The sequence below is a fragment of the Bifidobacterium longum subsp. longum JCM 1217 genome (assembly GCF_000196555.1).
Taxonomy (GTDB): domain Bacteria; phylum Actinomycetota; class Actinomycetes; order Actinomycetales; family Bifidobacteriaceae; genus Bifidobacterium; species Bifidobacterium longum.
Map to the genome: position 1 here is coordinate 748,898 of NC_015067.1, position 57,671 is coordinate 806,568.

Annotated in this window: 46 protein-coding genes, 2 tRNA genes and 1 pseudogene (2 of these 49 running past the window's edge); 36 read left to right on the forward strand and 13 right to left on the reverse strand. The window is 60.1% G+C overall.

Features of this window, described 5'->3' with window-relative positions; all coding sequences use genetic code 11:
- From BLLJ_RS03035 to BLLJ_RS03100, 14 genes are all read left to right on the forward strand, one after another.
- A protein-coding gene (locus BLLJ_RS03035; RefSeq protein ID WP_013582480.1) for a UPF0182 family membrane protein crosses the window boundary here: on the forward strand, window positions 1-2,911 show its 3' portion. 329 nt of this gene lie to the left of the window's left edge; only the last 2,911 of its 3,240 coding nucleotides appear in the window; its start codon lies off the left edge, out of view; it ends in the stop codon at window positions 2,909-2,911.
- A 133-nt stretch (window positions 2,912-3,044) separates the two neighbouring features.
- On the forward strand, window positions 3,045-3,578 hold the full coding sequence (locus BLLJ_RS03040) for a GNAT family N-acetyltransferase (RefSeq protein ID WP_007051131.1): 534 nt from the start codon (window positions 3,045-3,047) through the stop codon (window positions 3,576-3,578).
- Window positions 3,579-3,737: 159 nt separating this feature from the next.
- Window positions 3,738-4,337, forward strand: a complete 600-nt coding sequence (gene pth, locus BLLJ_RS03045) for an aminoacyl-tRNA hydrolase (protein ID WP_007051129.1) — start codon at window positions 3,738-3,740, stop codon at window positions 4,335-4,337.
- The gene (gene mfd / locus BLLJ_RS03050) at window positions 4,327-7,911 is read left to right on the forward strand and encodes a transcription-repair coupling factor (protein WP_013582481.1); all 3,585 of its coding nucleotides are present in this window, start codon (window positions 4,327-4,329) and stop codon (window positions 7,909-7,911) included. The genes pth and mfd overlap by 11 nt, the downstream gene beginning before the upstream one ends.
- A gap of 148 nt (window positions 7,912-8,059) precedes the next feature.
- Window positions 8,060-8,998 (forward strand): aldo/keto reductase, encoded by a 939-nt coding sequence (locus BLLJ_RS03055; RefSeq protein ID WP_016507589.1) that lies wholly within the window; start codon window positions 8,060-8,062, stop codon window positions 8,996-8,998.
- Window positions 8,999-9,148: 150 nt separating this feature from the next.
- Window positions 9,149-10,447 (forward strand): phosphopyruvate hydratase, encoded by a 1,299-nt coding sequence (gene eno / locus BLLJ_RS03060; RefSeq protein WP_007051126.1) that lies wholly within the window; start codon window positions 9,149-9,151, stop codon window positions 10,445-10,447.
- Between the two features lie 90 nt (window positions 10,448-10,537).
- Window positions 10,538-11,149, forward strand: a complete 612-nt coding sequence (locus tag BLLJ_RS03065) for an FtsB family cell division protein (RefSeq protein WP_013582483.1) — start codon at window positions 10,538-10,540, stop codon at window positions 11,147-11,149.
- On the forward strand, window positions 11,146-11,712 hold the full coding sequence (locus BLLJ_RS03070; protein ID WP_007051124.1) for a DUF501 domain-containing protein: 567 nt from the start codon (window positions 11,146-11,148) through the stop codon (window positions 11,710-11,712). Before BLLJ_RS03065 ends, BLLJ_RS03070 begins: the two co-directional genes overlap by 4 nt.
- A 62-nt stretch (window positions 11,713-11,774) precedes the next feature.
- The gene (locus tag BLLJ_RS03075; protein WP_007051123.1) at window positions 11,775-12,776 is read left to right on the forward strand and encodes a Ppx/GppA phosphatase family protein; all 1,002 of its coding nucleotides are present in this window, start codon (window positions 11,775-11,777) and stop codon (window positions 12,774-12,776) included.
- A gap of 158 nt (window positions 12,777-12,934) precedes the next feature.
- A tRNA-Leu gene (locus tag BLLJ_RS03080) sits at window positions 12,935-13,013 on the forward strand.
- A 191-nt stretch (window positions 13,014-13,204) separates the two neighbouring features.
- Window positions 13,205-13,774 (forward strand): hypothetical protein, encoded by a 570-nt coding sequence (locus BLLJ_RS11105; RefSeq protein WP_007055112.1) that lies wholly within the window; start codon window positions 13,205-13,207, stop codon window positions 13,772-13,774.
- Window positions 13,775-13,920: 146 nt separating this feature from the next.
- On the forward strand, window positions 13,921-15,381 hold the full coding sequence (locus tag BLLJ_RS03090) for an L-serine ammonia-lyase (protein WP_007055100.1): 1,461 nt from the start codon (window positions 13,921-13,923) through the stop codon (window positions 15,379-15,381).
- Between the two features lie 141 nt (window positions 15,382-15,522).
- Window positions 15,523-15,930 carry an FKBP-type peptidyl-prolyl cis-trans isomerase gene (locus BLLJ_RS03095; protein ID WP_007051894.1) on the forward strand — a complete coding sequence of 136 codons (408 nt, stop codon included), beginning with the start codon at window positions 15,523-15,525 and terminating at the stop codon, window positions 15,928-15,930.
- Between the two features lie 98 nt (window positions 15,931-16,028).
- On the forward strand, window positions 16,029-16,508 hold the full coding sequence (locus BLLJ_RS03100; protein ID WP_007055115.1) for a GreA/GreB family elongation factor: 480 nt from the start codon (window positions 16,029-16,031) through the stop codon (window positions 16,506-16,508).
- A gap of 54 nt (window positions 16,509-16,562) precedes the next feature.
- Here BLLJ_RS03100 and trhA read toward each other — a convergent pair whose 3' ends face one another.
- Window positions 16,563-17,474 carry a PAQR family membrane homeostasis protein TrhA gene (gene trhA, locus BLLJ_RS03105; protein WP_007051896.1) on the reverse strand — a complete coding sequence of 304 codons (912 nt, stop codon included), beginning with the start codon at window positions 17,472-17,474 and terminating at the stop codon, window positions 16,563-16,565.
- 158 nt (window positions 17,475-17,632) lie between these two features.
- Between trhA and BLLJ_RS03110 the strand changes: the two genes are divergently transcribed.
- Complete coding sequence (locus BLLJ_RS03110) at window positions 17,633-18,406, forward strand: zinc-ribbon domain-containing protein (protein ID WP_013582484.1); 774 nt, start codon at window positions 17,633-17,635, stop codon at window positions 18,404-18,406.
- A gap of 162 nt (window positions 18,407-18,568) precedes the next feature.
- Window positions 18,569-20,056, forward strand: coding sequence for a sensor histidine kinase (locus BLLJ_RS03115; RefSeq protein ID WP_007051898.1), 1,488 nt, complete (start codon window positions 18,569-18,571; stop codon window positions 20,054-20,056).
- Window positions 20,057-20,128: 72 nt separating this feature from the next.
- Here the strand turns inward: BLLJ_RS03115 and BLLJ_RS03120 are convergent, their stop codons facing one another.
- The 3 genes from BLLJ_RS03120 to BLLJ_RS11640 all read right to left on the reverse strand — a co-directional run bounded on the left by BLLJ_RS03120 (window position 20,129) and on the right by BLLJ_RS11640 (window position 23,950).
- A complete protein-coding gene (locus BLLJ_RS03120) occupies window positions 20,129-20,407 on the reverse strand; it encodes a WhiB family transcriptional regulator (protein WP_003835265.1) in 279 nt (92 codons plus the stop codon).
- A gap of 113 nt (window positions 20,408-20,520) precedes the next feature.
- The gene (locus BLLJ_RS03125; protein WP_007051899.1) at window positions 20,521-22,347 is read right to left on the reverse strand and encodes an FtsK/SpoIIIE domain-containing protein; all 1,827 of its coding nucleotides are present in this window, start codon (window positions 22,345-22,347) and stop codon (window positions 20,521-20,523) included.
- Window positions 22,348-22,516: 169 nt separating this feature from the next.
- Entirely contained in the window at window positions 22,517-23,950 is a 1,434-nt protein-coding gene (locus tag BLLJ_RS11640; RefSeq protein WP_021975633.1) for an LCP family protein, read from the reverse strand.
- Between the two features lie 250 nt (window positions 23,951-24,200).
- On the opposite strand from BLLJ_RS11640, the gene BLLJ_RS03140 reads away from it, so the two are divergent.
- The 3 genes from BLLJ_RS03140 to BLLJ_RS03150 are packed head-to-tail and all read left to right on the forward strand — an operon-like array spanning window position 24,201 to window position 29,177.
- Window positions 24,201-24,500, forward strand: a complete 300-nt coding sequence (locus BLLJ_RS03140; RefSeq protein ID WP_007051901.1) for a WhiB family transcriptional regulator — start codon at window positions 24,201-24,203, stop codon at window positions 24,498-24,500.
- 43 nt (window positions 24,501-24,543) lie between these two features.
- Window positions 24,544-27,639, forward strand: a complete 3,096-nt coding sequence (locus tag BLLJ_RS03145; protein WP_007053572.1) for a glycosyltransferase family 2 protein — start codon at window positions 24,544-24,546, stop codon at window positions 27,637-27,639.
- The gene (locus tag BLLJ_RS03150) at window positions 27,636-29,177 is read left to right on the forward strand and encodes a DUF5719 family protein (RefSeq protein ID WP_007057368.1); all 1,542 of its coding nucleotides are present in this window, start codon (window positions 27,636-27,638) and stop codon (window positions 29,175-29,177) included. The genes BLLJ_RS03145 and BLLJ_RS03150 overlap by 4 nt, the downstream gene beginning before the upstream one ends.
- A gap of 102 nt (window positions 29,178-29,279) precedes the next feature.
- On the opposite strand, the gene BLLJ_RS03155 is transcribed toward BLLJ_RS03150, so the two are convergent.
- Entirely contained in the window at window positions 29,280-29,642 is a 363-nt protein-coding gene (locus tag BLLJ_RS03155) for a metallopeptidase family protein (protein WP_007053570.1), read from the reverse strand.
- Between the two features lie 154 nt (window positions 29,643-29,796).
- Here BLLJ_RS03155 and BLLJ_RS03160 point away from each other — a divergent pair, with 154 nt between their 5' ends.
- Window positions 29,797-30,603, forward strand: coding sequence for an HAD-IIB family hydrolase (locus BLLJ_RS03160; protein ID WP_013582486.1), 807 nt, complete (start codon window positions 29,797-29,799; stop codon window positions 30,601-30,603).
- 9 nt (window positions 30,604-30,612) lie between these two features.
- Window positions 30,613-31,335, forward strand: coding sequence for a ComF family protein (locus tag BLLJ_RS03165; protein WP_013582487.1), 723 nt, complete (start codon window positions 30,613-30,615; stop codon window positions 31,333-31,335).
- Here the strand turns inward: BLLJ_RS03165 and BLLJ_RS03170 are convergent.
- The 4 genes from BLLJ_RS03170 to glgB form a co-directional block, all read right to left on the reverse strand.
- The gene (locus BLLJ_RS03170) at window positions 31,251-31,637 is read right to left on the reverse strand and encodes a LexA family protein (protein WP_007058417.1); all 387 of its coding nucleotides are present in this window, start codon (window positions 31,635-31,637) and stop codon (window positions 31,251-31,253) included. The two genes, BLLJ_RS03165 and BLLJ_RS03170, sit on opposite strands and share 85 nt — an antisense overlap.
- Window positions 31,638-31,704: 67 nt before the next feature.
- Complete coding sequence (locus BLLJ_RS03175; RefSeq protein WP_007053568.1) at window positions 31,705-32,778, reverse strand: sensor histidine kinase; 1,074 nt, start codon at window positions 32,776-32,778, stop codon at window positions 31,705-31,707.
- On the reverse strand, window positions 32,778-33,500 hold the full coding sequence (locus BLLJ_RS03180) for a response regulator transcription factor (protein ID WP_007051909.1): 723 nt from the start codon (window positions 33,498-33,500) through the stop codon (window positions 32,778-32,780). Before BLLJ_RS03180 ends, BLLJ_RS03175 begins: the two co-directional genes overlap by 1 nt.
- Window positions 33,501-33,535: 35 nt before the next feature.
- Window positions 33,536-35,788 carry a 1,4-alpha-glucan branching protein GlgB gene (glgB, locus tag BLLJ_RS03185; RefSeq protein WP_008782797.1) on the reverse strand — a complete coding sequence of 751 codons (2,253 nt, stop codon included), beginning with the start codon at window positions 35,786-35,788 and terminating at the stop codon, window positions 33,536-33,538.
- A gap of 177 nt (window positions 35,789-35,965) precedes the next feature.
- Here glgB and BLLJ_RS03190 point away from each other — a divergent pair, with 177 nt between their 5' ends.
- Window positions 35,966-36,559 (forward strand): CarD family transcriptional regulator, encoded by a 594-nt coding sequence (locus BLLJ_RS03190; RefSeq protein ID WP_007053566.1) that lies wholly within the window; start codon window positions 35,966-35,968, stop codon window positions 36,557-36,559.
- 108 nt (window positions 36,560-36,667) lie between these two features.
- Window positions 36,668-37,192 (forward strand): 2-C-methyl-D-erythritol 2,4-cyclodiphosphate synthase, encoded by a 525-nt coding sequence (gene ispF, locus BLLJ_RS03195; RefSeq protein WP_032740688.1) that lies wholly within the window; start codon window positions 36,668-36,670, stop codon window positions 37,190-37,192.
- A 51-nt stretch (window positions 37,193-37,243) separates the two neighbouring features.
- Here ispF and BLLJ_RS03200 read toward each other — a convergent pair whose 3' ends face one another.
- From BLLJ_RS03200 to BLLJ_RS03210, 3 genes are all read right to left on the reverse strand, one after another.
- On the reverse strand, window positions 37,244-38,077 hold the full coding sequence (locus BLLJ_RS03200) for a metal ABC transporter permease (RefSeq protein ID WP_007051913.1): 834 nt from the start codon (window positions 38,075-38,077) through the stop codon (window positions 37,244-37,246).
- 66 nt (window positions 38,078-38,143) lie between these two features.
- Window positions 38,144-39,034: an ABC transporter ATP-binding protein gene (locus tag BLLJ_RS03205; RefSeq protein WP_007053564.1), complete on the reverse strand. Its 891-nt coding sequence runs from the start codon at window positions 39,032-39,034 to the stop codon at window positions 38,144-38,146.
- Window positions 39,035-39,206: 172 nt separating this feature from the next.
- Window positions 39,207-40,403: a metal ABC transporter solute-binding protein, Zn/Mn family gene (locus BLLJ_RS03210; protein WP_013582489.1), complete on the reverse strand. Its 1,197-nt coding sequence runs from the start codon at window positions 40,401-40,403 to the stop codon at window positions 39,207-39,209.
- Between the two features lie 103 nt (window positions 40,404-40,506).
- Between BLLJ_RS03210 and BLLJ_RS03215 the strand changes: the two genes are divergently transcribed.
- From BLLJ_RS03215 to pyk, 6 genes are all read left to right on the forward strand, one after another.
- Window positions 40,507-41,382 carry a bifunctional methylenetetrahydrofolate dehydrogenase/methenyltetrahydrofolate cyclohydrolase gene (locus BLLJ_RS03215; RefSeq protein ID WP_007053562.1) on the forward strand — a complete coding sequence of 292 codons (876 nt, stop codon included), beginning with the start codon at window positions 40,507-40,509 and terminating at the stop codon, window positions 41,380-41,382.
- 119 nt (window positions 41,383-41,501) lie between these two features.
- Window positions 41,502-42,977 (forward strand): 30S ribosomal protein S1, encoded by a 1,476-nt coding sequence (rpsA, locus tag BLLJ_RS03220; protein WP_007051917.1) that lies wholly within the window; start codon window positions 41,502-41,504, stop codon window positions 42,975-42,977.
- Window positions 42,978-43,150: 173 nt separating this feature from the next.
- Window positions 43,151-43,768, forward strand: a complete 618-nt coding sequence (gene coaE / locus BLLJ_RS03225; RefSeq protein WP_007051918.1) for a dephospho-CoA kinase — start codon at window positions 43,151-43,153, stop codon at window positions 43,766-43,768.
- A gap of 11 nt (window positions 43,769-43,779) precedes the next feature.
- Window positions 43,780-45,891: an excinuclease ABC subunit UvrB gene (gene uvrB, locus BLLJ_RS03230; protein ID WP_007051919.1), complete on the forward strand. Its 2,112-nt coding sequence runs from the start codon at window positions 43,780-43,782 to the stop codon at window positions 45,889-45,891.
- A 170-nt stretch (window positions 45,892-46,061) separates the two neighbouring features.
- Complete coding sequence (locus BLLJ_RS03235) at window positions 46,062-47,048, forward strand: TerC family protein (RefSeq protein WP_007051920.1); 987 nt, start codon at window positions 46,062-46,064, stop codon at window positions 47,046-47,048.
- A gap of 167 nt (window positions 47,049-47,215) precedes the next feature.
- Window positions 47,216-48,658 carry a pyruvate kinase gene (gene pyk, locus BLLJ_RS03240; RefSeq protein ID WP_007055467.1) on the forward strand — a complete coding sequence of 481 codons (1,443 nt, stop codon included), beginning with the start codon at window positions 47,216-47,218 and terminating at the stop codon, window positions 48,656-48,658.
- 147 nt (window positions 48,659-48,805) lie between these two features.
- Here pyk and BLLJ_RS03245 read toward each other — a convergent pair whose 3' ends face one another.
- The gene (locus BLLJ_RS03245; RefSeq protein WP_007051922.1) at window positions 48,806-49,405 is read right to left on the reverse strand and encodes an NUDIX domain-containing protein; all 600 of its coding nucleotides are present in this window, start codon (window positions 49,403-49,405) and stop codon (window positions 48,806-48,808) included.
- A gap of 205 nt (window positions 49,406-49,610) precedes the next feature.
- On the opposite strand from BLLJ_RS03245, the gene BLLJ_RS03250 reads away from it, so the two are divergent.
- The 7 genes and pseudogenes from BLLJ_RS03250 to BLLJ_RS10885 all read left to right on the forward strand — a co-directional run.
- Window positions 49,611-49,684 (forward strand) — tRNA-Leu (locus BLLJ_RS03250).
- Window positions 49,685-49,751: 67 nt separating this feature from the next.
- Window positions 49,752-50,537 carry an ANTAR domain-containing response regulator gene (locus BLLJ_RS03255; RefSeq protein WP_013582490.1) on the forward strand — a complete coding sequence of 262 codons (786 nt, stop codon included), beginning with the start codon at window positions 49,752-49,754 and terminating at the stop codon, window positions 50,535-50,537.
- A gap of 45 nt (window positions 50,538-50,582) precedes the next feature.
- A complete protein-coding gene (gene polA, locus BLLJ_RS03260) occupies window positions 50,583-53,450 on the forward strand; it encodes a DNA polymerase I (protein ID WP_032740691.1) in 2,868 nt (955 codons plus the stop codon).
- A gap of 169 nt (window positions 53,451-53,619) precedes the next feature.
- Complete coding sequence (locus tag BLLJ_RS03265) at window positions 53,620-54,540, forward strand: Nif3-like dinuclear metal center hexameric protein (RefSeq protein WP_013582492.1); 921 nt, start codon at window positions 53,620-53,622, stop codon at window positions 54,538-54,540.
- Between the two features lie 45 nt (window positions 54,541-54,585).
- Window positions 54,586-55,260 (forward strand): NUDIX hydrolase, encoded by a 675-nt coding sequence (locus BLLJ_RS03270; RefSeq protein ID WP_012578040.1) that lies wholly within the window; start codon window positions 54,586-54,588, stop codon window positions 55,258-55,260.
- Between the two features lie 74 nt (window positions 55,261-55,334).
- Window positions 55,335-57,455 (forward strand): glycogen debranching protein GlgX, encoded by a 2,121-nt coding sequence (glgX, locus tag BLLJ_RS03275; protein ID WP_007055470.1) that lies wholly within the window; start codon window positions 55,335-55,337, stop codon window positions 57,453-57,455.
- A 91-nt stretch (window positions 57,456-57,546) separates the two neighbouring features.
- A pseudogene (locus tag BLLJ_RS10885) lies at window positions 57,547-57,671 on the forward strand (zinc ribbon domain-containing protein) (its annotated part continues 1 nt past the right edge of the window); the annotation flags it as partial.

The following is a 57,671-nucleotide window of genomic DNA, read 5'->3' on the forward strand; positions in this document are numbered from 1 at the left end:
CGGCTTCCAGTCCGTGGTCTGGACCCAGCTCGGGGTGAAAATCGGTCTGTGGGTGGCCTACGCGCTGCTCATGGCCCTGACCGGCTTCGTTTCCGCCTGGCTGGCCATTCGAGCACGCCCTGATTCGGCCGACGGTTCCACCATTCGCATTAACGGCGATGTGGTCGAGGTCGGCAAATCCGTCAGCTCGAAAACCGCTCGCCGCGTGGCCGTGGTGATTTCGCTGATCGTCGGCGTCATCTTCGGTTCCCAGTTTAACGCGAACTGGAGCGAGATTCTGCTCATGTTCAACGCGCAGTCGTTCGGCACCACCGATCCGCAGTTCGGTCTGGACAACGGCTTCTACGTGTTCGTGCTGCCGGGCCTGAAGCTCGTGCTCGCCGCCGTGGCCATGCTGCTGGGCGTGGGCCTTGTGTTTTCCGTGGTCACGCATGTGCTGATGGGCGGTATCCGCATTACCATGCCGGTTAACGGACGCGGCCTGTTCTCCATTACCAAGCGTTGCCGTCGCCAGCTTGGCATCTGGCTGATGCTCAACATGTTCGCTTGGGCAGTGCGCCAGATGATTGGCGTCTTCGACCAGCTCACCGTGCAGGGTTCACGCATCACCGGTGCCTCCTACACCGCCGTACATGCCAACATCCCCGTCACCTTCATCATGGCCGTGCTGACCGCCATCCTCGGCGTGGTGCTGGGCATCTGGCTCATGCGCTCCCACACGCTCGAAGGCCAGGCGTCCATCGGCGTGCGCGCTTCCGCCGCGCTCAAGGCCTGGCGTGTGCCGGTGACCTCCATTGCCGTCGTGGTCGTGGTGGGTCTTGTGCTCACCGTGGCATGGCCGGTGCTGTTGCAACGCTTCCGCGTCAACCCGAACGCACAGGAGATGGAATCCACCTACATCCAGCGCAACATCGACGCCACCCGCGCCGCCTACGGTCTTGACAAGCTCAAGACCGAGCAATACAAGGTGACCGACAAGGGTGAGCAGGGCGCTCTGGCCAAGGAGGCCGACACCACCGCGCAGATCCGTCTGCTCGACCCGCAGGTCGTCAGCCCCACGTTCAAACAGTTGCAGCAGTCCAAGCAGTACTACACCTTCGCCGACACCCTGGCGGTCGACAAGTACGAGATTGACGGCGTCTCCCAGGACACCGTGATTGCCGCCCGCGAGCTCGATCTGGCCGGCAATGACAACCGCAACTGGGTCAATGACCACACCGTGTACACCCACGGTTACGGCGTGGTGGCCGCCTACGGCAACAAGGTGACCTCCGACGGCCAGCCCGAATTCTTCGAATCCGGCATCCCCACCCAGGGCAAGCTCACCGAATCCGAAAAGTACGAGCCTCGCATCTACTTCTCGCCGAACACCACCGAATACTCGATTGTCGGTGCCCCTGAAGGCACGCAGGCTTGGGAGTTCGACTACCCGACCGGTTCGGAAGGTGCTCTGACCACGTTCAAGGGCGACGGCGGCCCTTCGGTCGGCAACCTGTTCTCCAGGATTCTCTACGCGATCCGCTTCGGCTCCGATCAGATTCTCTTCTCCGACCGTGTGACCAGCGAATCGCAGATTCTCTACGATCGTTCCCCCAAGGAGCGCGTGGCCAAGGTGGCACCGTACCTGACGCTTGACGGCCGCGTGTATCCGGCCGTGGTCGATGGCCGCGTCAAGTGGATCGTCGACGGCTACACCACCTCCGACGCCTACCCGTACTCGCAAATAACCGACCTCGGCTCCGCCACCAAGGATTCCACCACCGTCTCTTCCGCAACGGTCTCGTCCCTGGGCTCTCAGAAGGCCAACTACATCCGCAACTCGGTCAAGGCCACCGTGGACGCCTACGACGGTTCCGTGGACCTGTACGTGTGGGATCAATCCGATCCGGTGATCAAGGCATGGGAGAAGATCTTCCCTGGCCAGTACCACCAGCTCTCCGATATCTCCGGCGACCTGATGAGCCACATGCGCTACCCGGAAAGCCTGTTCAAGGTACAGCGCGAGCTGCTCTCCAAGTACCACGTGACCTCTGCCAGCCAGTACTACTCAGGCGAAGACTTCTGGCAGACGCCGGTCGATCCGACCGAATCCCAGTCCCAGCAGGACCAGGACATCCTGCAGCCGCCGTACTACCTGACCTTGCAGACCGGTGGCACCGAGGAACCGGTGTTCTCGCTGACCTCCACCTACATTCCGGCTGGCCAGTCCACCCGTGAGATCCTGACCGGCTTCCTGTCGGTCGACTCGGATGCCGGCAATGAGAAGGGCAAGATAGGCTCGAACTACGGCACCATCCGATTGCAGGAGCTGCCCAAGGATTCGAACGTACCGGGCCCCGGCCAGGCGCAGAACAACTTCAACGCCAACGCCGATGTATCCAAGGAACTGAACCTGCTGCAATCCGGCGACACGCAAGTGGTGCGCGGCAACCTGCTCACCCTGCCGCTCGGTGGCGGACTGGTGTACGTGCAGCCCGTGTACGTCAAGTCTTCGGGTGCGACTTCATTCCCGCTGCTCAAGAAGACGCTGGTCGCGTTCGGTGATCAGGTAGGATTTGCGGATACGTTGGATGAGGCCTTGGATCAGGTGTTCGGTGGTGATTCCGGCGCGGCCGCAGGCGATGCCGAGAACGTGTCCGGTGACGGATCGTCTGGTGACCAGTCGTCCGGCATATCCGGTGACCAATCTGGTTCCGATACCAATGGTGGCCAGTCCGGCACCACGGACGGCAAGTCGGATTCCGGCTCGTCTTCCGACCGTAGCCCCGAACTCCAGCAGGCGCTGAACGATGCCGCCCAAGCCATGAAGGACAGCCAGTCCGCCATGAAGAACGGCGACTGGACCGCCTACGGCAAGGCGCAGAAGGAGCTTGAAGACGCCCTCAACAAGGCCATCGAGCTCGACAAGTAGTTCCGACAGGAATTGGCTCCCCTCAGGGTGAGGGGAGCCATCGCCGAAGGCGACTGAAGGGAGTCGGTTACCTCAACTGACATAGCCCGTCCTTATCATAAGGACGGGCTATTTGCGTATTCAAAGGAACCTCATGCCATACACCTTCCGTCCGGCCGTCGAATCCGACGTCCAAGCCATCGCCGACATCTACAACGCCTCAGTGATGGCCGGCGGTGCGACCGCCGACCTCACCCCGCGCACCTTCGACCAACGCCGCGCCTGGGTCGAATCCCATACGCCGCCCTACGGCGTTTTTGTTGTGGAATCGGAAGACGGTTCAATCATTGGCTTCGGTGCGCTCTCCGTGTTCTATGACCGCGCAGGATATGACGGTGTCACCGATTTGGCCTATTACATCGATCCGGCATGGCAAGGCAGGGGAGTAGGCACGTTCATGCTTGACAGGCTGCTCACCGAGGCGCTGGCCCGCCACATGCGCAAGGCCTGCGGCATCATTTTCGCCGATAACGCCGGCTCCATTGCCCTCATGCACCGCTTCGGCTTCACCCAATTCGGACTCATGCCCGCCGCTGCCACCGACTCTACCGGCACCATGCGGGACATGTCCTACTGGTATTTGGACCTGCAGCCTTGCAGTAAGTCATTTCAGTCAAGAAAAGTGTGAGGATGCCGGAGCAAACGAGCTTGACGGCGGCGTTGAGTACAATCTTGACGGTTGGATCCGGCCGGGCATGGGCCAGTGCGCGAGGCGAACGCGCGCATGACGTACGGAACGTACAGAACGTGCATACGGGAATAAAGGAAGACGGACGAGGAGCGGATTATGGCATCGGATTTCTGGCTGATTGCGGGACTGGGCAACCCCGGCAAAAAATATGAGGACACGCGGCACAACATGGGCTTCATGGCCGCCGACGTGCTCGCCGAACGTTGGACGGTGAACTTCGCCGATCACAAGGGCTTGGCCATGCTCGGTAAAAGCGTGATGAACCTGGACGGCCGCACCGTCAAGTTCTTTCTGGCCAAGCCGCTGACTTATATGAATGATTCCGGCAATGCGGTGGCTTCCATTAGCGCCTATTACCAGATCGAGCCCGACCATATTGTGGTGATTCACGATGACATGGACTTGGAATTCGGCCGTATCAAGGTCAAGGCAGGCGGCTCCGCAGGCGGCCACAACGGCATCAAGTCGATTGACCGTTCCCTCGGCACGCCGAAATACGCGCGTGTGCGCATGGGCGTCGGTCACTCCAAGCGCGGTGCGAACGCGCATGACAACACGGTGAACTGGGTGCTGGGCGGATTCGGTCCGGACCAGCGCAAGCAGCTGCCCGAATTCCTGGCTGACGGCGCCGACGCCGCCGAGGACATCATCTTCCACGGTCTTGCCAAGACCCAGGAGAAGTTCAATGGCCGGTGAGGCGACGCACCCGGACCTGATCAACGGCTCACTGGCAGGCATCCTGTCTGAGCTGGAACAGGACAAGACCTTCCTGAAGCTCGCCGCCGGCGACATCGAGGCTTCGGACGACGTCGACAACTCCGTCCTGGCCGGCATCCCCGAAGGCTTGCGCCCGGCTTTGGCCGCCGCCATCGGGCAGGGTGTGGCCGGCAAACCCGGCAAGCCGGTCGTGCTGGTCGTGGCCTCCGGCCGCGAAGCCGAAGAGACCGTGGGCTCGCTGCGCTCCTGGTATGATGGCGACCCGAACGACATCGCCCAGCTCGAAGCCTGGGAAACCCTGCCGCACGAGCGTCTGAGCCCGCGCGCGGACACCGTGGCCAGCCGCATGGCCGTGTTCCGCAGACTCAAGCATCCGAGCGATACCGATTCGATGTTCGGCCCGATTCGCATTCTCGTCATGCCGATCCGCTCGCTCATCCAGCCAGTCGTCCAAGGACTGGGCGATGTCGAGCCGCTCGTGTTCACCGTGGGGGAGGACCTGCCCCTCGACGAAGCCGCCAAACGTCTGATCGAAAACGCCTACACGCGCGTGGACCTGGTCATGGACCGTGGCGAGTTCGCGGTGCGCGGAGGCATTCTTGACGTATTCCCGCCCACCGCACCGCACCCGGTGCGTATCGAATTCTTCGGCGACGAAATTGACACCATCAAGGAATTCCACGCCTCCGACCAGCGTACCTACGGCGACGGCCTCAAGACCATCTGGGCCACCGCATGCCGTGAACTGCAGCTGACCGACGCCGTGCGCACCCGCGCCAAAGCCTTGGTCGGTTCGATTCCCAATGCTGAGGACATGCTCGAATCCATCGCCAACGCCATTCCGGTCGAAGGCATGGAATCCCTGATGCCCGCACTCGTGGACCATCTGGAACCGGTGGGCTCCATGCTTCCCAAGCACGCCGTGATCCTCCTGAGCGACCCGGAGAAACTGCGCCGCTCCGCCGAAGACTTGGCAAAAACCGCGAACGAGTTCCTGGCCGCAAGCTGGCATGTGGCCGCCTCCGGCCACGGCGCCGGCGCGCCCATCAGCTTCGACGAAGCCAGCTTCCTCGACTATGCGGAAACCATCAGCTCCCTCGAATACTCCGAACATCCGGTGATTCGCCTCACCAGTTTCGGCGTGGACACCACGTTGACCGGCCATGTGCAGCTCGACGCCCAGAACCCGGCCGAATTCCGAGGGGATGAGGCCAAGGCCTCCCAAGGCATCGAAGGCCTGCTCGATGCCGGCTTCCACGTCACCATCACCGCCGCTGCGGCCGGCACCTTGGCCAGGCTCAAGCGTGCGATCAACACTACCGGCATCGCCAATTTCGACGTCATCCGCTCTCAGGCCATCGACGGCTTCGTGGACAAAGCCGCCAAAATCGCCCTGCTCACCGAACGCGACCTGACCGGCCGCACTTCAGCCGTGGCCGTGGCCAAAACGCCGAAACGCCGGCGCAAGGCCATCGACTTGGTGGAGCTCAAAAAAGGCGATTACGTGGTGCACGAGCAGCACGGCATTGGCCGGTTCATCGAAATGCGTCAGCGCACCATCGGCACCGGCGCCAACAAAACCACTCGCGAATACCTGGTCATCGAATATGCGCCTTCCAAGCGCGGCGCCCCGGCGGACAAACTGTTCATCCCCACCGACCAGCTCGACCAGGTCAGCAAATACATCGGCGCCGAAGCCCCCAAGCTCAACAAGCTCGGCGGCTCCGACTGGGCGGCCACCAAGGCCAAGGCCCGCAAGCACGTCCACGAGATCGCCGACGACCTGATCAAGCTGTACTCCGCCCGCCAGCGCGCCAAGGGCTTCGCGTTCAGCCCGGACACCCCATGGCAGAAAGAGCTGGAAGACGCCTTCCCCTATCAGGAAACCGCCGACCAGCTCACCACCATCGACGAAGTTAAATCCGACATGGAAAAGCCCGTGCCGATGGACCGCCTCATCTGCGGCGACGTGGGCTTCGGCAAAACCGAAATCGCACTGCGTGCCGCCTTCAAGGCCGTGCAGGACGGCAAGCAGGTGGCCGTGCTCGTGCCCACCACGCTGCTTGTCCAGCAGCATTACGAGACGTTCAGCGAACGATTCGAGGGTTTCCCGGTCAATGTGGCGGCCATGAGCCGATTCCAGACCACCAAAGAGATCAACGAGGCCATCGAGGGGCTGGAAACCGGCACGGTGGACGTGGTCATCGGCACGCACAAGCTGCTGAACCCGAAAATCAAGTTCAAGGATCTGGGACTCGTCATCATCGATGAGGAGCAGCGTTTCGGCGTGGAACACAAGGAGACGCTGAAAGCCCTGCGCACCAACGTGGACGTGCTGTCCCTGTCTGCCACGCCTATCCCGCGCACGCTGGAAATGGCCGTGACCGGCATTCGCGAGATGTCCACGCTCGCCACCCCGCCCGAAGACCGGTTGCCGGTGCTGACCTATGTGGGCGCCTACGAGGATGCGCAGGTCACCGCAGCCGTACGCCGCGAACTGCTGCGAGGCGGCCAGGTGTTCTATGTCCACAATCGTGTGCAGGACATCTCGTCCATCGCCGACAAGATCCACACGCTGGTGCCCGAGGCGCACGTCGGCATCGCCCACGGCAAGATGGGGGAGAAGCAGCTCGACCAGATCATCCGCGACTTCTGGCATCGCGACATCGACGTGCTCGTGTGTACCACAATCATCGAGACCGGTCTTGATATCTCCAATGCGAACACGCTGATCGTCGACCATGCCGACCGTTTCGGCTTGAGCCAGCTCCATCAGCTGCGTGGCCGCGTCGGTCGCGGCCGCGAGCGCGCGTACGCCTACTTCTTGTACGACCCGTCCAAGCCGATGACCGAGCAGTCCCATGACCGGCTCGCCACCATCGCGCAGAACACGGCGCTCGGCTCCGGTTTCGATGTGGCCATGAAGGACTTGGAATTGCGCGGCACCGGTAACCTTCTGGGCGACGAGCAGTCCGGCCATATCGAGGGCGTGGGCTTCGACCTGTACGTACGCATGGTGTCCGAAGCCGTGGAAAAGTACAAGGAGCCCGAAGAGGACGTCGAGCCGGTGGCCGTGTCCATCGACCTGCCCATCGAAGCGTCGATTCCGATCGAGTACATCGATTCGGACAAGCTGCGTCTGGAAGCGTACCGCAAGCTCGCCTCCGCCCGCAACGAGGCCGATCTGAAGGATTTGGAAGAGGAACTTACCGACCGTTACGGCAAGCCGCCGGTCGAATTCGAGACCCTGTTCGACGTGGCCCGTCTGAAGTTCAAGGCCCGCAAGCTCGGCATTTCGGAGATTCTCGCGCAATCCAACCGCGTGCGCATCGGTCGCATCGACCCGCCCGAATCCATCCAGATGCGTATGGGCCGTATTTACAAAGGCACCCAATACCGTCCGGTCACCCACCAGCTCATCGTCCCCACCCCGTTCACCGGCTCCCTGGGCCAAGGCCCCATGAGCTCCGACCAGGTAGTCCTCTGGACCAACCAGTTACTTGATGATTTGGCATGGACCCCGTCGTCAAGCAAACGGCAGAGCCGTTTGTAGACGGGGTGCGAGGCGGCAGTCGAGCCAGCTATGGCTCACCGGGCAACATCCGGTGAGCCATATTCATATTCATGCCGTCGTTTGTGACGATGATTCACCCCAGACGGAATCGTTCCGACTGTCCAGCGAGCGAGATTAAGTGACTGCTATGAGCGAAACGACTACGAACCGCACGAACCAGAGCGCGACCACGGCAACACTTGCCGGCTATGAGATTCCCCGCCTCGGCATGGGCACGATGGCGCTCGCCATCGAGGGGCGCCCCTCCAACCGTAATCAGGCAATCGAGACCATCCATGCCGCGCTCGATGCCGGAGTCCGTTATTTGGACACGGCTTGGTCCTATTATCTGCCCAGCGCACCCGGCACCGGCGAACCGGAGGATATGGGCTATGGCGAATATCTGGTCCGCGATGCTCTGCACTCGTGGCATGGCCCCAAAGATCAGGTGCTCGTAGCCACCAAAACCGGCTGGCTGCGCACGCTTGACGGCAACGGCAACTACGGCTGGCAGGCCGACGCCCGACCTGAAACCATGATCGCCAATGCCAAGGAATCAGCCCGCCGCCTCGGTGTCGATACGCTCGATCTGCTCTACTCGCACTGCAACGATCCGCAGGTGCCGTACGAAGACCAGATGGGCGCACTCAAGCAGCTCGTGGACGAAGGTGTGGCCAAAGCTGTCGGCATCTCCAGAATCGACAACGCGGACATCGAAACCGCCCACAATATTTTGGGAGATCGTCTCGTGGCCGTCCAGAACCAGTTCTCCCCGGTCCACCGCGACCCTGAGCACACGTTGGAAACCTGCGAAAAGCTCGGTTTGGCTTTTGTCTGCTGGTCGCCGCTCGGTGGATTCCTTGACCCGTTCAACGAGCATCTGTTCGACCGGTTCCGCGAAGTCGCCAAGATTCACGACTGCTCCTACCAGCGCGTCACGCTCGCGTGGGAACTTGCGCAATACCAATATCTGTTCACGATTCCCTCGGCCAGAAACCCGCAGGAGATTCAGGACTCGTTCAAAGCCAGCGAACTGAAATTGTCCGACAGTGAAATCGGCTACCTCAATGGCAAGGATGTTGACTGAGCGATTTCGTCCGTACTGCCTTGCAATCAGGCGGCACACTGGCATTGTGAGCGCTAACGCTAAATTTTGGGCGTGTTGTTCACAACGTCCACAAATCGCACTATTCTTAAGAATGTCATTCAAGATACACAACCGTTTTAAGGAGTAGTTGTGGCAGTAATTGAAAGCGTGTACGCGCGTCAGATTCTCGATTCCCGCGGCAACCCGACCGTTCAGGTCGTTCTGGACACCGAAGACGGCGCCCAGGGCCTGGGCCTGGTTCCGTCCGGCGCCTCCACCGGTGAGGCCGAGGCTTGGGAGCGTCGCGACGGCGACAAGTCCGTCTACGGCGGCAAGGGCGTTCTTAACGCGGTCAAGGCCGTGAACGAGGTCATCGCTCCGAAGGTCATCGGCATGGACGCTGCTGACCAGCGCGCTCTGGACGACCTGATGATCGAGCTCGACGGCACCCCGAACAAGGGCAAGCTGGGCGCCAACGCCATCCTGGGCGTCTCCCTGGCTGCTCTGTACGCTTCCGCCGAGTCCGCCGGCCTGCCGCTGTACCGCTACATCGGCGGCACCAACGGCCACATCCTGCCGGTCCCGAACATGAACATCATGAACGGTGGCGCTCACGCTGACTTCGCCACCGACATTCAGGAGTACATGATCTCCCCGTACGGCTTCGACACCTACTCCGAGGCTCTGCGCGCTGGCGTTGAGGTCTACCACACCCTGAAGAACGTCCTGAAGAAGGAAGGCCTGAACACCGGCCTCGGCGACGAGGGCGGCTTCGCCCCGAAGATGAAGTCCAACGAGGACTCCCTCAAGTACATCATGGACGCCATCTCCGCCGCCGGCTACGAGCCTGGCAAGCAGATCGGCATCTGCCTGGATGTCGCCTCCTCCGAGTTCTACAACAAGGAGACCGGCAAGTACCGCTTCGACGGTGAAGAGCGTGACTCCGCCTACATGCTCGACTACTACGAGAACCTCATCAACGAGTACCCGATCGTCTCCATCGAGGACCCGTTCAACGAGGAAGGCTGGGAAGACTGGGCTGCCATCACCGCTCGCCTCGGCGATCGTCTGCAGTTCGTCGGCGACGACCTGCTGGTCACCAACCCGGCTCGTCTGCAGAAGGCCATCGACCTCGGCGCCGCCAACTCCCTGCTGGTCAAGCTGAACCAGATCGGTTCCGTCACTGAGACCCTCGACGCCATCGAACTGGCCACCGCCAACGGCTACACCTCCATGGTTTCCCACCGCTCCGGCGAGACCCCGGACACCACCATCTCCGACCTGGCTGTTGCTAAGAACACCCGCCAGATCAAGACCGGTGCCCCGGCCCGTGGCGAGCGCGTTGCCAAGTACAACCGCCTGCTCGAGATCGAGGAGGAGCTCGGCTCCACCGCTCAGTACGCCGGCTACAGCGCCTTCAAGGCCTGCAAGAAGTACCTGGCCAAGTGAGCTGAAACGCCCGTAAAGGCGTGAGTTTCCACTGAAGCTCGATACCCGTCGTATTCGTCAAGTCGAATGCGGCGGGTATTTTCGTGTGACATGAGCAAGTCGTCCCGTACCGGCAAACCTGGCAAAACCGGCAAAGCACGAGTTAGGAAAAAAGGGTCGGCGGGGCCTATAGCGTTCTTCGTCTCCCTGTTCATTATCGCCCTTGGCACCATCCAGCTGGTCTCCACCTTCCACACCTATGCCCTGAACCTGGCCGAACTCAATGGTCTCAAGCGTGAGGAGGCTTCGCTGATCGCCAAAAAGCAGGAGTTGGAAAACGACATCAAGCGTTGGGATGACAAGGCCTACATCACCGCCCAGGCCCGTGAACGCCTCGGCTTCGTATTCCCCGGCGAACAGGCCGTGCGTGTGCTTCATCCCGAAGCCGTGACCGGCTCCGATAGCGAATCCCAGAAAACGGAAGATTCCAGTAGCAGCAACAAAAAAGTCCTGCCATGGTACAGCGAACTGTCTTACTCGCTCAAAAAGGCCGATGAGCCTGTGACCGATAGCGAGTCCGGCAAATCCGATATTTCCGGTTCCTCTGACTCGTCATCCAACGACTCATCCAAGCGGTCCGATAAGTCAGACCAGAACACCCAATCCGATCAGAACACCCAACAGAATACCCAACAGAACACAGGGGAGGGAACCCAACAGTGACCATCGATATCGCCGCCAAGGCCAAGGCCCTTGTCGATACCGTGCTTGCCGAGCCCGCCAACGATCATGACATCGACCTGGTGCAGCGTCAGCTCGGCCGATACCCGCGCGGCATGGTCGCCGTGGGGGCGCGATGCGTCTGCGGTAGGCCACTTGCCGTAATCACCCGTCCGGTGTTGCCCGGCGGAATCCCTTTCCCCACCACGTGCTATCTGACCGGTCCGGAAGCCGTCAAGGCCGCCTCCCATGTCGAGGCCGCCGGCGTGATGCAGCAATACAACGACATGTTGGCCTCGGACGAGGAGCTCAAGGCCGCATATGAGCAGGCCCATAACCTGTATCTGGCATTCCGCCACGAACTGGCAGGACGTCTTGGCGACAGTGAGGAGCATATTGAAGGCACTTCGGCCGGCGGCATGCCGGTGCGCGTCAAGTGCCTGCATGCCCTGCTGGCCCAATCCCTGGTTATGGGACCGGGCGTCAACCCCATTGGCGATTTGGTACTGGAACGCGTCAAAGACGAATTCGATCCGACCGTCTGCCGCTGCACGCTGGACGATTGATCAACAGATGAGCCAGCGCGAACAGTCCATTCATACGCACTAAGGGATACGAGGAGAAGGCAATGAGCAAGGAATCCGTAACCGTCGCCGGCATTGATTGCGGCACGAACTCCATTCGACTGAAAATCGCACGTGTCGATGCCGATGGCATGCATGAGGTGGTGCCGCGCATCCTGCGTGTGATCCGTCTCGGCCAGGATGTGGACAAGACCCATCGTTTTGCCGACGAAGCGTTGGAACGCGCCTATGTGGCCGCTCGGGAATTCGCCGGTGTGATTGCCGAACATCCCATCGACGGCCTGCGTTTCGTTGCCACCTCTGCAACTCGTGACGCGGAAAACCGTGAGGAGTTCGAGGATGAGATCGAACGTATCCTCGGCGTGCGCCCCGAAGTCATTCCCGGCACCGAAGAAGCCGACCTGAGCTTCCTTGGTGCCACTTCCGTGGTCAATCGCGACGATCTGCCCGCCCCCTATCTGGTGGTTGATCTCGGCGGCGGGTCCACCGAGCTGGTCATCGGTGGCGACGGCGTCAGTGCGCCCACTACCCAGGTTCAGGGCGCGTTTTCCATGAACATCGGTTCCGTGCGCATGACCGAACGTCATCTGACCAATGATCCGCCGACCCAGACACAGATCGATGAGGCCGTTGCGGACGTCGATGAACATATCGATGAGGCCTTCCGCACCGTGGACGCAGGCAAGGCCCGTACCATCATTGGCGTGTCCGGCACGGTGACCACGATGACCGCCTTGGCCATGGGATTGAAGGAATACGACCACACCGTGGTCGACGGGCATCGGTTGAGCCTTGAAGACGCCTATGCCGTGGACGACAAGTTCCTTAGGATGACGCGCGCCGAGCGCCGCGAATACAAGACCATCCACCCCGGCCGTATCGATGTGGTCGGCGGCGGCGCTGTGGTCTGGAGCCGTGTGCTGGCGCGTGTCAGCGAAGCCGCCAAGGCCGATCATGGTGAAGCCATCGATTCGTTCGTTGCCAGCGAACACGGTCTGCTGGACGGCATTGTGCTCGATTATGGTCGCCGGTTGCTGGCTCAATAGCGTAAGTGGTAAGTGCCTCCAGCGGGCTGAGCCGTTAAGCAAACAGCCCGGTGGGCTGTTTGTAGGCGAGGGGAGCGGCTATGCCGCGACGGCTGCACGAAGTGCAGCAACCCGCAAGCAATGCTCAGGGCAGGAGATAGCTTATAATAGAAAAGTTGGCCTCCGTGGCGAAATGGTATACGCAGTCGACTTAAAATCGATCGCTTCGGCTTGTGGGTTCGAGTCCCACCGGAGGCACCTTGAAATCGGCCTGTGGCCGATGCCGTTTTGCGGCTGTGCCGTGGTCTCTCCCCAGTCGGCTTCGCCGACAGCCCCCCTCGTCAGAGGGGGCTCGCAGCTCACTATGTGGAGAGCTCATAAGGCCGAAACAAAAGGCCGTTAGGCTATGTGGCGTTGTGACGATGTACCTGATGAAACGAGGAATCCACATGGCTTCACGCTGGACCGATGTCGAACGAGTCGAACAAGGCGCCCTGCCCACCATGCTTGCCCAAGCCGTCATTGCGGGCACTGCACTCACCGTTGGTGCCATCGCCTGCTCGGGATTCTATCTGTCCATGATCGGCAATGTGGCCGCACTCCTGCCATGGGCGACTATCGTGATACTGATCGCCGTGGCGTTCACCTACATCGTCGGCTTCGCCCTGTTGTGGTGTGCCGAAGCCCTGACCCTGCGTGCCAACGACAAACTCAAGCCATGGCTGTACGGCGTCGTCGGATTAATCGGCTACGGCGTGTGGGGCATGTTCGTGATGAGCGCGATGATGAACACGCTGAACCAGCCGCTGAACGGCGTGGTGTTGTCGAACGGCGATGTGATGGCCCTGACCGTCAACTACGCGGTGTTCGGCTTCATCGCCTTCCTGTTGGCACAGGCGTACGCGCCCAAAATCGCCACCAAGAAGGGACTGACCATCGGGCTGATGGTGGTGCAGATCGTATTGGCCATCATCGGTATCATCGTACTGGTCATGATGTTCTCCGCACTGTCTCACTGACTGACTTATCGCTCGCCGGCACGACGCGCGCGGCCATCATCGCACAAGGCGAAAGCGATTCCGGGCGCTGGGCTGGGATACGATATCGTGATGGCATGACGCCTGGTAACACCGGCATGCCGAACCAGCAGGGGAGAAGGAGCCAAATGTTCAGTGTGCTTGACATGTTCACCATCGGCGTCGGACCTTCATCCTCGCACACCGTAGGCCCGATGGTCGCGGCACATGCTTTCGCCTCCTCGTTGCAGGCCGACCATTTGGTCGATCGCACCGCACGTGTCAAAATCACGCTTTATGGTTCTCTGGCGCTGACCGGTCTCGGCCACGGCACCGATCGTGCTACGATGGCCGGGCTCGAAGGCAATCTGCCGGCCACCGTGGATACCGACCACATGATGCACATCCGCGAGATCTGCGCGTTGGACGATACTCTGAACCTCGCCGGCCTCAAACGCATCCATTTCGACTACGACCGTGACGTGGTGTTCGAACAATGGAAGCGCATGGCCGCGCACCCCAATGGCATGCGATTCCAGGCGTTCGACGCCGCCGCAAGCTTGGTCGACGAACAGGTCTGGTATTCCATCGGCGGCGGATTCGTGCGCAAAGGCGCTCCCGAAGACCCGATGATCGGCATTCATGAACGCCCTCCGGAAGGCGCCTCCTTTGCCGATGCGGACGAGTCATCATCCACTGATTTCGGCGTCGAGGCACCCTACCCGTTCTCATCATGCACTGAACTGGTGTCGTTATGCCGGGAACATCATCTCAGCATCGCCGAACTTGTATGGGCCAACGAAACCGCTTCACGCTCGGGCATCCAGGTCCGATCCGATATTGATGCCATCTGGCGTGTTATGCGCGCCTGTGTGGACCACGGATGCACCTCGGCGGAACCCACATTGCCCGGTGGCCTTGACGTACCCCGCCGCGCGCCGAAAATGTATCGGCGTCTCGCCTCGAATTCCGATGTGCTGCGCCGCGACAGCCGGCGCAAAGACGCCGTGCTCGAGTCTTCCGACGCCGCATGGGTGGATCTCTTCGCCTTGGCCGTCTCTGAGGAGAATGCCGGAGGCGGGCGCATCGTAACCGCTCCGACCAACGGTTCCGCCGGCATCATTCCCGCCGTGCTTCACTATTACTGGCATTTCGTGGACAACGCCAATGAACAGGGCGTGGTCACGTTTCTGCTGACTGCCGGTGCCATCGGATACCTGTTCAAACGCAACGCCTCAATTTCCGGTGCGGAAGTCGGTTGCCAGGGCGAAGTCGGCTCGGCCTGTTCGATGGCGGCGGCCGGACTTGCCGCAGTCGTGGGCGGCACGCCGGAACAGGTGGAGAATGCTGCTGAGATCGGCATCGAACACAACTTGGGTCTGACTTGCGATCCGGTGGGCGGATTGGTGCAGATTCCATGCATCGAGCGCAATGCCATGGCCGCCAACACCGCCATCAACGCCGTGCGTATGGCCATGCTCGGCGACGGCTCACACATCGTGACCCTTGATCAGGCCATCGAAACCATGAAGCAGACCGGTGAAGACATGATGGCCAAATACAAGGAGACCTCCAAGGGCGGGCTTGCCGTCAATGTCGTCGAATGCTGATTGACATGTCCGGTATTCACCAGCATGATGACCGGAATTGACGTATACGGCCAGCGTGTCGTATCGCACAGGGATGAAGGACTACCGCCGATTCGCCGATGGTGCTAAGGTAGGGCGCATTGTGTCTTTGAAGGAGGACTAATGACAGATCAGATGCCTCAGGTGAACGCCGAATTCGGCACCACGCCCGTTATCGAGTTCCCGACGCCCGAAGCCCCGAAGGGCCTCAAGGTTGTGGAGCTGACCGAGGGAGACGGCCCGATCGTGCGTCGCGGCGACACCGTCACCGTGAACTACCACGGCGTGGTGTGGGGTAAGGACACCCCATTCGACTCCAGCTTCGACCGTCATCAGCCCGCCAGCTTCGGCATCGGCGTGGGACAGGTCATCAAGGGCTGGGACCAGACTGTGCCGGGCCATAACGTGGGTTCGCGTCTGGTGGTTTCCATTCCGCCGGAATACGGCTACGGTTCCCGCGGCATCCCGCAGGCCGGCATCGGCGGCGAGGACACGCTGGTGTTCGTCATCGACATCATTTCCACCCGCTGACCATAGGTCAGCACATGACGAACGCCGGGGTCATAGCCGGCGTTTTGTCATAAATAACGAAGATTGTTTCAGCATCGACAACGGTTCAGGAGGACGATATGGCTGAGGACAAGGTCTACCTGCTGACGCAGGAAGCATACAACAAGATGAAGGAAGAGCTCGCCCATCGTGAAGGTGAGCTGCGTGAGGAAATCGCGCACAAGATCGCCGTGGCGCGTGCCGAGGGCGACTTGTCCGAGAACGGCGGCTACCAGGCCGCCCGTGAGGCGCAGAGCAAGAACGAGGGCCGCATCACCGAGCTCACCGTCAAGCTGCGCGATTCCAAGATCATCGAGAATGCTCCGGAAGGCACCGTGGGCGAGGGCTCTGTGGTGACCATCGAGCTCAACGGCAACGAGATGACCTACGTGCTCGGCAGCCGTGACATCGTGGCCGGCACCGACTACGACATCATGACCCCGGATTCCCCGATTGGCAAGGCCATCGAGGGCGCCAAGGTGGGCGACGTCGTTTCCTACACCGCACCGAACGGCCGCGAGCTGTCCGTGACGGTCAAGGCCGCCAAGCCGCTGGCCTGAGTTAAGTGACTGGTATGCCCCCGTAGGCGGGGGCATACTTATATGTCGTAGCGCTTATTGCCACAGCGAGACGATCACCATGTAGATGGCCACCATATGGCAGGCATATCCGGCCACCGTTCCGCAGTGGAAAATCTCATGGAATCCGAAGACGCGAGGCCAAGGGTCGGGCTTGCGCAAGGCGTAGACGATGGCGCCGAGGATGTAGCAGGCACCGCCGGCGCACAGCAGCACCACCACGGCTGGCCCCGCATACGGCGAATTCCAGAACATCACCATATAAGCCAGGCCGTAGATGCCGAAGATGATGTACACCACCGTATACAGCCAGCGTGGTGCATTGATCCAGATCACATGAATCACGATGGCGATGGCCGTGCACGCCCACATCGATATGATGATCACATTGCGCCAGAATGGTTCCAGCGCAAACGAAACCGGGGTATACGTGCCAGCAATGAGCAGGAAGATGTTGACATGATCGATACGCCGCAGCACATCGGTGACGCGCGGGCTCCAATCGCCCAGATGGTAGCAGGCCGAATTGGTGAACAGAATCAGCGACGCTGTCATGAACACGGCACACGCCCACTTCAGACTCGCGCCATGTGCCAAGCATATAAGCACGATGCCTGCCGCCAATGACAGGGGAGCGGCAATCGCGTGAATCCAGCCGCGCATCAACGGCTTTGGCCGTCCGTGCACGTCGAGACGAATCTTGCGTTCCACTTCCGCAGGGGCAATGCCCTCGATTTTCAGTGCACGGTTCTCCGCTTTGGCGAGCTTGTGCCGGGCCTTCTCCTCGGCTTTGGCTCGAATGGCCTCGGCCTTGAACTGGGCCTTGGCCCGTACGGCATCAGCCTTGGCCTGCAACGCCTGTTCGCGCGCCTCGATAGCCGCCTGACGCTTGGATGCGATGGTGGCATCCTCTGCAATCGTCGCGCTGTTATGAGCGTCGTGATGCATCGTCTTTTCCGAGTCGCCGGTTGTTGATGCCATGGTGATGCCCCCGTTTCACGAGCTGACGATACGCTTCTTACGCTGCCGTAACGCTACGTTAGCGTAACTTTTATGCTTGTCAATACCGACTCGCACGAACACTATCACCCAATGGCGGCGATACTATGGAATCCGAAGATGAGAACGTCGCAGCAATAAAGGGCTCGGCGATGGTGTATTGCACGGAGTGTGGGTTTGCCAACGAGCAAGGAAATGCCTTCTGTTCGCAGTGCGGAAGCCCATTGGAGCAGCCCGAGGCCAATCCGGCGGCCCCTGCTTCTCCTGAACCTCCCGCCGGGCGTCCTGGCGTCGATCACACCAAAGCGGTGGTGATTGTGCTCATCGCGCTGATTTGTGTCGTGGCGTTAGTCATCGGCTTGTTCATCACCCATAGCATGGGATTGTGGGGAGCTCAGCCGCAGGCGCAAACATCGGCACAGTCGACCGGGGCCGATGCGTCGGATTCCGCCGATGATGGCACGACGGATTCTTCTGACGCCAAGTCCAAGGCCAAGAAGAACACGTCTGATAGCGCCAAAGACAAGAACAGCGACGATTCGTCCAAGAAAAGCTCGACGGAGAAGTCGAAGCCTTCCACTCCGGTGATCACATCCAGCCAGTTGTCTGACATCGCGGATTCATACTCGTCCTCCGATGTGGCCGTCTCCGCCATGGTCATCGATGGAACATCCGCCGACTCCTCAGAGGACGCCACCATCGCGACCACGTCGCAGTCCGGCAAGCAATTCGTGGCTGCCGATTTCTATCTGCCGGTCTATCTTGCGGCCCAGGACAATGGCGATGACAACGCCAAAGCGCAGGCAAACGCGATGATGGGTTCCATGGACACAGCAATGCCGGCAATATGGTGGCGGCTTCGGATATCAAACTGTACGTGATGCTTGCCGTGTACGATAAGCAACATGCCGGCACCTTGGCCACGGGCGGGAAGCCGTGCAACGCGATTGGCGCGGTATTGAAGATGCGATGTCGTCATAGTCGTCGTACTTGCCCGTGTGGCTTGCCGCGACGGCGGCGGTGCGTCTGCGTATGATAGGGATATGGCTGATTTTTCACATATCCTTGCAACGCGCCCCGACTTCGACGACGAGGACCGCGAGTGGCTGCATCATCTTGTCGCCGATTGGCAGGTGATCGCCGATTTGAGCTTTGCCGATCTGCTGCTGCTGGTACAGGATGGCGATGGCAAATACGTGGTGGCCGAGCAATGCCGTCCATCCACCGTTATGACGCTGCGGGCGGAAGACGTGGTGGGAAACGTCATGCCGGACGACATGGTCGGCGAATTGGACGCCGCCATGCTCTCCAGCGTGGTGTTCCGCTCCACGGTATTGAGAACCGTGGGCAAGGCGACCGTCTGCAACGTGTACGCGCCGGTTCGGCACAATGGCAAGACCTTGGGCTTGGTCGTGCGTGAGACCAATATGGCCACACGAGAATCCAACGGCCGATATGAGTCGGAAAGCATCAACGCCGGCAAGCATCTGTACGAGATGATTCCGCGAGGCCAATTCCCCTACAAGGATTCGGTGATGAGCCAACGCCATATCGCTCGCGTGGCGGACGGCTTCATCATCCTGACCATGGACGGCGTGGTTCGATACGCAGCCCCGAACGCCATCAGCTGCTTTAGGCGTCTCGGTCTGCTGACCACCATGCCTGGCCATTACCTCAGCGAACTCGGCACACAGCTATTGAAGGAGAACGACCCTGTTCCGGAAACCCTGCCGTTGGTGTTGACAGGCAAAGCCGCGGTCGACTCCGAACTCAACGCCAACCGTTCCGCCGTCTCGATGCGCTCGTTGCCCTTGTATGACAACAACGGCCGTATCGGAGCGATTCTGCTATGCCGTGACGTCACCGAGCTGCGCCGTCGTGAGCAGGAGCTGCAGACCAAGGACGCTACGATTTCCGAGATTCACCATCGTGTCAAGAACAACCTGCAGGCCGTCTCCGCATTGCTGAGGCTTCAGGCTCGTAAGACCAAGTCGGATGAGGTCAAGAAGGAATTGCAGGAGGCGCAACGCCGCGTGCAGACCATTGCCATGGTGCATGAGGGATTGAGCCAGACCGCCGACGAGGTCGTCGACTTCGACAAGGTGATCGCCAACCTGCTGCGCATGGCCGTGGACCTAGCCACGATGAAAGACCAGCACATCGATATCAACTACATGGGCAAGTTCGGCATGATGCCCGCTCAGGATGCCACGCCGCTGTCCCTCGTGCTGACCGAGCTCATCACCAATTCGGTGGAGCATGGGTTCGAAGGCCGCAAGGATGGCCATATCACGATTTCCGTGGGCCGCTCCGGCCCGAACCTCAATGTGGTGGTCGAGGATGACGGTTCCGGTCTCGGCTCCGAAGAACAGGGTGGATTGGCTCGTTCTTCCGGTTCCGGTTTGGGCACGCAGATCATCAACACCTTTGTGACCAATGATTTCGGTGGTTCCGTGCATTGGGAGCCGCGCCGCGAAGGCGGCACCCGCGTGGTGCTTGATATGAAGCTCAGGGCTGCTCAGGACGAGTGATGCGAAGCCCGAAATGAGGAAACCCTCCCAAGCGGGAGGGTTTCCTAGTATGACGAAGCGATAATCAAAACATCAGATTTGCATCTGCATGGCCTGAGAACGGCGGGCGCGCATGGCGCGGCGCTTCAGCGCACGACGCTCATCTTCGCTCAAGCCGCCCCACACGCCGTAATCCTGATTGGTGTCCAGTGCGCACTTCAGGCATGCGTCAATCACTTTGCAGGTGCGGCACACGGCCTTGGCCTCCTCAATCTGCTGATAGGCTGCACCGGTGTTGCCCACCGGGAAGAAGAGTTCCGGATCCTTGTCACGACATGCGGCCTTGGCTCGCCAATCAAAAGCGCTGCTCATTGCTTGCCTCCCTTAAAAGCCCCGTGGCTGGTGTTGTTCCTTAAGTCCAGTACCAAGGTAACCACGAACCGTGGTGATTTTCAAGAGGTTTTGCCGAGAAAAAACCGAAGTTTTCACGAAGCGCACTGCACCAGACATGCCGATGTGCCCTCGATGAGCACGGCCCGGCCCGCGTTGTCGGCATCGATATGACTCATCATATCCAATAGGCGAGCGGGGACTCCGGCCATAAGATCGGACGTTCTCTCCCCGCACGGGAACACGATTCTGGTATTGCAATGCTCCGGTATACGTATCGGGCGAATCGTGCTGACGGCGAATACCACGCTGACGGACTCATCGGCCAACGCATGTGTGAAAGACAGCGCCTGCTCGTCGGTGCGGAATGGGTCGAACAACTCATCGGCGTCGTCGACGAACCACACGATATGCGGAGGCGGTGGTGCATCCGAGCTGGCATACGGCGTGCAGCGGCCGCCATGAAGCCATTGCGAGCTCCATACCCGACGATGCGGGGAACTGACACGTACCGCCAAGCCATCAGCCATGCTGGCGTGTCGAGCCAATGTTTTCAGCAACGTGGTTTTGCCGCGCCCCTGCGGGCCGATGACACCGATATTGCCACCGGTGAGGGATACCGTCGCCTCTCGCAGGTTGATGCCATCGTCGGCAAGTCCAAATCGAATGCGTTGCGGTGCGTGGTCGGCCACAGTCCGGTCTTTTACGTGCCGGGGGAGTGGCGCGGTAAACAGGGACGGTTGCGGCGGGCTTCCGACGAACCGCGATGCGAACGCGATCTGGCGGCACACCGCATCGATATCGCGTGCCGTTGCACAGCGGAATGCCGTCACCTGTTCGGAATCGTTGCAGAACGCCGCACCGGGCATTGCCGGACTGAGGTCGGCGGCACGACCATCGCCAAGCAGCTCGCATGATTGCAGACGGTCCCGAACCCGTAAACAAATGCTGACGGACATATTCGCCTTCATATCGGCACTGACCTGACCCATGGGATTCTGCGTACAGGCGATCAGATACATGCCCAGTGACCTGCCGAGCGAGGCAATACGCACCAGACGATTCACATAATCCGGGAGCTGGTCCTTCAGGGCATGGAATTCGTCAATGACCACGATCAGGCGCGGTGGTGGATTGACCATATCGCGGATATCGGAAGCATGGACAGCGGCGGACAGCTGTTCACGGCGTGTCAGTTCGGCTTCCAGCGCACGCAACGCGCGTACGGCATGCGCCAGATCCAGATCGCATACGCTGCCCACGGTATGCGGCAACCGTTCGAGTTTGCGGAACGCGGAACCGCCTTTGAAATCCAAGAACACGAAATTCAGATGCTCAGGCCCGTTCATCGAGGCGAGCGCCAGACACCAGCTTTGCAGCAACACGGATTTTCCGGAACCAGTGGTGCCGGCCACCAGAGCATGCGGCCCCTGACGGTTCAGATCGAGCATCAGCGGCTCGCTTCCGGTCATGCCGATCGGCACCGCAAGGTCAAGGGGTTCAAGCCAGCGGCCCACAATGGCGCGCCATGGCAGGCGTGCGAAGTGCAGCAGCGATTCTATCGGCTGCGACGGCGCATGACGGAGGTCTGCGGCGCGGTCATCGGCGTCGCCCGTGATACCGACATCGATCGTTGCCTGTTGCGGATCGGGAGCCTTCTCCGGGCCTGGAGGCGAGGGGAGCGTCAGCAGCAGGGACACGAGACAGGCGAATATGCCCGGTGCGATCATGGCGGCGAACAGCCATTGCCCGTGCAACAGCAGTATGACCATCATCAATGCCTGCGCGATCATCGGGCATGCCGCGGCAAACATGGTCAGGCGGGCGCGCAATGGCGGCGCGCCCAAACGGTGCTTCGCCCGGGATACGGCGGATGCCGTATGGACGGAATGTCGCTTCGAATCGTTCTGCTGTGATGTCATGCTTCCAGCGTGGGGGAACGCATGCCGAAAGCGCAAGCCGAATCAAGGTATGTGGTTCTAGCTTGCCGAGTTATCCACATGACATTTTGCCCGTGCATGATTGGCGGTGTAGGCAACGGTGACGATCATGCGCCGATGATGAAGCCGATGGGCTCCGGGAAAGCGTCGGTCAGCCTTCCGCCAGATTGCCCACGGTGCCGGCCTTATACGTGCCGTCGGCAAGTTGATTGAACAGTTCGGTGTTCTTGGCGTCGTCAAGCAGCACCGAGGAACCAACGCCATCAACGTAATAATCGGGGTCGGACCAGTACACGCTGCCGGAGATGCCATTCGAGCCGGTGGCGCTTTTGAACGCCAACGCCATGGTGAGCAACGTGTAAGGGTTGGTCTTCTCGTCCACGGTGAGTGCGCTCATCGCGGCATTGGACACTGCCACGATTTTGGACGGATTGGTCAGGGTCTCACTGCTGGAAGCCTTCTTGACGATGGCCGAGATGACCTGTCGCTGGCGTTCGTTGCGTCCGAAGTCTCCTCGCGCGTCGGCATATCGCATACGAGAGAAGGACAATGCGGTGGAACCATCCGCCGTATGGCATCCCGCCTTCCAGTTCAGTCCGGAATAGGAATCCTGAACATCCTCGTCATAGCACAGTTCGATACCGCCCAAGGCGTTCACCACGTTCTGCAGACCGCCGAACTTGATCTGTGCCACATGATCGATTTTCTGGCCGGTGATCTGCTCGACGTTGCTTACCAAAGCCTTCTTGCCCGCAATCAGCGCCACCGCATTGATTTTCATGTACTGGTTATCGACGTTCATGAGCGAATCGCGGGGAATGGAAACCAACGAACTCGGCCCGCTTTTGGGCTTGATCAGCACCAGAATCGTATCGGTCCTGAAGCCAGAGATATTGTCTACGCCGCCGTAATCGGTGGAACCGTCACGCTCATCGGAGCCAAGAATCAGCCAAGTCGAGGCCGGCGTGTTGGGGGTGTCGGTCAGCCAGTCGCTCCGATTCAGTTTGCTGTCCACCCATTGCCAGGCACCGAAAACGGAAAGAATCAACGCCGCCACCAGTACCGCGATTGCGCATAGGGTGATGCGTAAGGCTCGCGGACGGCGTGCCGTTACCGTTTTCGCCGTTGCCGCCGCCGGCCGGCCAAGATGGCTGAACTTCGTGGACACGTTTGCTGCTGGCGATGAGGGCCGGGAAACCGGCATATCCGACGGATTGCGCACGGCGTTGCGGGATGAGCCGGAAGACATCCGCGCTCGCGACGGCGGAATGCTGCGCGGTGCGGCGGCATCCGGAGCCGTGCTGCGAGTGGCGCGTCCGGTTTTCGGAGAAAAACTGGGCGGAGTCCGCCTGCCGTTGTCCGCGACGTTGGCGCTTGCCGTGGCGTTGGCGTTCAGTTGAGGCTCTTCGATGTCATTTCCCGTGACGGACGGACGGGCCGATGGAGCTTGACCTGACTGGCGCGAGGTTCGGGCGGGGGCGAAGGAGCGTGGCACCTGCCCGGAAGGCCGGGTGCGTCGATTTCCCGCAGGAATGAAGCTTGGCGGGTTGATATGCGGATCCGCCCCACCTGATTCCTGCGTCATAACCCCTCCTGAAACTGTCGATTGTCTGAATGACACTTTGACACAGCATCCGCCGGGTGTTCCTGCGCTATGGTGTTCCTGCGCAGGAACGGCACAATATCATGTGCAACGGCGTCAGGGCATCGCGTTCACGCCATAGCACACAGTTCCATAAAAATGATGTAATGACACGAGAAAGAATTTGACAAAACCGAAATTGCATGTGTGTAATTTAGTCCGTATGAAAAGCTCAATAGGCAAGGAGAATCGCATGTGGGGTGTGGTCGACGATTCAGCCGAAGAGCCATGGCACGAATTGTGGGGACTATTCCGACCTGATGGCGATGTATCTTGGCAGCACAAGGCGTTGTGCGCGCAAACCGATCCGGAGGCGTTCTTCCCGGAAAAGGGGGGCTCGACCCGTGATGCCAAACGTGTGTGCGCAAAATGCGAAGTGCGTGAGCAATGCCTGAAATGGGCCATCGACCATGATGAGCGATTCGGTATTTGGGGTGGCATGAGCGAGCGCGAACGCCGTCGATATAAGCGAGAGCACCGGGAGCGGGCGTAGCTCCACACACCCCCTTCAAGTCTGGTGCGTACACTGGGAGTTTATGAGTCCGACAGGTAATAGCGATATTCATGAGGCGTTGGCCGACGCCATGTCTTCTCGACCATATACGCATAGGCAGGATGTGGATACCGGCATTACGGCTGTGATCACCGTTGAGGAGGATATGCGTTTCCTCCGGTCTACATTGCGTTCGGTATTGACGCAGAATGTTCTTCCGGGGGTCGTCATCATCGCCGACGCGACCGGGCGCACCAGTTCGAGGATAACCACCTCGTTCGAGGTCATCCCCTCGCCATCGGGGCCGGTGATGGAGGTGCCGCAGTCCAAGCATGTGACCATTCACATCGTCTCGGCCAAGGGCGCACGCTCCTTCGGCGATGCGGTCAGCCGGGCATTGGATCGTGCCGATCTGGATGACGCTCCCCGCGCATTGTGGCTGCTCCATGATGATTCCCGCCCTTCGGATGACTCATGCCTTGAACGATTGCTTGAGGCGTGGCGCAATACGCCGGGCGCCAGTGTGCTCGGGTGCAAACAGTGCGATTGGGAAGGCTCCCATCTGCATGATGTCGGTATGTATGCGGGTCACCACGCCGTGCATTCCCTGGTGGTCGATGGAGAACCCGATCAGGAGCAGTATGACGGGCGGCAGGATGTGTTTGCGGTGTCGCTGGCAGGCGCGCTGGTGTCCATGTCGCAATTCACGCGACTGCGGGGCATCAATGCCTGGCTGACCACCTACAGCGAATCGGTTGATTTCTGCCGCCGTGTCTGCCTGAGCGGCGGACGCGTGGTGGTTGTCCCGCAAGCGGAGATATCACATCGTCGCGCACGGTATGAGGGCATTCGTACGCGAGGCGGGGAACCGCTTAAGGACGATCACACGGTCAATCATGCGATGACGGTGCATCGCTCCCAACAGCGGTATCTGTACACGGACCTGGCCATGTCGTCCTGGTTTATCGTCTGGCTGTGGAGGCTGCTCCGCAGTTTTGGCATGGCCATATCCATGATGTTCGGCAAGAAGCCGTATGAAGCATGGGTGCAATTGTGCCTGCCATGGCTGGCCTTGGCCGATATCGCGGGAAACATGAAATCACGCAGTCTGGTGGCCAGACAATCGAAGGTCGCCGCATCGTCCCTGCATGTCTTGTTCGCAGACAGCCAGCAGATCAAGCAGTTCCATGATCGTCGGGATGCATTCCAATCCCAGCAGGGCAGAGTGCTGCTCAGTCCGCTGGAACGTGCCCATCTGCGGACACGCACCATATATCGCTGGAGTGCGGCCGTGGTGATGGCGCTGGTGTGCTTTGCGGCCATCGCGGTGATGTATTGGCCGGTGTTCCGTTCGATATTCTCCGGCGGATCGTTGTATTCCGATGTGTTGCTTCCCACCGGTGCCAGCTTCACGCAACTGGTGCAGTCCGCCACCACGCCGTGGGTGTTTGGCAGCGGCACCGGCATTCCTGCGCCGCCCACGCCGTGGCTGCTGGTGCTGATGCTGGCCTCGTTGGTCACGCTCGGCCATGTGACCGCCGCTTTGGCGATGATACTGTTTGTGGCCGCGCCGCTGAGCGCATTGTCGTTCTGGGCGCTGGCGGGCGTATTCACCCGCTCGGACGTGGTTCGTGTGCTGGGAGGACTGCTGTGGGCATCCACCGGCATTATGTTCGGCTGGTATGCGCAGGCCAATATGCCGATGCTTACCGTAATGGTGTTCCTGCCGGCCGCGTTCGCATTCGTGTTCCGTGCCGTGGGCATGTACCATACCGAAGACCCGCTCAAGCCGCGCACATCCGTTCAGGCCGCGGCCATCGCCGCACTGTGCTTCATCCCTGTGGTGGCCGCTGAACCGCAGCTGCTGTTCGCGCTGATCGTCGTGTTCCTGATGTTCCTGCTATTCGTGCGTCGCAAGCGCGCCATGCTGTTGCTAATTCCGGTTCCTGCCGCCTTTGCGGTGGCTCCTACGCTCGTCAATGCGGTGCGTTACGCCGATTTGGGCATGTGGCGTCAACTGTTCGGCGACATCACGGTGCCAACGTCATCCGCCAACGGGTCGCCGGCGTCGCTGAGTCTGCTTGAGGCCGCACAGCGTGCGCTGGGATGGCGAATGGGGTCGACTGATTATGCCGATTTGGCGGTCACTGTGCTGTTTGGCGTCATCACGCTGCTTGCTCTTGCTTCGCTGGTGCTGCCGTTCGCGTTGCGGACCTCGCGACTGATGTGGGTGGTAATCGTCTGCGGAGGCGCGCTCGCCCTGGTCTCCAGCCGTGTGGCCATAACCGTGGATGCCGATGGTGTCGTGGCCGGTTCCGCGCAGCCGGGCATCGCGATGATGATATTGGGCTTCCTCGCCTGCGTGTGTCTCGTCGCTGGTGGGGCGGTGAAGCGATTCCAACCGTTGCATGCGTCTGGCAGTGATCCCGCATCGAAAAAGGACCGTCTGCATGTGCTCATCGTGTCTGGCCGTGTGGTGCTTGCTCTGATACTGGTGTGCTGCATTGGCATCCAATGCATGTATGGCATCGAACGTCATAAGGATGCGGGACTGGGCGTGTCTGAAAACGGCCTGCCCATGGTCACCACCGATTATCTGGAGGCCGGTGCCGATCATCGTGTGCTTGCCGTGAGCGCGGAGACCCGCAACATCGTCAACTATGCGGTGATGCGCACCTCGCGCGGCGATTTGATCGACAGCTCTCCGGTCCAGCGGGCGCGCCTGCTGTCCGGCAAGCATGATGCGGTTGACGAACAACTGGCCCAGGCCTGTGCCTCGCTGCTGTCCAATCCCGACGAAGAGGCCATCGCGGCCATCAGCGCGCTTGGATTCGGCGGCATCTACGTGGTTCCCGAGACCGGCGATTCCTTGAACGACATGCCGTATGAACAGTTGAGCGCGAATATCGCCGCATCGAACGGCACCCAGTCCCTGGTCTCCACGGATAGCGGCAGCTACTATCGTCTGACGCTGCGTAGCAGCGCCTCACAGCAGGTGGATACCTCATGGCAGCAACGTGCACAGCATAGTGTCTGGAGGCACGCCTGGCTGATATGCCTAGGTGTGATCACGGCGTTGTACTGCTTGGTCGCCATGCCTCGCAGACGACCGTCCTACGGATTGGAGGAGCAGGCATGAGCAACAAAACTTCTGGTTTCAAACGTGCGATCGGCATCGTGCTCGGTGTGATCACCATGCTGGTGTTGATTGCGCTGTTCGTCGTTCTCGTCATGGCCCCCATCCCCAATATCTGGGTGGATAAGGTGACCGCTTCCGATAATGCCATCGACCAGACCGTTAGTCCGACCCAGTCCGAAACCTACTGCCCGGCACCTATAGGATTGGCCGATACCGGCACGTACGGCGACAGCGCCTTCCAGGCCACTGTCGGCAATCTGAGCACACAAGCGCGCTATGCGGCGTTCGGCTCCGTCTACAGCGCCACTGTCTCGGCGATCGGACAAAAGTCCAGTTCAGATGACGTAACTTTGAAAGACGCCGATTCGACCGACGATTCCTCGGTGAAAACCGGTGCTCAGAAGATCAATCAGGGAGCTCGTCTGATCAATACCCGTATGCTGCAGGCCGCAGCTGGCACCGGCACCGTCGGCACCATCGCATCATGGGCCGATGATGGCGATGTGAGAGGCATATCGGCGGCATCCTGCGTATCGACCTCGCTCAGCCAGTCGTTCCTGCTCTCCGACAGCACGACCGGTACCACACAGCAGCTCATCGTCTCGAATCTCTCCACCAAGCCGACCACCGTCGACATTGCCGTCTGGGGTTCCGAGACAGCCGGGAAAATGGCATTGTCCACCCAATCCACGCTGTCTGTGCCAGCCGAGGGGGAGTCCTCGATGGAACTGTCCGCCGCGGTCGATGGGCAGCATGGTCTGTTCGTGACCGTTTCCAGCAAGGAGACTCCTATCGCGTCCGTGGTGCGCACGGTGACCATGGATGGTCTGACACCGAAGGGTTCTGATTTCGCGCTGCCGCTGCCGACCGCATCCAATGCATCGGTGGCGCCGTCCATCACTGCCGGCGATGCGGTCACCGCTTATCTGTTCGCCAAGGCAGACACCAGCACCGGGCTGTCATGGATTACCGCCAAAGGCTTGGTTCCCGCCAAAGATGCCACCGTCACTGCTGATAAAGTGACGGCGATCGACTTGGGAGAAGCTCCTGATGGGGCGTTGGGCGTGATGTCCACCGCAGAGGACGCCGTGTCGTTCTCCGTCAAGGCCACACGCTCCGGTGACTCCGGCCAAGCCGATTTCGCATTGGTCAATGCCGGCGAGCCATCCGAATTCTCGGGGTTGGCCCTTCCCGACGGAGTAAAGGCCTCCATCACGCTGGCCAATACGTCCAATGCGCGCAGGACGGTCACCTTGCGCGCCTACGATGATGCCGGTGCTTCGGTAACCTCCAAGGAAATCACACTGGATGCGAACGCAGCACAAACGATTGAAGCCGGCAATCTTTCCGGCGATCATGGCACCGCGGTCGTGCTGATGTTGGAGGACTCATCCAAGAAAGTGAGCTGGGGAGCGCGGTTCAGTCACGATTCGTTGCAAGACAAGGACATCGCCGGATTGTCCGTCATCGACGCTTCAACGCTGATGCCCGCCACGGTTCATGTCTGGGCTCGGAACGATTCCTCCATCGTCAAGTAGAAGGGTATGCTCGCCGAAGCGTCAGTTTGATGATGTTTCGGCGGCGATATAGCTGCGGGCCGTGCCACTACCTTATTACAAGTGACACGGCCCGCAGTGTTGTCACAGGCCCCAGTCGGGGTCGATTTCCTCGGGCCTGCGCCCATACAATTCCGCTATGCGGGCCACCAGCTCATCCCTGACGGCCAATTGCAGTTCGAGCTTGGTAGGTGCCTCGGTCTGCAACGGCATGCGGTAGAGCACGACTCGTGCGGGAATGCCGTGGCTGGCGGGGAAGCACTGGGACGTCATATTCGGCTCGGTCTGCCAAGGCGTCGGATCCGAAGGCGGCACATCCTCCACCGCGAACTGGAGCGGACGTATCAGTTCCGGCCACGCTTGGCCGAGCCTGCGAACCTGGGCCGCCACCATATCGTCGAACATGCCGGTGCGAGTGCGGTAACGGGGCAGACGGGTGCCGAACATCGGGGTTCGTGTGCCGCGACCGTGGCGGTTGCGGTAGATTCGTGCGTTCCAAGGTGGCTGAAGCATGGTTCCCACCATAGGGCATGGCGGAGGCAACATGCGTTAGGATTGGTTCATTGGCTGTGAACATTCGTCAACGAGGGAGGCACGACAAATGGTGGTACGTTCGTGGTCCGAACTTGATTTCGATAATGTCTGCTCCAACGCCAAGGTGTTCGGTTTCGATTTGGACAACACACTGGCCAGCTCAAAACAGCTGATGAAGCCCGCGATGATCGAACGGTTCTGTGCGTTGCTCGACCATACGGTGGTGGCCCTGATCTCAGGGGGCGGCATGGCGGTGGTCACCTCGCAGGTGCTGGATGTACTCACCCCGAATGCCAGGCGCGGCAATCTGCATGTCATGCCTACCTCCGGCTCCCGGTATTACCGGTGGGATGGCACGCAATGGGCCTTGGTGTATGCGCATGATCTGTCCGAAGCCACCGTGGCCGCTGTCTCGGAAAGTCTTGAGCGACATGCCCGGGAACTGGGATTGTGGGAACAGCAGGTATGGGGGCCTCGAATCGAGAACAGGGGCAGCCAGATCACCTTCTCCGCTCTTGGGCAGTTCGCGCCCGTAGCGGCCAAGCAGGCATGGGATCGCGATAACACGAAGAAACAGGCGCTGGTCGAAGCGGTCAAGGCCGATCTGCCGCATATGCGGGTCAGGGCCGGCGGATACACCAGTGTGGATGTCAGCGAATGCGGCATCGATAAGGCCTATGCCGTGCGCAAGCTGACGCAGACACTTGGCATACGGGCCGATGAAATGGTGTTCGTGGGTGATCGCATGACGCCTACGGGTAATGACTATCCCGCGGTTGAGGCCGGTGCGATCGGTGTTCGTGTTGAGAATCCGCAAGATACGGTACAACTGCTGGATGCACTGCTTGCGCGATTCGATACTCCAGCTCGATAGTGACGCGTTATGGACGGGCCGAGCGTATACAAGTGGTGGCATGCGATGTGGGCACAGGTCTGCAATCTGCTGTTTCCACGCGGCTGCGCTGGGTGTGACGCGCCGGATGAGGTATTGTGTGCGGCATGCTGGGCCCTGTTCGCGCAATGCCGGGAACGGGATGCAGACAGTGGTGGCGGAGCCCGTATATGGTCCGCATCGATTTATCAGGGAGCGGTACGTCGTGCCATTCTCGACTGGAAGGACCACGACGATACCGAGCTTGACGGCCCGTTCGGCCGCATCATGGTGTCGCTGCTGAACAAGACGCCAATACCATCATCATGCTTGGGTCATCGCGTATTGGTGGTTCCGGTGCCATCATCGCTGGCGTCAATGCGCCGAAGAGGACGTGCCCATACGGCACCGTTGGCCAAATCGGTGGCAGGGGCATTGCGTGGGTGCGGCGTCGATGCGCGACCATGCAATGCCCTGAGCTCCTCCACCAAGGCACGCTCCGTGCAGCAGGTCTCTTCGGCACAGCGTGCCCGTCGTATCACCGGTCATGTCAGGGTGAAGCGTGATCTCATCGGCCATGGCGACGCGGTGCTTCTCGTTGATGACATCGTCACCACAGGTGCCACCGTGCGGCAATGCGTTCAGGCGTTTCAGCAGGCCGGCACCAAGGTGGTGGGCGTGCTGGTATTGGCGGATGCCGTGGTGCGACGGTCCGATGACGATATCAACGGGTGAATGACATCGGTTACGATGCCCCAGATAGCAGGCGAAGCGCCGTTGCTCGGCATGTAATCGGGGTATCGCGGATTCTCGGCGTGCAATATGGTGATGCCGGCCCGTGAAACCAGCCGCTTGATGGCGATTTCGTCGTCCATGACAGCCGCAACCACATCTCCGGGGACTGGTGTTAACGAACGATCGACAATCAGCAGATCGCCGTTGTGAATACCGGCATTGATCATGGAATCGCCGGCCATCTGCATAACAAACAGCGTGGCCTCGTGCGCCATGGCCTGTGACTCGGATTGCTGTGTCATGCTGCGCCTCCCACCCTGTATTCGAACATCTGTTCGAATACAGTATACGGTAGGACGTCGGACAATATCAGCGTTCGGCGATGTGATATTTAGGCAGGATGATTTCGAAATCGGCACCTCGCGTGTCGTCGACCACTTTGACGGTGCCACCGTGCAATTGGGCCGCCCAGCGCGCGATGGACAGGCCAAGACCGGTGCCGCCCGACTCGGTGCCGGGACCCGTCTTGCCTTTGACAAAGCGCCGGAAGATGTCCAAACGGTCGGAAGGCGCAATCTGGGAGCCGAAATTCACCACATTGGTCACGATGGTGCCTTGGTTTTCGTCCTCGTGGGCGTCGACCAGCACGGTGGTGCCGTCGGCCGAATGTTTCAGCGCGTTGGCGATGATGTTGGTGAATAGCTGGCGCAGGCGGTCCTGATCGCCTTCCATCGTGATGTCGGCCGGCACGGTGACGCGGATGTCGTGGGCGTGGCCACCATCGGCGATTTCCAACGGCTCGATGGTCTCGTCAAGAAAGTCGGCGAAGTTGAACTTTTCGATATTCAGACTCGCCGCACCGGCCTCCATACGGCTCAGGTCCAGTAGGAAGGCGATGAGATCGGAGAGACGCTGCGTTTGGGTGAGGATGCTCTCCAGATTGGTGGGAGTGGGCTCGGTGACGCCGTCGGCCATGTTCTCGACCATCGCCTGCAAAGCGGAAACGGGCGTGCGCAGCTCATGGCTCACATTGGCGATCATGTCGCGGCGCATTTTATCGGCATGCTCGAGTTCGCCGGCCATCTCGTTGAACGAGCGAGCCAGCTTGCCGACCTCGTCATGACGATCCTGATCGATATCCACGCGGACCGTGTAATCGCCATCCGCCATGGCTTCGGCCACATCGCGCATCTGGCGTAGGGGAGCGGTGATGCCGCGAGAGAAGAAATAGGTGATGCCCAAGGCCACCACCAAAGTCAGCGGCATGGCGATCCAACCGGACCAGCCGAATTTCAGGAGGAACCAGCACATGGCAAACGCGATGGCAGTGGCGATAACGATCAGTGCGCTGAGTTCCAGCTTCAGAGATGAGAACAAATCAACCGGCTTGACGCGAGGTTTCATCGCATCAAGCCGGGATTGCTGTTGTTTTTTGGATGCCATCACGCGGTCGGCGGCTCGAAAGCGTAGCCCACGCCATGCACGGTGCGGATGGTATCGGCACCGAGCTTATGGCGCAGCGCCTTGACGTGGCTGTCGACGGTGCGGGTGCCGGATGCGTCGACCCAGTCCCAGACCTCTTCGAGCAGCTTTTCGCGGGTGAGCACCGACTTCGGGCGGCGGGCCAGCGTGGCCAGCAGATCGAACTCGGTGGGGGTCAGATGCACCTGTTCGCCGTTCACGGTGACGATGCGCTGGGCCGGGTCGATGACCATCGAACCGAAGTCGAGCAGCTTCTCGTTCTCCGAGTTCTTGGCGATGACCTTCGCACGCTCCACGCGGCGCAGCAGCGCCTTGCAGCGGGCGATAAGCTCGCGCATGGAGAACGGCTTGGTCATGTAATCATCGGCACCCGCTCCCAGACCGATGACCTTGTCGGCCTCGTCATCACGTGCGGTGAGGATCAGCACCGGCACCGGACGTTCGGCGACGATGCGTTTGGTGGCCTCTAGACCATCCATAACCGGCAGCATGATGTCCATGATCACCAGATCGGGGCGTAGCTGGGACGCGGCCTGGACGGCGGAAGCGCCGTCCCCGGCCACGCGAGCGGTCCATCCTTCAGCGGTGATGCGCTGGGCGATGGCCGTGGCGAGCGTGGGCTCGTCCTCGACCACCAGCACCGTGCGCGGTGTCGTATTCTGACGCGCTGTGGTATTGAGCATAAATAAACCGGTTACCTTTCAGCCTGTTGACCAGTTCAGTCTTCCGGCTTCAAGAATACAACTCCCAGAGCCGGAACGGTGATCTTCGCCGAGAACGGACGTGAATGATATTCGCCCTCGACCGCTTCGAAGGTGCCGTTGTGGATGTCGGAGCCGCCGTACTTGGCGTCATCGGTGGTGAACACTTCGGTCCACTTGCCGCCGGTGGGCAGCGCCACCTGGTAATCGGACCAGGCCTCACCGGAGAAGTTGACCACCACGGCCAAGGTCTCGCCCTTGGTACCGATGCGCAGGAAGCTCAGCGTGTTGTGGTCGGCATCGTCGCTGGTCAGCCACTGGAAGCCGGCCGGGTCGAAGTCCTGGCTCCATAGTGCCGGATGCGCCTTGTAGAAGGCGTTAAGGTCGGCGACCATGGTCTGGACCTGACGGTGCTCCTGCCAGTTCAGGCAATCCCAATCGATGGAGGCGTCGTGATCCCACTCGCCCCACTGGGCCAGCTCGTTGCCCATGAAGGAGAGCTTCTTGCCTGGGTGAGCCCACTGATAGGCGAACATCGAACGCACGCCGGCCAGCTTCTGCCAGTCATCGCCCGGCATCTTGCCGTACAGGGAACCCTTGCCGTACACGACTTCGTCGTGGCTGATGGGCAATACGTAGTGTTCGGAGTAGGCGTACACCATGGAGAAGGTGATCTCGTTGTGGTGCCACTTGCGGTTGATGGGCTCCTCGTGCAGATACTCGAGGGTGTCGTGCATCCAGCCCATGTTCCACTTCATGCCGAAGCCGATGCCGCCGGCGGAAGTGGGGGCGGTGATGCCCGGCCATGCGGTGGACTCCTCGGCGATCACCATGACGCCGGGGTTGTTCTTGTACGCGGTGGCGGTGGCCTCCTTGAGGAAGTCGATGGCCTCCAGGTTCTCGCGTCCGCCGTAGATGTTCGGGCGCCAATGGCCGGGTTCGCGGCTGTAGTCGAGGTAGAGCATGGAGCTGACGGCATCCACGCGCAGTGCATCGACGTGCAGGTCCTCAAGCCAGAACAGGGCGTTGGCCACCAGGAAGTTGCGTACTTCGCGGCGTCCGAAGTTGAACACATAGGTGCCCCATTCAGGGTGTTCGCCGCGCAGCGGGTCCGGGTCCTCGTACAGCGGGGTGCCGTCGAAGCGGCCGAGCGCGAAGGCATCCTTCGGGAAGTGGGCGGGCACCCAGTCCATGATCACGCCGATGCCGGCCTGATGGAACTGGTCGACCAGGTAACGGAAGTCGTCGGGGGAACCGAGACGGGAGTCGACCGCATAGTAGCCGGTGACCTGATAGCCCCAGGAGCCGGAGAACGGGTGCTGGGCCAGTGGCATGAACTCCACGTGGGTGAAGCCTTCCTGCTTGACGTAGTCCACGAGCTGCTTGGCCAGGTCGCGGTAGGTCAGTCCCTGCCTCCAGCTGCCGGCGTGCACCTCATAGATGGAGACCGGGCCATCATGCGGGTTGGTGGTGCGGCGGTGCTGCATCCAGGCGTCATCGTTCCACTTGTAGGTGGATTCGGTGACGATGGAGGCGGTGTTCGGCGGAACTTCGTGCTGACGCTCCATCGGGTCAGCCTTCATCTCCCACGTGTAATTGGCGTTCAGGATCTGGAACTTGTAGGTCTCGCCCGCGCCGATTCCGGGGATGAAGATCTCCCACACGCCGGAGGAGCCGAGCTCGCGCATGGCATGACGGCGGCCATCCCAAGCGTTGAAGTTACCGACTACGCGCACGGCATGGGCGTTCGGGGCCCACACGGAGAATGCGGTGCCTACCACCTGTTCGCCGGGCGTGCCGTCTGCGCCGCCCATCGGATCGTCATAGCGCAGCACATGCGCGCCAAGCGTCTCCCAGAGCTTCTCGTGACGGCCCTCGCCGAACAGATAGGTGTCCATGTCACCGACTGTGGGCATATAGCGATATGGGTCGTCCTCAATGAGCACTGCGCCGCTTTCCCACTCGGTCCTGACACGGTAGTCGGGAATCGTGGGCTGCTTCTTAGTGCCGGAAGCCGGCACGGTAACCACGAACACGCCGTTGTATTCGTGGGTCATCGGGTATTCGCCATCCTGGGTGAGGATGGTCACGGACTTGGCAAGCGGACGCAGCACGCGGATTGTGGCGGTGTCGGCATGCTTGCCGATGCCGAGATGCCCGCCGAGAACTCCGTGGGGGTTGTAGAATTCAGCATTGCTCGTCGCATCGAGGTCGCCTTGGGCGACAGGCACGGTGACGGTATCTTCCTTGATTTTCGTTTCTTTGGCCATGTCCCAAAGTCTACGTGCGTTGAAGTCGAAAACGCTACATTGGCGCGTCGAAAATGGCGAATTCTTGCCCTTTTCGTTGTGTTTCCGTGGTTGTGAGCGCTCTCATAGGGGTGGTCCAGACCGCATGGCATAATTATTCGAGTTTTCGTGTGTAAGCCGTCAGTTCTCGGAGGGTACATGTCTTACAAAGTCGGCGATATGGTCGTCTATCCGCGTCATGGTGCAGCGAAGGTGGAGGCCATTACCGAGCGGACGGTCAAGGGAGTGACGCGCGAATATCTGCAGTTGTCCGTACTCTCTTCCGATGGTTTGGTCATCAACGTTCCCGTGGACAATGCCAAGAAGGTCGGTGTGCGTGACATCGTCTCCGCATCCGAAGTGGCCAAGGTGTTCGGCATCCTGCGGACCCCGATCATCGAGAAAGAGATGAACTGGTCTCGCCGTTACAAGCTGAACGTCGAAAAGATCGCCACCGGCGATGTCAACAAGATCGCCGAAGTGGTTCGCGATCTCGCCCAGCGCGATGTCGACGAGCACGGCCTGTCCGCGGGCGAGAAGCGCATGCTCACCAAGGCCCGTGCCATTCTGACTTCTGAGATCGCCTTGTCCGAGAAGATCGACGAGGCGGAAGCCCAGCGTCTGCTCGACGTGAATCTGGGCTACGAGCCCGCTCAGCCCGGTGACGACAAGCATCACACCGCCGAGCCCGAAGAGGCCGCGGCCGATACTTTGGCTCGTGTTGAAGCCGAGAAGAAGTCCAAGAAGAAGTGATTTGATTGTTTTGAGGCCCCGGTCGTGTCCTTATGCGATGCGCCGGGGCTTCGTGATTCATAATCGTTTGCTGCCGTTCGTCTGGGCAACGCCATCGAAGGGGACTGCATGGGGTCTGTAGGAGTGCTGATAGGGCAAGGTTTTGACGCTCACCGTTTTGCGCCTGCTGGCTCAGGCCGTGAACTGTGGATTGCCGGGCTCTACTGGCCGGTGCCTGATTCATGCAGCGAGGCCGATGCCGCCAAATACGAGGGGATCGAAGGCGATTCCGATGGCGATGTGGCCGCGCACGCTCTGATTGACGCGTTGCTTGCCGCCGCCCGATTGGGAGACATTGGTTCACTGTTCGGTGTCGGTGCGGACGCGCATGGTGCCGGAATGCATGGCATCGATATGTTGCAAGAAGTTGTGGCGCATCTGGCATCCAACGGGTATACGCCGGAATCGGCCTCGGTGGCGATCATCGGTAACCGCCCGAAAATCGGCACACGCCGTGCTGAAGCCGAAGCCGCCCTGTCTGCGGCGGTTGGTTGCCCGGTATCGGTTACTGCCACCACCACCGACCATATGGGATTCACTGGCCGCGGCGAAGGCATCGCCGCCATCGCCAATGCCTTGGTGGAGAAGATATAACAAAGCCCCCGCTATGAATTCGCCAGCGGGGGCAAGAAAAAATGGATGAGATTACTTCCGCATCGTCTCCACGGCTTTGGCGATAGCCCAGAACAGGGTGGAAAGCGTCACGATGATGAAGCTCGGGGGAGCGGGGAACATCGCCGACAGCACGAGTCCGGCCCAAATCGACACCAAGCACAGCACGCTGGCGATCACCATTGCCTTGAATGGGGAGCCGGCCAGAATATTGGCGGTGGCCGCGGGCGTAATCACCAGTGCGAAAATCAGCAAGGTGCCCACTGCCGGCACGGCGATGGTGATCACACCGGCCATAATCGCCATAAACGCCACGTTCATCAGCCCGATCGGCACACCCTTGGCCTGTGCCACCTGCTCATCCAGCGAGCTGAACAGCAGCGGGCGGTAGATGATGGCCAACAATGCCAGCAGCAGTACGTCGAACACGGCGAAGCCGATGATCTGGCCGGTGGTGATGGTCAGGATCGAGCCGAAGAGGATCGACTGCATCTGCTGGGAGGCGGAACTCGACAATCGCGCGAAGAACAGACCCAAGCCGGTGGCGAAGGCCAGCACGGTGCCGGTGGCGATTTCACGCTCGGAAACGCGCTTGCCCAAAGCACCGATCACCAGTGCGCCGCCCAGTGCGAACACGCCCATGCCCAGTGACACGGGCAGGCCGAGCAACACCGCGCCGGTCGCGCCCGGCAGACCGATATGGGCCAGCGCATGGGCCGCGAAGGTGGAACGACGGGCGATGGTGAAGTATCCCATGACACCGGCGGCTAGGGCAATGCACAGGCCGGCGATGAAGGCGTTGGTCATGAATGGAGCGGACAGTGTATCCAGCCATTCGGGATCATACGAAAAGTTGATGGTGCTCATGTCTCTGTATTTTCTCCATGCCTGAGCTGCAGTCCGTTGATGGGCTGTGGGTCGGCTCGCTTGATGTTATCGATTCTCGGCGCTGATGGCGGCACTGCCATTGGTGGCATTGCCGTGCTCGTGATGGTGCAATTGCGCCACTTCGGCTGCCGTGTGCATATCCTGCGGCTGGTCCTGGAGCTCATCCGGCGTCGGGGTCACGAACATGTCTCCCTGCGGAGTGGTGACCACCTGCACCTGTGTGCCGTAGAGGTGGGTGAGTAGGTCGGAGTCGAGCACTTTGTGCATATCGGCGTAGTGCGGGTGACCGTCGAGCAAGTAGACGGCACCGGTCAGAATCGGCAAGAGCATATTGAGATCGTGCGCAACCACCTGGATGGTCATGTTCAGTTCGCGGTTCAGCTTGGCCAGCACGTGTACGGTGGCGCGCTGACTGGCCAGATCGAGGTTGGCCAACGGCTCGTCAAGCATCAGCAGTTGTGGGTCGCACACCAACGCCTGGGCGATGGCCACACGCTGGCGCAAACCGCCGGACAGTTCGGACAGACGGTACCGCGCCTTGTCGGCGATGCCGGTGAACTCCATCGCCTCGAGCGCTTTGGCTTTCTGGGCCTTGGTGATGGGGTGGATGCCGAATCGGGTGCCGGTCAGGCCCAGCAACACGGATTGTTCGGCGGTGAGATTGGAATCGACATTCGCCACATAGCTCTGCGGCACATATCCGATGCGTTTGTTCATCTCGCCTGCGGGCTTGCCCAGCACGGTCAGGCTGCCATGACAGAGCGGCAAAAGGCCCAGCTCGGCCCTCATCATCGTGGTTTTGCCGGTGCCGTTGGTGCCGACGATGGCCGTGACCGAACCGGTGGGAATGGCGAAGGTGCCATGCTGCCAGATGATATGGTCGCCACGCTTGATGGCGGCATCGCTGAACACGATGCAATCGGAAGTTTCACTCATAACGCCCGATTGTGGCAAACGATGCTGACAATCGTTCTCAATATCGTGTACGGATGGTGATAACCAAAGAGAAGGGTTGTGCGGCCATCTCGACAATGGTCGCACAACCCTTCTCATGCAAGGCGTCTATTGGCATTGGCACGAATCCGATGCCGGTGTCCTTTGCTTCTAACTATTTGCCGGAGTCGGTCTGGTCGTTGCCGGAGGCATCGCCGGAATCGCCATTGGCGGCATCGGCCTTTGCCGAATCCTGAGATGAGTCACTGGATGCGGCCGCCTTGCACTGACGGATGTACTTGGGGTCCGTGCTGGAACCGGTGCTGGCCTTGGAGTCTTGCGCATTGGCATCATCCGTGGCGGAGCCTTCGGCGCTGGAATCATCGGAATTCGCGTTGCTGTCCGCGGTATCGCCGTCCGTGGCGTCTTCGCAGCCATAGCTTGGATCCACCGCGTCGATGATGGTGTTGATGAGCTGGTTGATCCAGGCGTTCAGCGTGTCGGCGTCCTTGGGCATTTGTTCGGAGACGTCGACTACCGGCACATCGGCGCGACCGGCAGCGCCAGTGATCATATTGGTCGCGTCACTGGCTTCCTGCGTGTTGTTGACCAGCACATCCACGCCCTTGTCTTCGATGAGTTTCTGGAAAGACTGCAGGTCCGCGGGTGCCGGTTCGCCGCCGGAAGCGGTCGATTGCGTATACCCCTTGGGCGTCTGATCTTTGAACCCAAGATCGGCCATCAGATAATAGACCACGGGTTCGGTGGCTGCATAGGTGAGGTCGGAGTGGGACTTGGTGAACTCGGACGCCCATGTTTCCAACGATTTCTCGTCCGCCTGCCATGCCTTGAGCCGCTTCTGGAAGGCTTTCTTCTTGCTGGGGAGTGCCTTTATATATGCATCGGTGATGGCCGTGGCCATGCTGGATCGAGCGTCTTTGGAGAACCACAGATGCGGGTTATCGCCCTCGACGGCACCCATGACGGAAGCGGCGGATACGATATTCGTGGTCTTGGTCATCGATTTGGTGGCCCAGGAATCGTAGCCCGCACCGTTGGCCACGATGATTTGGGCCTTGGACAGCTTGGCGACATCCGAGGTCTTTGGCTCGAAATCGTGGGCATCCACATTGGTGGAGTTCACGATGGACGTGACTTCCACATCATCGCCGCCCAGCTCGGCGGCCAGCGAGCCCCATTGATTGAGGGAGGCCACCACATTGATCGGCCCGGTCGGTGCGGGAACGCTGGTCTTGTTGTCCGGCTCGGTTTCAGCGGGGGAGGTGGCTGCGCATGCGGTGGTCGCGAACAACAGGACGGCGCTCAGGCCGGCTGCGGCGAGTCGCGTAAGTCGTGTGATTTGAGTCCCCATGGCACGCCTTCTTCGTGAGAGCGAACGATATATAATCCTGACTTGTTCCAACGATAGCCTATCGTTTCGATAGAATGCACCGAAACTACAGGGGAGGGCGTTGATGTCCACAAAAATCGACGGTAAGCAGATTGCGGCCGAAATCAAGACCAACCTTGCCGAGCGAGTGAACAAGCTCAAGGCGCAGGGCATCCAACCGGGGCTGGGCACGCTGCTGGTGGGCGAGGACCCCGGGTCGATGAAGTACGTGGCCGGCAAGCACGCCGATTGCCAGGAAGTGGGCATTACCTCAGTCAAGAAGGAACTGCCGGCGGACGCCAGCTTCGACGACATCGCCGCTGCCGTACGCGAACTCAACGAAGATCCGGCTTGCACCGGGTTCATCGTCCAGCTGCCGTTGCCCAAGGGCATCAACGAGAACGCGATCATCGACATGATCGACCCGGCCAAGGATGCCGACGGCATGCACCCGTACAACCTTGGCGAACTGGTGCTGCATGTGCGCGGCGACATTTCGACGCCGCTGCCTTGCACTCCGCGCGGTGTGCTCGAGCTACTCGACGCCTATGACATTGATCTGAACGGCAAGGAAGTGTGCGTGCTTGGCCGCGGCATCACCATTGGCCGCACGATTGGCCTAATGCTCACGCGCAACGCCGTCAACGCCACCGTCACCCTGTGCCACACCGGTACCCGGGATGTGGCCGACCACATGCGCCGCGCCGACGTGATCGTCGCCGCAATGGGTTCGGCCGGATTCGTGACGCCCGACAAAATCAAGGACGGCGCCGTGCTGGTCGATGTGGGCGTCAGCCGCGTCTACGACGAAGAAGCCGGTCGCTACCGCATCAAGGGCGACGTGGACAAGGCCTGCTACGACAAGGCCTCCGCCTACACCCCCAACCCCGGAGGCGTGGGTCCCATGACCCGAGCCATGCTCCTAGCCAACGTCGTGGAAATGGCCGAACGACACGCCTAGAGTTTCCTAGGAAATTTGGGCAGAGTTGCTTGTATTGTGAGTATCTGTATGCCTGTAGGGTGTGCGTATAACTGAATATCGAGAAATTATCCATCCACTATTAGAAACCATATATTTACATGGCAGAGAACAACACTGAAGTCACCAAGGTTGCCATCAACGACATCGGCACCGAAGAGGACTTCATCAAGGCAGTCGATTCCACCATCAAGAACTTCGATGATGGTGATCTGGTTGAGGGCACCGTCGTCAAGATCGATCACGACGAAGTCCTCCTGGACATCGGCTACAAGACCGAGGGTGTCATCCCCTCCCGCGAGCTTTCCATCAAGAAGGACGTTGATCCTGACGAAGTCGTCGAGGTCGGCGACACCATCGAGGCCCTTGTCGTCACCAAGGAAGACAAGGAAGGCCGTCTGATTCTGTCCAAGAAGCGTGCCCAGTACGAGCGCGCCTGGGGCGACATCGAGAAGATCAAGGAAGCTGACGGCGTCGTTGAGGGCACCGTCATCGAAGCCGTCAAGGGCGGCCTCATCGTCGACATCGGTCTGCGCGGCTTCCTGCCTGCCTCCCTCGTTGAGATGCGTCGCGTCCGCGACCTCTCCCCGTACATCGGCCAGAAGATCAAGGCCAAGATCCTTGAGCTCGACAAGAACCGCAACAACGTGGTCCTGTCCCGTCGCCAGTACCTCGAGGAGACCCAGTCCGAGGTCCGCGAGACCTTCCTGTCCCAGCTCAAGAAGGGCCAGATCCGTGAGGGCGTGGTGTCCTCCATCGTTAACTTCGGCGCTTTCGTCGATCTCGGCGGTGTTGACGGCCTGATCCACGTTTCCGAGCTGTCCTGGAAGCACATCGACCACCCGTCTGAGGTCGTCAAGGTCGGCGACAAGGTCACCGTCGAGGTGCTCGACGTCGATCTCGACCGTGAGCGTATCTCCCTGTCCCTGAAGGCGACTCAGGAGGATCCGTGGCAGCGCTTCGCTCGCACCCACGTTCCCGGCCAGATCGTCAAGGGCAAGGTCACCAAGATCGTCCAGTTCGGTGTCTTCATCTCCGTCGAGGACGGCATCGAGGGCCTGGTGCACATCTCCGAGCTCGCCAACCGTCACGTCGAGAACCCGGAGACCGTGGTCAAGCCGGGCGAGACCGTGTTCGTCAAGGTGATCGACGTCGACCTCGATCGTCGCCGCATCTCCCTGTCCCTCAAGCAGGCCAACGACTCCGTTGACCCGGCTTCCGAGGACTTCGATCCGGCCATCTACGGCATGCCGGCCGAGTACGACGAGCAGGGCAACTACAAGTACCCCGAAGGCTTCGACCCGAACACCAACGAGTGGATCGCTGGTTACGAGAAGCAGCGCGAGGAGTGGGAGTCTCAGTACGCCGCCGCTCACGAGCTGTGGGAGGAGCACAAGGAGTTCGTGGCCAAGGAGCTGGAGAACGCTGCCGAATCCGCAGCCGCCGACGGCCAGGGCCCGAAGGAAGAGAAGCCGGTCGAGGAGACCTCCAACTACTCTTCCGCTGCTCCGGCTACCGGTACCCTCGCCGACTCCGATCAGCTCGCCGCCCTGCGCGACCAGCTGCTCGGCAAGTGAGTTTGCCGCGAAGCTAGCGCTTAGCGTGTAAAGAAACCCGGTCCGATTGGGCCGGGTTTCTTGTGTTTTTGGAGTTATCCGCCAATGACTCCCCTCAGTCTCGCTACGCGAGCCGGCTCCCCTCCCTGAGGGGAGCTGTCGGCGATAGCCGGCCGAGGGGAGCGCCAGCTATCATGGGCACCATGATGCGAATAGGACTGACCGGCGGCATCGCCGCGGGCAAAAGTACGGTGGCGGCGCAACTCAAGCAACTCGGCGCGTTGCATATCGACTACGATGCGCTGGCGCATCAGATCGTCGAACCCGGGGGAGTGGCGCTGCCACAGATCGTCGCCGAGTTCGGTCCTGATGCATTGCTCGCCGATGGCACTATGAACCGGCCATGGATTGCCGATCATGTCTTCGGCGCGAACGCCGCGCCGGGCGCACGTGAACGGCTCGACGCCATCGAGCACCCATTGATCTATGCCGAGGCGGCGCGACTGGAGCATGAGCACCCCGAGGCAGCCATCATCATTCACGACATTCCACTGCTCGCCGAGGTCATTGACGATATTCCATTCGCCTTTGACCATATCGTCACGGTCGAAGCTCCCGTGTGCATGCGGCTCGACCGTATGGTCGAGGAACGCGGCATGAGCCTGGAACAGGCCGAGGCCCGCATCCGCCACCAATCCAGTGAGGAGGAGCGGCGGGCCATAGCCGATATCGTCATCGACTCCACCCATCCATTGCCCGAGATGCTGGCCCAAGTGGGTGAGATATACGCAGGATGGTGCGCAGGTCGCTAAGATGAGGCCCTATGGGATTCAATATCGAGCGCGCGGACAAGCCTTTCGTCGTCAAATCGCCATATAAGCCATCCGGCGACCAGCCGCAGGCCATCGCCGAACTGGCCGAACGCATCGAAAACGGCGAGAATGATGTGGTTCTTATGGGTGCCACCGGTACCGGCAAAACCGCAACCACCGCCTGGCTGATCGAAAAGCTGCAGCGACCGACCCTGATTATCGAGCCCAACAAGACGCTCGCTGCGCAGCTATGCGCCGAATTCCGCGAACTCATGCCGGACAACGCCGTGAGCTACTTCGTGAGCTACTACGACTACTACCAGCCCGAGGCATACATCCCGCAGACCGACACCTATATAGAAAAGGACTCCAACATCAACGACGATGTGGAGCGCCTGCGCCACCAAGCCACCGCAAACCTGCTGACCCGCCGCGACTGCGTGGTTGTGGCCACCGTCTCCTGCATCTACGGCTTGGGTACGCCGGAAGAATACGCCGGTCGCATGCTCTTCCTCAAAGTCGGGCAGGAAATCAACCGCGACGACCTGCTGCGCCAATTCGTGGCCATGCAGTACAAGCGCAACGACATCGCCTTCACGCGCGGCACCTTCCGCGTGCGCGGCGATACGGTCGAAATCATCCCCGTCTACGAGGAACTGGCCGTGCGCATCGAATTCTTCGGCGACGAGATTGACCGCATCTCCACGCTGCACCCGCTGACCGGCGACGAGATCGACGAGGAAAACGAAGTCCACATCTTCCCGGCCTCCCATTATGTGGCCGGCCCCGAACGCATGGAACGGGCGCTCAAAACCATTCGCGAGGAACTCGACGAACGCCTGGCAGAACTGCGCAAACAAGGCAAGGAGCTGGAAGCGCAGCGCCTCAACATGCGCACCACCTACGATCTGGAAATGCTCACCCAAGTTGGCGTGTGCTCAGGCGTCGAAAACTATTCGCGCCACTTTGACGGCCGCGCCGCTGGCACCCCGCCGCACACGCTGCTCGACTTCTTCCCTGACGACTTCCTGCTGGTCATCGACGAATCACACGTCACTGTGCCGCAGATCGGTGCCATGTACGAGGGCGATGCCTCCCGCAAGCGCACGCTGGTCGAACACGGCTTCCGCCTGCCCTCCGCGATGGACAACCGACCACTCAAATGGCCGGAATTCCTGCAGCGCGTCGGCCAGACCGTGTACCTGTCCGCCACGCCAGGCGACTATGAGATGGGACTGTCCGATGGGGTGGTCGAACAGATTATCCGCCCAACCGGTCTGCTGGACCCGAAGATCGACGTACGCCCGGTCAAGGGGCAGATCGACGATCTGCTCGCCGAGATCAAGGCCCGTGTGGCCAAGAACGAGCGCGCGCTGGTCACCACTCTGACCAAGAAGATGGCCGAGGACTTGACCGACTATCTGCTGGAACGCGGCATCAAGGTCGAATACCTGCATTCTGATGTGGATACGTTGCGCCGCGTCGAACTGCTGCGCATGTTGCGCGAAGGCAAGATCGATGTGATTGTCGGTATCAACCTGCTGCGTGAGGGCCTCGATTTGCCGGAAGTATCGCTGGTGGCGATTCTTGACGCCGACAAGGAAGGATTCCTGCGCTCCTATCGTTCGCTCATCCAGACCATCGGCCGTGCGGCCCGAAACGTGTCCGGCACGGTGATCATGTACGCCGACGAGACCACCGAAGCCATGCGGCAAGCCATCGACGAGACTGACCGTCGCCGCGCCAAGCAGATTGCCTACAACCAGGAGCATGGCATCGATCCCAAGCCCCTGATCAAGAAGATCAGCGACGTCAACGACATGCTCGCCAAGGAGGATGTGGACACCCAGACCTTGCTTGAAGGTGGCTACCGCAACGCGGGCAAGGCCGGCAACACGCACCTGGGCGTGCCGGTACTCGATCCCAACGAGGCAGACAAACGCCACGAGGAGATCCTGAAGGCCGGCCTGCCCGCGCAGGACCTCGCCGACCTGATTCGCCAACTGAGCGAACAGATGCACACCGCCGCCGAACAACTCCAGTTCGAACTCGCGGCCCGTCTGCGCGACGAGATCCGAGACCTCAAAAAAGAACTCCGTCAAATGACGGAAGCCAACAAGTAACCAAATTCCCATACCCGAGGCGGGCAGTCAGGGGATGCGTTGTTCGACCGTAAAGACTTGGCCTGAGCGGCCCGGAGCGTGTCGAACAACACATCCCCTGACTGCCTGGCGATCAGCGCTACCGGAACGGCCCCCAAAACCGTCACATACATAAGTTAGTGTAGGGAATCATGGCAGAAACCCCACTCGCATTTGAAATCATCACCTTCGTGGTGCTCGCGTTGTTCTTTATCGTCGACCTGTTCGTCATCGGACGCCGACCGCATGTGCCCTCCACCAAGGAATGCGTGCAGCATATCGCCTTCTTCGTGGTTATGGCGCTGATCTTCGGCGGATGCATCTGGTTCTTCGCCGGCTCCAAGCCCGCCATCGAGTTCTATTCCGGCTGGCTCACCGAATACTCGTTGTCCATCGACAACCTATTCGTGTTCGTCATTATCATGTCGAACTTCGCGGTGCCCAAGCAGATTCAGAAGTATGTGCTGTCCATCGGCATCACCATTGCTTTGATTTTCCGTGGCATTTTCATTCTGATCGGCGCGGCCCTGATCTCCCGCTTCACGTGGGTGTTCTTCCTGTTCGGTGCCTTCCTGATCTACACCGCCGTCAAACTGGTGCTCGGCGGCGATGAAGATGAGGAATATCACGAGAACGGCATCATCCGTAATCTGCGCAAGATCATCAAGATTACCGACGACTACGACGGCGAGAAGCTGCGCACCACCAAGAACGGCGTGCGTTACTGGACCCCGATGCTCATCGTGTTCCTGACCATCGGCACCACCGACGTCATGTTCGCTTTCGACTCGATTCCCGCGATCTTCGGCCTGACCAAGGATCCGTTCCTGGTGTTCACCTCCAACGTGTTCGCACTGCTCGGCCTGCAGCAGCTGTACTTCCTGCTGGGTGCTCTGCTCGACAAGCTCGTCTACCTGCCTGCCGGCCTGTCCGTGGTGCTGGGCTTCATCGGCGTCAAGCTCATCATGGAGGCCCTGCACGGCAATACCTTGCCGTTCATCAACGGCGGCGAAGGCGTCCATTGGGTGCCGGAGGTGCCCACATGGCTGTCGCTGGCTGTGATTGTGCTCGCAATTGGCGGCGCATCCGTGGCTTCCGTGATCAAGATGAAGAGCATGGAAAGCGCTGAAAAGGCCTGAAATCGTTAGAGAATACAACCCTTAAACCCAGTCAACACAACAATGTGAGCGCTCACAACACACCGTGAAGAAAACTTGTCATGAGTCGGCTCGCGCTAGTAGACTGGGTTTCGGCAAATGGGGCAATCGCGCCTCGAACCAAATTGAACAAGAATAGGCAGGCATTCATGCGTAAAGCCAAGATCGTAGACACCATCGGTCCTTCCACCGAGGATTACGACAACCTCCTGAAGCTCGTTGAAGCTGGTATGGACGTTGCTCGTCTGAACCGCTCCCACGGCACCCCCGAGGATCACCTCAAGGTCTACAACAACGTGCGCAAGGCCAGCGAAGCCACTGGTCGCAACGTTGCCGCGCTCGTTGATTTGCAGGGCCCGAAGATTCGCTGCGGTTGGTTCAAGAAGAACGCCGATGGCGAAGACAAGGTTCAGCTGCAGCTCGGCCAGGAATTCGTCATCACCACTGATGACGTCGAGGGCGACGAGCACATCACCTCCACCACCTTCAAGGGCCTGCCGGGCGATTGCCACCCGGGCGACCCGATCCTGATCGATGACGGCAAGGTCCGTCTTGAGGTCACCAAGGTCGAGGGCAACAACGTGTACACCAAGGTCGTCGTGGCCGGTCCTGTGTCCTCCCACAAGGGCATCAACCTGCCGGGCGTCGCCGTCTCCCTGCCGGCTCTGACCGAGAAGGATGAGGCCGACCTGCGTTGGGCCATCCGCACCGGTGCCGACATCATCGCCATGTCCTTCGTGCGTTTCGCCACCGACATCGACCGCGCCCACGAGATCATGGACGAGGAAGGCCGTCGCATCCCGATCATTGCCAAGATCGAGAAGCCGCAGGCTCTGGAGAACCTCGAAGAGATCGTCAAGACCTTCGACGGCGTCATGGCCGCCCGTGGCGACATGGCCGTTGAGTGCCCGCTGGAAGAGGTCCCGCTGGCCACTAAGCGCATCATCGAGCTGGCTCGCCAGTACGCCAAGCCGGTCATCGTGGCTACCGAAGTCCTCGGCTCCATGGTGAACTCCCCGGTTCCGACTCGTGCAGAGGCTTCCGACTGCGCCAACGCCATCCTCGACGGCTCCGACGCCACCATGACCTCCAACGAGACCGCCGTTGGTAAGTACCCGGATGTGACCGTGGCCACCATGGCCCGTATCTCCGGCTACGCCACCGACCACGGCTTCGACCGTATCCCGGAGCTCAAGAACCTTGACATGTCCTCCACCGGCGCTGTCTCCTCCGCCGCTGTGGACCTGGCCGACAAGCTCAACGCCAAGGCCATCGTTGCTTACACCCAGACCGGTGCCACCGTGCACCGCGTCTCCCGTGAGCGTCCGGCCGCCCCGATCTACGGCCTGACCAGCAACGAGCACACCTACCACTGGCTGGCTCTGTCCTGGGGCACCGAAGCCTTCCTGCTCAAGGAGGACTACCACGACAAGTCCCGCAAGGATCTCATGGTCTACACGGACAAGGTCCTCAAGGATGCTGGCAAGGTTGCTGACGGCGACAAGATCGTCATCCTGAGCTCTGCTCAGGGCGATCACCAGCCGGGCCGCACTGACTCCATCTACGTGCACACCGTTGGCGCTTGCGACTGATTTCAGGCTTCTGGTAGCTGCTGACAGCTAGCATATAGCACACGAAAGCCCCCATCCAAAGTGGATGGGGGCTTTCGTTATCTGTTATGTTGCGATTGTGTGGTGATTGCAATGGCCCACAGTCACCGCGGTGATCGAGCGTGGCGATCAGTCGTTGAGATGATCGAGCGTGCCGCTCTTCAGGCGCAAAATGGCGACCATGGTCTTGGCATCCACAATCGTGCCATTGACCACCATCTCATAGGCATCGTCCACCGACACCATACGCACGTCGGAACGCGGAGTCTCCGGGCCGATTTCCTGACGGGAAGCCGGGGTTAGACCGGTGGCGAAGAAGATTGCGGTGTGCTGGGTGGAATAGCTCGGCGTGTTCATAAAACGGGTGAACTGCGTAAGCTTGGTGGCGTCGAAACCGGCCTCTTCGGCCAGCTTGCGCTTAGCTACATCGGTCGGGCGTTCGGACGGGTTGTTGGCGTGACCGGCCGGAATCTCCAACGTCCAACGATGGTTGGCGATGCGATACTGCTCGACCAGCGGAATCATGCCATCATCGGTGACGGCCAGCACAGCCACAGTGTCGCCATTGTTCTCCTGAACAAAGTAGCGTTCAAACGAACCGATTTGATTCGACTCATAGGAGACGTGATCGACATTGAAATAATGCGTCTCCACAATCTGTCTACGGGAAATCTCCTTGACCGGAGAGGGGCGCCAGGGATCGAACTGACGGTAAGTTTCGTTGCTCATAAGCCCTCCTAACAAAAGCGATACATCGAAACTACAGCCCATTGTAAGCGGTGAAACCACGCAGGAGAACGGGCAACACACGGGTGCGCCGTCCGCGATATCGACGTGTTTCGCCTGTTTCACCGGGGGGGAATGGAGGATTGGCGCGTGTCTTGTGTCGCAAGAGTCGAATTGGTATGCTACTCTCTTCAGAGTGCTTTGGCACGCCCTCGTATCCCAATTGGTAGAGGAAGCAGCCTCAAAATCTGCGCAGTGTGGGTTCGAGTCCCACCGAGGGCACTTTAGTTAGGAGTTCGCTGAAATTATTGTGAACCCCATTGTCGGGTAATTCAAGAAAGAGGTTGGCATGGCTGCAAGGAAGAAGTCCGAAGAACCGAGTATCAACATCGATGAGGTGCTGACCGACGAAGAGCTCAAGGCCGTGGCCAATGAAAGCGAACCTGCTGAGCGCAAGGCCAAGCCCGAGGACGGTCCGCGTACCGTTGTCGTGGCCGAGGACGAAGCCGTGAACCGCATGGATCTGGTCGCCATGCTGGAAGACAACGGTTATGAGGTCGTTGGTCAGGCCGCCAACGGCGAGGAAGCCGTGGAACTGACCCGCAAGTACCGCCCTGATGTGGTGTGCATGGATGTCAAGATGCCGCGTATGGACGGCATCACCGCTGCCGGCATTATCTGCGATGAAAACATCGCCCCCGTCGTCATGCTCACCGCATTCTCCCAGACCGATCTGGTGAAGAAGGCCACCGGCGCTGGCGCCATGGCATACGTCACCAAGCCGTACGAGGAATCCAAGCTGCTGCCGACCCTCGAGGTGGCCATGGGCCGTTTCGCCGAGATCAACGATTTGCTGGACAGCGTGGAGCGCAGCGAACGTAAGCTCAAGGAAACCACCGATCAGCTCAAGGAAACCGAAGAGAAGCTCAAGAAGGCCGAAGACACGCTTGAGGAGCGCAAGCTCGTCGACCGCGCCAAGGGTCTGCTGATGGACAAGGCGGACTTCTCCGAGCAGGGTGCCTTCCGTTGGATTCAGAAGACCTCCATGGACCAGCGCATCCCCAAGAAGCGCCTGGCTCAGGCCATCATCGCCAAGTACGGCGGTCCGAAGCCTTCTGATTCGGGCGAACGCTGATTATCGGCGTCGCCGTACTGAGTCGTAAAGCAACACAAACACACTATGGGAGAGGCCAGCGTGACCGTACCCACCAATGAAACATTGCTGGTGGTGGACGGCCACTCGCTGGCCTTCCGTGCATTTTTCGCCCTGCCGGTCGACAACTTCAGCACCTCCAGCGGCCAGGCCACCAACGCCGTCTGGGGTTTTGCCACCATGCTCGCGCAGGTGATCGATGCGGAGAAGCCCGACCATCTGGGCGTCGCCTTCGATGTGAAGGGCGGCACATTCCGCAATGAGATGCTTCCGCAATACAAAGGCACCCGTGAGGCGGCTCCCGAAGAGCTGCTCACCCAGCTGCCATTGATTCAACGCATGCTCACGGCCCTCGGCGTCACCTACATCGAGAAGCCGGGATTCGAAGGCGACGACGTGATCGCCACCCTCGCCACCATGGGAGACAAGGCCGGTTACCACACACTGGTATTGTCCGGTGACCGAGACGCTTTCCAGCTGGTGGATGACAACGTCACCGTGTTGTACCCGGGCCATCACTTCAAAGACCTGAAGCATATGACGCCGCAGTCCATCATCGACAAATACAAAGTCACTCCCGCACAATATCCGGATCTGGCGGCACTCCGAGGCGAAACCGCCGACAATATTCCCGGTGTGCCCGGCGTAGGCGACGGCTTTGCGGCCAAGTGGATCAACCAATTCGGTTCCCTCGACGGCATTTGCGAGCACGCCGATGAAATCGGCGGCAAAAAAGGCGAATCACTGCGGGCCAATATCGACCAGGTCAAACTCAATCGCAAAGTCAACGCACTGGTACGAGACGTCGATCTAGGCGTCGATATCGAGGATCTGACATTCGGCACCGTGGACGTGGCACAGATCGACGCCCTGTTCAAGGAGCTTGAATTCGGACCTCGCACCAAGAGTCGTGTACTGAAAACCTTCAATACCGGGGCCAAGGCATCCAACACATCCGGAGCTGGCGAGTCTACGAATAATGAGCAGAACGAGCAGGATAGCAGCCTCGATCTGAACCTGCCGGAACCCACGAGCATCACTGCTCCGGAGCAGTTCGACGAATGGGTCAAGGCCCATCGCGTCGAAGTCAAGGTTCCCGGTGAAATCGCCGATTTCACGGTTTCCGACTATGGCGGTGGCTCGCAGCGGCATGCCATCTGCGGCGACGCGGTCGGCCACGCTTGGACCGTGGCCGCATGGGGCGACGAAAGGCCGGGGCGTGCCACGGCACAAGCCATTGCCGTGGCCACGGCAACATCAGCGGCCATAGTGCCCCTTCCAATCACCGATACCCTGCGAGCACAGCTTGCGCGGTTCCTGAAAAGCGAACACTCCCGCACCATCGTGCATGGGTATAAAGAATTGCTGCATCTTTTGGGCGCGGTCGATCTTGACATGGACCTGCCGATGTTCGACACCAAGCTTGCCGGGTATCTGGCCCAACCGGATTTCCATGCCGATAGCCTCAAGCAGGCGGCCGAGCACTTCCTCGACATCCACTTCACCGAAACCGAACAGCCTTCGCAAGGCACGTTGGACTTCGACGACGATCAGGTCGAAGAAGATCCGAACGAACATCGTCTGCGTGATTTGGCCATTATCCGCAGCCTCGCCGTCACGCTCGGGCCGATTATCGACGAGCGTGAACAATGCTGGCTGATGCGCGCGATTGAACTTCCTGTTTCCCGCGTGCTGCACGGCATGGAGCACACAGGAGCCAAAGTCGATAGCGTTCGACTCGTCTCCATGCGTGACCAGTTTGCCGCCGAGGCTCGCCAAGCGCAGGAAATGGCTTGGGAGTATGCCGGCACCGAAATCAACCTGCAAAGCCCCAAGCAGCTGCAGAAGGTGCTGTTCGAAGATATGGGTTTGAAACCCACCAAACGCACCAAGTCCGGCTCATACACCACGAATGCGGCCGCATTGCAGGATCTGTATGTCAAATCAGTGGACAATGAGCGGGCCAACGGTTTCCTCGGAGCGTTGCTGCGCCATCGCGAGATCAACAAGCTCAAGCAGATCGTCCAAACGCTGATCGATGCCACCAACACATCAGATGAGCGCATCCACACCACTTTCGAGCAAACCGTTGCCGCCACCGGCCGATTGAGCTCCGTGGATCCGAACCTGCAGAACATCCCCAATCGGAACGCCGCCGGCCGTGAGATTCGTGGCGTGTTCGTGCCGGGGGAGGGGTACGAGGCCCTGATGAGCTGCGATTACTCACAGGTCGAGCTGCGCATTATGGCTGATCTGTCCGATGATGAGGCGCTGATCGAAGCGTTCCGCTCCGGAGCCGACTTCCACAAATACGTGGCCTCGATGGTCTACAAGCTGCCGGTCGACCAGATCACCGGCGACCAGCGCAGCCACGTAAAAGCCATGAGCTACGGATTGGCCTATGGTCTGAGCACGTATGGTCTTGCCCAGCAACTCAAGATCGCGCCACGTGAAGCGGAAGCGTTGAAAAACCGGTATTTCGATACCTTCGGCAAGGTGCACGATTACCTTGAATCGCTGGTGGCCAATGCCCGAGAGAAGGGGTATACGGAAACCATTTTCGGACGGCGTCGCTACTTCCCGGCCCTGCATTCGACCAATCGTGTTGCGCGTGAGGCCGCCGAACGCGCGGCACTCAACGCACCGATTCAGGGATCCGCCGCCGACATCATGAAGATTGCGATGATTCGCGCCGAACAGACCTTGGCCGAGGCTCACGTCAAGAGCCGTATCATTCTGCAGATTCACGATGAACTGGTAGTGGAAATCGCGCCGGGAGAAGGCGACCAGGTCACCGAACTGGTGCGCAACGCCATGGAACACGCCGTCGACCTTGCCGTGCCGCTGGACGTATCGTGCGGCATCGGTTCCGACTGGCAACTCGCTGCACACTGACAATTTCTAGCTCCCCTCGGGTGAGGGGGCTGAGCCGTTGAGCAAACAGTCCAGTGGATTGTTTGTAGGCGAAGGCGAGCCGATAGTCGAGCAATGAAGAGCACGAGCATGGCTTGTCCGCAATTGCAGAATGAGTCCCTTGCCGCAATAGCCCACTACAATGGGACATATGCCGAATCTCAAGCAAGTCATCGACGTTCTCGAGACCCTGTACCCATTGCGCTACGCCGAAGAATGGGATGAGCCGGGCCTCATTGTCGGAGATCTGAGCCACGACGTGCACCGCATCGTGTTCGCCGCCGACCCGACCTCCGCCATCATTGACAAGGCCATCGCTACTGGCGCGGACCTGCTCATCACCCATCACCCGTTGTTCTTCCGTTCCGTACACGAGACGAGCGGACTCGGTTTCCGGGGCGACATCGTCCGCAGACTCTACCAGCACGGCTGCGGGCTGTGGGTAGGGCACACTAATGCCGACGCTGCGTATCGCGGCGTGGGACAGGCGGCGGCCGACTACTTCGGACTCATCGACCAGAAACCACTCGTGCCGATTGACGATGCAAACGCCTCTCATCCGGTCGGCTTGGGGCGTGTGGGTCGTTTGCCGAAGCCTGTTGCCCTGAAGGATTTCGCTCAGCGTGTATTCGACGAAGTGTCCGATCATGGCATGACCACCGCGCTCGGCATCCAGGTATGCGGCGATTCGGACACTTTTGTTCAGTATGTGGCCATTCTGCCTGGCTCCGGGGACTCCCTGTTCAACGAGGTGCGTGCCACCGGTGCGGACGTGTACGTAACCAGCGATTTGCGTCACCACCCGGTGACCGACGCCATCGAACAAGCCCGGTATGAAGCCCGTATGAGGTCCCAAGGCATCATGCTCGGCCATGGAATGGCGGGGGAGAGCCATGTGCGTCCCTGCTTCATCAACACCCCTCATGCCGCCATCGAATCCATGTGGTTCAACTACGCGATCGATGACGTGCCAGCCGCCATCGAACAAGCGACCGGAGCAAGGCCTGAAGTCGAGTGGTTCCACGACACGACCGATCCATGGACGCTGTCCATTACCGCGCATCGAGATTAAGACGCTATAGTAACGTGGCAAAAACGTTTTTTCCGAGGAGATGACATGTTTGGCGGAAGCAAGCAGGAACAACTGGAGCATCGGCTCGACCATAAGCTGAACGCCTCCTCGGACGGCATCGACATGGACGTGCCCGCCAAAGTGATCAGTAGCGAAACCGTTTATACCGGGCGTATCTTCCATGTGGACGACATGCGCATCGCTCTGACCGACAAGCAGGGCAAGGAACACGAGATCGGCCGCCAGGTGCTGCGTCACGCCCCCTGTGTGGTCATGCTCGTGCACGACATGTCCACCGACCGCTACCTCATCGAACGCGAATACCGCGCCGGATCGGACATGTTCGCCTACGGGCTTCCCGCCGGACTGATGGACGAGGGCGAGGACATCATGGACGCGGCCCTGAGGGAACTGGCCGAGGAAACCGGCGTGGTGCCGGACCGTGACACCATGGGCGTTGACTTCGTAGGTGATTTCTACTCGTCCGAAGGCATGACCGACGAACTGGCCCACATCATGGTGTTGCATTTGGGCCCGTTCAGGCGGGAGCAGCGCCATTTCGATGCGGACGAGCATGTGGAATCCGCGTGGATTCCGTGGAGCGACCTTGCCGCCACGCGCATCACCTCATCCAATTCGATGATCGCCATCCAGCATGAGGCGTTACGCAGACTCATCGCCAGGAACTCCGACAAAGATAAGCCGTCGCTGTTCTCCTGACGTTCAACTCCCCGGCACATCACTGACACAAAAAAAGTGGGATACTGAAAACTATGCAGATCAGACCTGGATCAATGTATCCGCTGGGCGCCAGCTATGACGGCGCCGGTGTGAACTTCGCGCTGTACTCACAGGTTGCGCAGAAAGTCGAACTATGCCTGTTCGACGAGCACGATGTGGAAACACGCATCGAAATGACCGAACGGAACTCGTACGTATGGCATAACTACATTCCCGGCCTCCATCCTGGCCAGCGTTACGGCTACCGCGTCTACGGTCCCTATGACCCGGTGCACGGCCTCAGATGCAACCCCAACAAACTGCTGCTTGACCCGTATGCCAAGGCCATTGAAGGTAATATCGACGGCGACGAAAGCCTGTTCTCATACTGGTTCAAGAGCCCGGACGACAACTCGGCGATGAACGACCTTGACTCGGCCGCCCACACCATGAAGTCGGCCGTCATCAACCCCTACTTCGATTGGGGCAACGACCAGCATCCGTACATCTCGTACCACGATTCGGTGATCTACGAGGCGCACGTGCGCGGCATGACCAACCTCAACATGGACGTGCCGCCGGACATCCGCGGCACCTACGCCGGCCTGGCCTATCCGAGCGTCATCGAATACCTGAAGAAGCTCGGCATCACCGCCATCGAACTCATGCCGATCCACCAGTTCGTCAACGACTCCTTCCTGCAGGAGAAGGGCCTGTCGAACTACTGGGGCTACAACACCATCGGCTTCTTCGCGCCGCACAACGCCTACTCCTCCTCCGGGGAACGCGGCGAGCAGGTCAACGAATTCAAGTCCATGGTCAAGGCCTACCATCGCGCCGGCATGGAAGTCATCCTCGACGTGGTGTACAACCACACCGCCGAAGGCAACCATATGGGCCCCACCCTGAGCTTCAAGGGCATCGACAACGCCTCCTACTACCGACTGGTGGAAGGCGACCAGCAGCACTACTTCGACACCACCGGCACTGGCAACTCGCTGCTCATGCGCTCGCCGCACGCGCTGCAGTTGATTACCGATTCGCTGCGCTACTGGGTTACTGAAATGCACGTCGACGGCTTCCGCTTCGATCTGGCCGCCACGCTGGCACGCCAGTTCCAGGAGGTCGACAAGCTGTCCGCGTTCTTCGACATCGTGGAGCAGGACCCGATCATCTCGCGCGTCAAGCTCATCGCCGAACCGTGGGATCTGGGCTCCGGCGGCTATCAGGTGGGCGGCTTCCCGTCCAGCTGGTCCGAATGGAATGGCCGCTACCGCGACACCGTGCGCGACTTCTGGCGCTCGCAGCCCTCCACGTTGCCCGAATTCGCCTCGCGCTTGATGGGCAGCTCCGACCTGTATCAGGTCAACGGCCGCCGACCGGTGGCGTCCGTGAACTTCATCACCGCGCATGATGGTTTCACAATGAACGACCTGGTCAGCTACAACGAAAAGCACAACGAAGCCAATGGCGAGGGCAATCGCGACGGCGAGAGCAACAATCGCTCTTGGAATTGCGGCGTTGAAGGCCCGACCAATATTCCGGACGTCAACGACTTGCGTCAGCGTCAGATGCGCAACATGTTCGCCACGTTGCTGTTCAGCCAGGGTATCCCGATGATTTGCGGTGGCGACGAAGTGGCCCGCACCCAGCAGGGCAACAACAACGCCTACTGTCAGGACAACGAGATCTCCTGGACCAACTGGCATCTTGACAAAGGACGCAAGGAACTGCTCGCCTTCGTTTCCAAACTCATTCATCTGCGTTTGGATCATCCGGTGTTGCACCGCCGTCGCTTCTTCACCGGCCGTGAGCCCGGCGACGATTCGAACACGATTCCGCAGGTCGAATGGTTCGACCACACCGGCTCGATCATGGATATGGACGACTGGCAGAACACGCATGCGTTCTCCATGATGATCTATCTGAACGGTTCGGATATCCCGGAGGTCGACTGGTACGGCAACCGGATGGTCGACAATGACTTCATCCTGATCTTCAACGCGCATTACGAGCCGATTATGTTCACCCTGCCGGATGAGCGATACGGCCGCAAATGGCAGCTGGTCGTGGATACGCACAACCCGAATGAGCCGGCGCTGAGCTATGAGGCGGGCTTCATGATCACCGCCCAGTCCCGCAGCTTCCTCATGCTCATGAGCGCCAAAAAGCCCAAGAAGCCCATGGGCCTATAACCAGACCGAATTTAAGCTCCCTCTGACGAGGGAGCTCCCGGTGTAGCCGGGTGAGGGAGAGACCGCAGCAAAGCCGCGAACTCCTACTCGCGCCCCTTACGCTCCTCCACGAGCCGAGCATCGACATGATGCCGAGGACTGCATGTCGGCGCTGTTGCCAAACCTCAAGCGGTGGCGGCGTCAGGATGAGATCGATGCGGTGGCGGAGGGGAAATG

What these genes read in the sequence shown, in the direction of transcription:
- BLLJ_RS03110 (WP_013582484.1), top strand. Translation starts at nt 17,633, where the DNA reads ATGGAATCCGAAGATGAGAACGTCGCAGCAATAAAGGGCTCGGCGATG.
- trhA (WP_007051896.1), bottom strand. Translation starts at nt 17,474, where the DNA reads ATGCATCACGACGCTCATAACAGCGCGACGATTGCAGAGGATGCCACC.
- BLLJ_RS03120 (WP_003835265.1), bottom strand. Translation starts at nt 20,407, where the DNA reads ATGAGCAGCGCTTTTGATTGGCGAGCCAAGGCCGCATGTCGTGACAAG.
- BLLJ_RS03075 (WP_007051123.1), top strand. Translation starts at nt 11,775, where the DNA reads ATGAGCAAGGAATCCGTAACCGTCGCCGGCATTGATTGCGGCACGAAC.
- BLLJ_RS03200 (WP_007051913.1), bottom strand. Translation starts at nt 38,077, where the DNA reads ATGAGCACCATCAACTTTTCGTATGATCCCGAATGGCTGGATACACTG.
- BLLJ_RS03140 (WP_007051901.1), top strand. Translation starts at nt 24,201, where the DNA reads ATGTGGGGTGTGGTCGACGATTCAGCCGAAGAGCCATGGCACGAATTG.
- BLLJ_RS03040 (WP_007051131.1), top strand. Translation starts at nt 3,045, where the DNA reads ATGCCATACACCTTCCGTCCGGCCGTCGAATCCGACGTCCAAGCCATC.
- BLLJ_RS03155 (WP_007053570.1), bottom strand. Translation starts at nt 29,642, where the DNA reads ATGTTCGGCACCCGTCTGCCCCGTTACCGCACTCGCACCGGCATGTTC.
- glgX (WP_007055470.1), top strand. Translation starts at nt 55,335, where the DNA reads ATGTATCCGCTGGGCGCCAGCTATGACGGCGCCGGTGTGAACTTCGCG.
- BLLJ_RS03095 (WP_007051894.1), top strand. Translation starts at nt 15,523, where the DNA reads ATGACAGATCAGATGCCTCAGGTGAACGCCGAATTCGGCACCACGCCC.
- BLLJ_RS03145 (WP_007053572.1), top strand. Translation starts at nt 24,544, where the DNA reads ATGAGTCCGACAGGTAATAGCGATATTCATGAGGCGTTGGCCGACGCC.
- BLLJ_RS03165 (WP_013582487.1), top strand. Translation starts at nt 30,613, where the DNA reads ATGGACGGGCCGAGCGTATACAAGTGGTGGCATGCGATGTGGGCACAG.
- BLLJ_RS03055 (WP_016507589.1), top strand. Translation starts at nt 8,060, where the DNA reads ATGAGCGAAACGACTACGAACCGCACGAACCAGAGCGCGACCACGGCA.
- BLLJ_RS03115 (WP_007051898.1), top strand. Translation starts at nt 18,569, where the DNA reads ATGGCTGATTTTTCACATATCCTTGCAACGCGCCCCGACTTCGACGAC.
- BLLJ_RS03180 (WP_007051909.1), bottom strand. Translation starts at nt 33,500, where the DNA reads ATGCTCAATACCACAGCGCGTCAGAATACGACACCGCGCACGGTGCTG.
- BLLJ_RS03190 (WP_007053566.1), top strand. Translation starts at nt 35,966, where the DNA reads ATGTCTTACAAAGTCGGCGATATGGTCGTCTATCCGCGTCATGGTGCA.
- rpsA (WP_007051917.1), top strand. Translation starts at nt 41,502, where the DNA reads ATGGCAGAGAACAACACTGAAGTCACCAAGGTTGCCATCAACGACATC.
- BLLJ_RS03205 (WP_007053564.1), bottom strand. Translation starts at nt 39,034, where the DNA reads ATGAGTGAAACTTCCGATTGCATCGTGTTCAGCGATGCCGCCATCAAG.
- coaE (WP_007051918.1), top strand. Translation starts at nt 43,151, where the DNA reads ATGGGCACCATGATGCGAATAGGACTGACCGGCGGCATCGCCGCGGGC.
- BLLJ_RS03170 (WP_007058417.1), bottom strand. Translation starts at nt 31,637, where the DNA reads ATGACACAGCAATCCGAGTCACAGGCCATGGCGCACGAGGCCACGCTG.
- BLLJ_RS03175 (WP_007053568.1), bottom strand. Translation starts at nt 32,778, where the DNA reads ATGGCATCCAAAAAACAACAGCAATCCCGGCTTGATGCGATGAAACCT.
- BLLJ_RS03245 (WP_007051922.1), bottom strand. Translation starts at nt 49,405, where the DNA reads ATGAGCAACGAAACTTACCGTCAGTTCGATCCCTGGCGCCCCTCTCCG.
- BLLJ_RS03215 (WP_007053562.1), top strand. Translation starts at nt 40,507, where the DNA reads ATGTCCACAAAAATCGACGGTAAGCAGATTGCGGCCGAAATCAAGACC.
- mfd (WP_013582481.1), top strand. Translation starts at nt 4,327, where the DNA reads ATGGCCGGTGAGGCGACGCACCCGGACCTGATCAACGGCTCACTGGCA.
- BLLJ_RS03160 (WP_013582486.1), top strand. Translation starts at nt 29,797, where the DNA reads ATGGTGGTACGTTCGTGGTCCGAACTTGATTTCGATAATGTCTGCTCC.
- ispF (WP_032740688.1), top strand. Translation starts at nt 36,668, where the DNA reads ATGGGGTCTGTAGGAGTGCTGATAGGGCAAGGTTTTGACGCTCACCGT.
- polA (WP_032740691.1), top strand. Translation starts at nt 50,583, where the DNA reads ATGGGAGAGGCCAGCGTGACCGTACCCACCAATGAAACATTGCTGGTG.
- BLLJ_RS03150 (WP_007057368.1), top strand. Translation starts at nt 27,636, where the DNA reads ATGAGCAACAAAACTTCTGGTTTCAAACGTGCGATCGGCATCGTGCTC.
- BLLJ_RS03065 (WP_013582483.1), top strand. Translation starts at nt 10,538, where the DNA reads ATGAGCAAGTCGTCCCGTACCGGCAAACCTGGCAAAACCGGCAAAGCA.
- BLLJ_RS03100 (WP_007055115.1), top strand. Translation starts at nt 16,029, where the DNA reads ATGGCTGAGGACAAGGTCTACCTGCTGACGCAGGAAGCATACAACAAG.
- BLLJ_RS03255 (WP_013582490.1), top strand. Translation starts at nt 49,752, where the DNA reads ATGGCTGCAAGGAAGAAGTCCGAAGAACCGAGTATCAACATCGATGAG.
- BLLJ_RS03125 (WP_007051899.1), bottom strand. Translation starts at nt 22,347, where the DNA reads ATGACATCACAGCAGAACGATTCGAAGCGACATTCCGTCCATACGGCA.
- pyk (WP_007055467.1), top strand. Translation starts at nt 47,216, where the DNA reads ATGCGTAAAGCCAAGATCGTAGACACCATCGGTCCTTCCACCGAGGAT.
- BLLJ_RS03270 (WP_012578040.1), top strand. Translation starts at nt 54,586, where the DNA reads ATGTTTGGCGGAAGCAAGCAGGAACAACTGGAGCATCGGCTCGACCAT.
- BLLJ_RS11105 (WP_007055112.1), top strand. Translation starts at nt 13,205, where the DNA reads ATGGCTTCACGCTGGACCGATGTCGAACGAGTCGAACAAGGCGCCCTG.
- BLLJ_RS11640 (WP_021975633.1), bottom strand. Translation starts at nt 23,950, where the DNA reads ATGACGCAGGAATCAGGTGGGGCGGATCCGCATATCAACCCGCCAAGC.
- BLLJ_RS03265 (WP_013582492.1), top strand. Translation starts at nt 53,620, where the DNA reads ATGCCGAATCTCAAGCAAGTCATCGACGTTCTCGAGACCCTGTACCCA.
- glgB (WP_008782797.1), bottom strand. Translation starts at nt 35,788, where the DNA reads ATGGCCAAAGAAACGAAAATCAAGGAAGATACCGTCACCGTGCCTGTC.
- BLLJ_RS03235 (WP_007051920.1), top strand. Translation starts at nt 46,062, where the DNA reads ATGGCAGAAACCCCACTCGCATTTGAAATCATCACCTTCGTGGTGCTC.
- BLLJ_RS03210 (WP_013582489.1), bottom strand. Translation starts at nt 40,403, where the DNA reads ATGGGGACTCAAATCACACGACTTACGCGACTCGCCGCAGCCGGCCTG.
- BLLJ_RS03090 (WP_007055100.1), top strand. Translation starts at nt 13,921, where the DNA reads ATGTTCAGTGTGCTTGACATGTTCACCATCGGCGTCGGACCTTCATCC.
- pth (WP_007051129.1), top strand. Translation starts at nt 3,738, where the DNA reads ATGGCATCGGATTTCTGGCTGATTGCGGGACTGGGCAACCCCGGCAAA.
- uvrB (WP_007051919.1), top strand. Translation starts at nt 43,780, where the DNA reads ATGGGATTCAATATCGAGCGCGCGGACAAGCCTTTCGTCGTCAAATCG.